The sequence below is a fragment of the Mesorhizobium salmacidum (SeqCode) genome, assembly GCF_037179605.1.
Classification (GTDB): domain Bacteria; phylum Pseudomonadota; class Alphaproteobacteria; order Rhizobiales; family Rhizobiaceae; genus Mesorhizobium; species Mesorhizobium salmacidum.
Window position 1 is genome coordinate 1 of record NZ_JAPYKS010000026.1, and the last position, 57136, is coordinate 57136.

A 57136-nucleotide genomic window follows, 5' to 3' on the forward strand; every position below is an offset into this window, starting at 1 on the left:
GCGCTTGTGTCAGCGTGAGCCCCGCGTTCCGCGCCGGCACCACGATTGAAACCAAGGGATTATCCGCCACGCCGTCTTACCCGCGCCTGGTTCGGAGGTAGAACAGGATTCCCGAAGCATAGCCGGCGATTTCCTGCCAAAGGAAATGGTCCTCAGGGACCCTGCGTCCAAGCAGCCTCCTGCGAACCCTGCCAAGGTACCAAAGTGGCTTCCATTTGAGAACCTGCGTCAAATTCGCCTTGACGCCGGTCCGTTCGTGCTGGACGAGCAACGCCGCTGAGTGACCGCGCATGTAGGCGTAGATTTGCTTGGCCAAGCCTTCCATGGTCCGCCTGTGGAAATGGAACGTGACGGAGGTGGGCTGGTAACGGCAGTCATATCCATTGGCGAGCAGCCGGTACCAATATTCGGAATCGCCCGAACATCCGGCCTGACCGACGTCGAGGCGCTCGTCGAACAACCCGGCATGGTCGAACACGTCGCGCCGGAACGCCATGCTGGCGCCGGCCCCGATTTTCCAGGCTGGGAACACCTCGTGCCTGCTGGCGGCAAAATCGGCCGCGCGGAAAATTCGAGGTGTATAGCCCTGCCCGAAACTCCAGAATGTCTCGAAATAGCGCTGCGCTTTGGTGGCAAGCTCGGCGGGCAATACGAGACCCGTCACCGCGCCGATCGAGGGGCTGTCGAATGCCGTGACCAGCCGCTCAAGCCATTGCGGATGAAGCAGAACGTCATCATCAGTGTATGCAACGATCTGCGAGGTTGCACGCAAGGCTCCCCGGTTGCGGGCTATATCCAGGCCAGGTCGATCCTCGCGCACATAGATTGCGCCGGCAGCGAGCGCTACCTCGCGCGTTTCGCTGCCTCTCGATGCGTTGTCGACCACAATGATCTCTTCAGGCGGGAAGGTTTGCCGAGGAAGCGAGGCGAGGCAACGCCGCAATTCGTTCGGCCTGTCGCGCGTGCAGATGACCACGCTGGCGCTCGGCAGGTCCAGAACCGGTGCAATCAGGCTTGAGTCTCGAGCGGTCGCCATTGGGGCAATGCGGCACTCGCCGTCGCTCGCCCTGAGCAAATGCCCGACCGGCACTCCGCCGCGCCACAAGACGATCATGCCGGCATCGCAGCCTTCGGGAGCATCTTGGATGTCCAAATCCACATGGCGGACACCCGCGCAGCCTTCCACGCCAAACACCTCGCGCAGTTCCGCTTCCAGCATATTCACGTGCCCGTCTGGGGTGGCTGACATCTTCACCAGCTAATTTCGCCGTAAACAGGCCGAAACTCGGCGTCCGTGCGTAGCATCCGTTTCATGCCAACCTTGATCCAGCGAGGAACCAGCCTGGCCCGGCAATATGCGTTTACCATGTCGGGCAAACACGAAATCGTCGTGCGCGGGTCCAGGGTGACTGACGTCTTCAACAGGCTGCCGGCCGCGCGAAACCGCCCCTCAATCAAAGCTCTTGTGGCAAGCCATTGGATCATGTCGACCAGATGGGCATCGAGATCGCTTTCGAATTGCGGATATTTTCGACGAAACTCGGCAAGGACAATTTCACAGGAACGAAGCATCTGCATGACATCGCTCGACATGTTGAAATTCGTCATCCGGTAACCCACGAGGTATTGGGGCACGACGCGGAACTCGTAACTTTCCGCTATTCTCAGACACATCAGAAGGTCCTCGCAGCCTTGTGCGCTCCTGGCTCGCAGCGACGGATCGAATTGTCCGGCTCGCTCGAATGCGGAGCGGCGGACAAGCATCGAACTTCCGTTACCGACAAAATTTTGTCTGCACATGCGCTGGAGAACGTGACCTTGGGCATCGGGCTGATTGTGCAGCGAGAATACCCGATCGTCCTCGTCGATATGCGCAAACCAACAATAGGCCAGGCCTGCTGACGAGCCACCGTCCCTCAAGGTGCCCAACTGAAGTGCTATTTTGGATGGGGCCCAAAGATCATCCGCGTCGACAAACGCCAGAAACTCTGCGTCAGTAGAAGCGGCACCGCTGTTGCGAGCTTGCGCGACACCGCCATTTGACTGCCCTATGAGGCGTATGCGCCGATCCCTCTCGGCGCAGGAGGCCACGATCGATGCGGACCCGTCCGTCGATCCATCGTCGACCACGACGATGTCCAATGTCCGGTAGGTCTGCCGGCAGATGCTGGTCAGGGTAGAGCGAATGGTTCGCTCGGCATTGAACATCGGCACCACGACGCCAACTGTGGCTTTGTCCGAGATCATCGGGACTTCGTTTTCTCCGCAAGGGTTGAAAAATTATGCGGGCATGGTCGTCGGTACCGCTCTCGTCAAAGATCGGGGCGAATTCGCGGCGAAACCGCCAGTCCATTAGCTTTTCCTTAACAAGCCAGTCAACCGGAAGGCTCCGGTCGCCGAGTCCTGACCGGTAGCGAAGGCCGTTCTAAAAAGTCGCTAGGTGTTTATCTCGCCAAGGCAGGGCCTCAAAAGCGACGCGCTCAAGCCAAGTCAGCGCGCGACGCGATGACCTATGTCCAAACGCGGCCAGGCTCGGCCCTATTGTCCGATCAACGTCAAGCCAAACAGGACGGCTAGCCACAGGCCTGTCGCCGCCACCGCCAGCCGGGGCAAGATGCCCTCGCTGGTCAGGCGCATGAACAGAGTGGCGATGATCGCGGCCTTGGCCGCGGCGATCATCAGGTTGAGCGCGGAGTTCAATCCGCCGAGGTCGAGGAACGACGAGCCCACCGTCAATGCCAGCAAGGCCAGCAGCCCGAGATAAGCGACTATAAGTGTGCGGATGTGGCTCATCGGTTGATCAGATAGAGAACGGGAAACAGGAAGACCCAGACGATATCGACGAAATGCCAGTAAAGCCCGATTGCCTGGACACGATGGATGCGGCTGGCCTCCGTGGTTCCTGGCCAAAGCAGCAGCATGCCGGCGATCACGGCGATGCCACATATCAGGTGCAGCGCATGCAGCGATGTCATGGCGAAATAAAGCGCGAAGAAGAACTCGGCGTGGGTCGGATCGGGGCCTGTGAAACTGAACGGCGCACCAAGAACCGGCGCCAGGCCCTCCTTGAATTCCCTGCCGTACTCGACGGCCTTGACGAATAGAAAAACAATTCCAAGCAGGCTCGTGCAGATCAACGCCCAGACAGCCGGGCGCCAACGCCGGCTGGCCGTGAACATGTGAGCAAGCACCATTGCAAAGCTGCTGGTCAAAAGAACGGCCGTGTTCAGCGTGCCGAGCGGCAGCGACAGGCGTTGTGAAGCAGCGGCAAAAGCCGTGCCGTAGCTGATCCTTGCGATCAGGAAAACCAGCAGGATCGCGCCGAACAGCATCGCCTCGGACCCGATGAACACCCACATGCCGAACGTGTCGGCGGCCTTCTCGCGGGCCTTTGTATCGAAGGCGACACTTTCGGTGGATGCACGCATCAGGCTTCGTCCTTGTGCGGACTGAACGTCTCGTGCTGCAACCCCTTCATCGCATAGTCATAAGCGGGCCGGCTGACGCTCGGCATGGTATCGAAATTATGCGGTGGCGGTGGTGAAGCCGTCTGCCATTCGAGCCCGGTCGCGCCCCACGGATTGGCGGGCGCTCGCGCACCTCGAAACATCGACCAGCCGAGATAGAACAACGGCATCAGGTAGCCAAACGCCAGCACCACCGCGCCGGCCGACGACAGGACATGCCAGAATTGAAATTCGGGCGGATAGGTGTGATAGCGCCGCGGCATGCCGATAAAACCGAGCACGAATTGCGGGAAGAAGGTCAGGTTGAAGCCGAGGAAGGTGACGGTCGCCGCGATCCGCCCCCACGTCTCGGAATACATGCGGCCGGTCAGTTTCGGCCACCAGAAATGCAGCCCGGCCATGTAGGCGGTCACCATGCCGCCAACCATGATGTAGTGGAAATGCGCCACGACGAAGTAGGTGTCGTGGACGTGGACATCGATGGCGAGGGCCGCCAGGAACAGACCAGCCAGCCCGCCGAAGGTGAACAGCGCCAGGAAGAACAGCGCGTAAAGCATCGGCGTCTCGAAGGTGATCTCGCCCTTGCGCAGCGTCAGGCTCCAGTTGAACACTTTTATGGCTGAGGGGATGGCGACGCAGAACGACAGGAAAGAGAACAGCACCCCGGCATAGGCCGATTGGCCGGAGACGAACATGTGGTGGCCCCAGACGAGGAAGCCGAACACCGCGATTGCCATCGAGGACAGGGCAACGGCCTTGTAGCCGAACAGCGGCCGGCGGCTGAAGCAGGGCAGCACCTCCGAGACCACGCCCATGCCTGGCAAAATCATGATGTAGACGGCCGGATGCGAGTAGAACCAGAACAGGTGCTGGAACAGCAGCGGGTCGCCGCCGAGCGCCGGGTTGAAGATGCCGATGCCGAACACCCGTTCAAGCACGATCAGGATCAGCGAGGCGGCCAGCACGGGCGTTGCCAGCACCATCACCAGGGCGGTGGCGTACATCGTCCAGACGAAGATCGGCAGCCGGAACCAGGTCAATCCCGGCGCGCGCAGCGTGTGGATGGTGACGATGAAATTGATGCCGGTCATGATCGTCGAGAAACCGACGATAAAGACGCCAAGGGCCGCCATCGAGACGAAGCCGTTGGCGTAGAGCGTCGAGAGCGGCGTGTAGAACGTCCAGCCCGTGTCGACGCCGCCGGCGAGCACCGAGGCCAGGGCAAAGGCACTGCCGAGGATGAACACATACCAGCTGGCGAGGTTGAGGCGCGGAAAGGCGAGATCGCGCGCGCCGATCATCAGTGGCAAAAGGAAATTGCCTAATGTCGCCGGGATCGACGGCACCAGGAAAAACCACACCATGATGATGCCGTGCAGGGAGAACAATCGGTTGTAGGTGTCGTCGGAGACGAGGTCGCCGGCAGGCGTGGCAAGTTCCACGCGCATCAGCACGGCAAAGGCGCCGCCGAGGAAGAAGAAAGCCGTAAGCGACATCAAATAGAGCCAGGCGACGCGCTTGTGGTCGGTGGTCAACAGCCATGCGGCGGGACCGGCGCCCTCGCCAAGATAGCTCGAAGGCCTCAGCGCTTCGGTGCTCATTGGGTCGCCTCGTTCCTGGTTGCCGCCCGCGGTGAAAGCGATTTGAGATAGGCGAGCAGCATCTGCATCTCGCCCTCGTCGACAATTCCATCGAAGCTCGGCATCACCGGATCGTAACCGGCGGCGATTTCCTTCTTCGGCTCGATGATGGAATCGCGCAGATAGCGTTCGTCGGCGACGACTGTCTGCTGGTTCTCCAACGCCACCGGCCGTCCGAAGATGCCGGCAAGATCCGGAGCCCTCACCTTGCTGGACTTTTCATGGCAGCCGGAACAGCCGAGCGCCCGAAACAGTTTTTCACCATCGGCCGCGAGCGTGTCGCCCTTGCCCTGGTTTCCCAGCCACGCCGCATAGTCTTCCGGCGGCATCGCCGTTACCCAGCCACCCATTTCCGAATGCTGCGTGCCGCAATATTGCGCGCAGAACAGATGATAGCGCCCGGGCTCGTCAGCTATGAACCAGACATGGGTGGTGCGCCCCGGCACGGCGTCCTGCTTGACCCGGAAGGCCGGCACGAAGAACGAGTGGATGACATCCTGCGATGCCAGCGAGACGATCACCGTCTTTCCGACCGGCACATGCAGTTCGTTGATCTCGCGCTGGCCGCCGGGATGGCGGAACTCCCACATCCATTGCTTGCCGAGGCCGGCGATTTCGAGCGCGTCGAGCGGCGGATGTTCGCGGCGCAGGAACAGCACGGCGCCCCACCCGAAGATGACGAAGGCGATCAGCAGGCTCGCTACTGTCCAGGCCACTTCCAGGGGCAGGCTGCGCGCGCGCTCGCCGGTTCGTTCCGCCTTGGAGCCGGCGCGATATTTGATGGCATAGAAGACGACGAGGCTGGCCAGGAATATCCCCAAGGCCGCGGTGAATGCCAGCAAGGTGTAAAACAACATGTCGACGCCGCCGGCGATCGACGAGGCCTCGGGTGGCGTGAAGGGGATGCCGAAGCTCAAACCCGCCTCCCCCGCGTCAGCATGAAAAGGCTCGCACAGAGCCCCAGCAGCGTTGCCAGCCCCGCTATCTTCAGAACCGCCTGTATCGTCGAGGTGTACTGCCCTTTGGAGCTATCGAAGCCGGCGCAGAGCAGGAAGACATGGTCGGTGATCGATCCCAGCCGCCCCGCCGACGCCTCGACCAGAGCAAGCCTCAAATCGCGCGGCTCGAAAGTCAGCGCCGGCAGCACCTGTGCGATCCGCCCTTGCGGCGTCAGCGCGATGACGGCGATCGGATGGACGTATTGGGCAATGCGGTCACGCCGGTCGAAGGTAATGCCGGCCTCCGATGCAAGGTCGGCACCGCCGCCATCGGCACTGGTCAGAAAACGCCAGGCTGACAAGCCGGCTTCACCGGCGGACCGCGCGACCTCGCTCCGGACGGAGGCCGCGTCTGCAACCGCCTCGGAAGGATCTATCGAGACGAAAAGCGCGTGATAGGTCGAAGGATCCAGGCCGGTCTTGTTCAGATCCGAGGCCACCGCCTGCTGTGTGACACCGCACAAATTGGGACACTTGTCATAGCCGAAGATGACGAGCGCCGGCCGACCGCCGAGGATGGCAGACAACGGCGCCAGCTTGCCGGAGCTATCTCTGAAAACCCGGTCGAGATCGAGCTGGGCGCCGATTTGCGGATCGAAAGACGGCCGCGCCGAAGCGCTGGCGGCAGCTGGAAGAAGCAACAAAAATACCAGCAGCCCCAAACGCGTCATGGGCTCGCCCCCGGAGCCGGTGCGGCTTGGCTCGGCTGTGGCGCCTTGTCGTTTGGCTGTGCGGTGAATGATCCGGCGTGGCAATCGCTGGCCTGTGGCGCGCGGGGGACCTGGCCTTCGAGCAAGCCGCAATCCTGACCTGGCGAAGCGGCCGCGCCTGCCCAGTCCGGCAGACCTTGCGCTGCAACCAGCTTCATCGCGTCTTGGATTGGAATGCGCGCTATGCCGGCACCGCGATCAACCCAGGCAAGCCTGCCGAGTTCCTCATCTTCCCGCTTGCGGAACGCCGCGAGGTCGGCTCCCGCGAAGCGTTGTAATGCGGGACCTGCTTGGCTGGTCTTCTCGGCATTCACCAAGGGCCAGTATGGCGCCGTGTCGAAAATCAGCTTCAGCGCCAGCGCCGCAAGCGCCAGGAAGACCAGCAGGGCGACCCCGAAGAGCAGCAGGGCGCGTGGCCAGACATCACGCGTTTCAGGATGCGAGGCCTTAGCCACGGACCAGCCTCCTGCGCCGCACAGCAATGCGATCCGGCCTCGCCCAGAGATAGAGGAAAAACGCACACCACGCGCCCCCCGCCCCTGCAAACGCCGCCAGGTCCGGCCAGGACACCTGCGCACCGGCTGCCGACAGCGACGGGCGAACGCGCCAGACGACGTCAAGGAAATGTCCGGCAAGAACGACCGCGCCAAGCCCCAGCAGGCCGCGATGGCTGCGCTTGACCGAGCGTATGAGGAAGGCGAAGAACGGCACCACGAACTGCAGCGCGATCAGCAGCCAGAGCAGATATTGCCAGCCGTTCCGGCCACGAAGAACGTACCAGTGGATTTCTTCCGGCAGGTCGCCGGCCCAGACGATCAGCCACTGCATGAAGGACAGGTCCGTCCACATCAGCATGAAGCCGAACAGCATGTTGGCGACGTCCTCGCCAAGCGCCACGTCCTCCTCGCCACCGGGCATCGTCTCGATCGCGCGGCTGGCTGCCAACACCACCAGAGCCAATGCACACGCGCCGACGACTTCGGCAGCGGCTTCGAGCAGCGCGTAGATGGTCGACGTGAACTCCGGCTCGATTGACAGCATCCAGTCGATGGCAAGCGCTGTTGCTGCCAGGCCGTGGACGATGAGTCCGATCGCATAGCCGGTAGTGGTCCCCTGTCTCGATCTGTCGCCCTCAGGCGCTGTCCAGCCGACGACGAGCCAAGCGAGCACCAGCCACGCCAGTGCACACGCCAGGAAACGACCGATGAAGAATGGCACGTTGAGATAGGCAAGTTTTTGCCGCACCGCTTCCGGCAGCATCGCAGGGTCCGCTCCCACCCAGGGAAAGACCAGATCGAGCCGGGTGAGGACAGGTAGAAACAACAACAGCCCCACAGGCAGTGTCGCGACCATGGCGCGCAGGGGCGGACGCAGCGCGTCGCCCCAGCGGCCGCCGGTCAGGCCATGGACCATCAGGACAGTCATCGCGCCAAGCGGAAATCCGAGCAGGAACAGCGCTGTCGTCAGCCAACCGGCAAGCGTTGCCCGCGGATTCAGGAAAAGGCCGACGCCGCAAAGCAAAAATCCCGCCGCAGCCACAGCAATCGTCGGAGCTGAAAGACCATCGGGCCATGCGAAACGCCTCATCGCGCGGCCTCCGCATCTAGTTTCGCGCGAAGCGTATCCGGCAGCGCCGTGCCAGGTGCATAGCGTGAATATTGCAAGGCCCTGATATAGGCGACGATCGCCCATCGATCCGTCGATGGCACCCGCGCGGCATAGGAATACATCGCGCCATAGCCGTTGGTGATCACGTCGTAGAAATGGCGATCGGATGCCTTGCGCAGCGCGTCCTGATGATAGCTCGGCGGCGCCGGGAAACCGCGCTGGACCACCATCCCATGACCGTCGCCGGTGCGGCCATGGCAGGGCGAGCAGAAGATGTCGAAGCGTTGCTGCCCGCGCTGGAGAAGCGCTGTGGTGACCGGGTACGGAAATCTGTCCGGCGTTGCCGCGAGGTCGGTGTCGCGCGCCACGCTGCCATCGACCGGCGTCCGGGCCGACATGCCGTCGGCGAATTGCTTGCTGGCCTCGAGCGGATTGTAGCGTGGCTGGTCGGCCATGTCCTGTTTGCAGCCAGCGAGCAGCAGGATGAATGGCAAGAGCGGCGTCCGCCATCTCATGCCTCCACATCCTCGACTGTCTCCGCGCCAAGCCGGGTCAGCTGCCGCCTGGTGATGCCCTTGCGGTATTTCGGATCGGCGGCTTCGACGAGAAGGTAGAACTTGCCGCCCTGCGCGTAGGTGAAAGTTTTGGCGTTGAACACCGGATGGTAATATTGCGGCAAACCGTTCGCGCGGAGCATGCCGACGAAGCCGGCCAGAGCCGCGCCCAGTATGGCTGCCTCGAAGGCGATCACCATGAAAGGCGGCCAGGAATGCAGCGGCCGGCCGCCGACATTGACGGGATAGTCGATCTCGACCGAATAGAGGATCAGTGCATAAACCAGCAGCCCGCCGGCAATGCCGCCCGCCAGCACCGCCCATGGCAGCCGCGTCCTTGGCATGCCCAAAATTTCGGCAAGGCCGCGCACCTCGAAGGGCGAGAACGCATCCATGCGCCGGTAACCCTTGTCGCGCATCGTGCGCGCCGCCTGCGTCAGCGCATCGGGATCGGCGAATGCCGCGATGACGCCATGGAGGCTCATGCGGCCCCGCTTTTCTCTTCGACCAATTCCTCGACCTCGAAGATGGTGATCGCCGGCAGGATGCGGATGAAGAGGAAGACCAGCGCGAAGAAGGTACCGATCGAACCGAACAGGATGCCGAAATCGAGCCAGGTCAGCGACTGCTCGCCCCAGGACGACGGCAGGTAGTCACGGCTCGGACCGGTTACCACGATGACATAGCGCTCCAGCCACATGCCGATGTTGATGACCAATGCGATTGAAAACAAAACCGGCATGTTGAGCCGCACGCGGCGCAGCCAGAGCAGCTGCAGCACGATGCAATTGCAAAACAGCATGATCCAGAACAATGGCGCGTAAGGACCGACGGCGCGCTGGGCCATCATCGCGCGCTCATAGGGCTGCCCGGAATACCAGGCGAAGAATGCTTCCGACGCATAGCCGTAGATGACGATCATGCCGGCCGCGATCATCAGCTTGGCGGCGTTCTCCATGTGGCGCAATGTGATCAGGTCTTCGACCGCGAAGGCCCAGCGCAAGGGAATGGCGATGGTCAGCACCATGGCAAAGCCGGAGAGCAGCGCGCCGGCGACGAAGTAAGGCGGGAAGATCGTCGAGTGATAGCCCGGCGTGATGGCATAGGTGAAATCGAGCGCGACGATCGAATGCACCGACACGACGAGCGGTGCGGCAAGGGCCGCCATCAGGAAATAGACGGTCCGATAGCGTGCCCAATGGTAGGCCGAGCCGCGCCAGCCAAGCGCCAGGATGCCGTAGAAGAGTTGGCCGGCGCGCGATCTGGCGCGGTCGCGCAGCACGCCGAGATCCGGCAGCAGTCCCATGTACCAGAACAGCAGCGACACGCTGGCGTAGGCGGAAATCGCGGCAAAATCCCAGACCAGCGGGCTGCGCCATTGTGGCCAATGCATATGGGTGTTGGGCAGGGGCAGCAGCCAGTAGAAGAACCATGGCCGGCCGAGATGCAGGATCGGGTAGAGCCCGGCCATTGCCACGGCAAACAGCGTCATCGCCTCGGCGAAGCGGTTGATCGAGGCACGCCAGGGCTGGCGCAGCAAAAGCAGCACCGCCGAGATCAGCGTGCCGGCATGGCCGATGCCGATCCACCAGACGAAGCTGGAAATCATCGTGCCCCAGACGACAGGAATGTTGACGCCGTAAGCGCCCACGCCGACCGAGATCAGGTAGGTGATGGAATAGAGGAACAGCAGCACGAAGGCGAAGCAGACGAAGAACGCCGCCCAGAAGAAGCGCGGCAGCTTGCCTTGCAGGACGATCGCGCTGATACGGCCGCTGATCTCGGGAAAATCATGGCTCCCCCGCAGCACCGGCGCTTGCGGCTGGGCTTTTCCGGCTCTGACGGCGACCGCTTCAGCCATCGCCGGTCCCTGTGCCTGGCTTGCCGCCGATCCCGGCGTTCGGATTGGTGATCTTGCCGAGATAGGTGGTGCGCGGCCGCGTGTTCAGCTCTTCGAGCAGGGCATAGTTATGCGGCGCGGCTTTCTCGCGCGATACCTGAGAACCCTTCCTGTTGAGGTCCCCAAAGATGATGGCCTGTGTCGGGCATGCCTGCTGGCAAGCGGTGACGACTTCGCCATCGGCGATTTCGCGGTTCTCGATCTGCGCGCGGATGCGCTTTTCGGCAACGCGCTGGACGCAATAAGTGCATTTTTCCATGACGCCGCGCGAGCGCACGGTGACGTCAGGATTATGCACGGCCTGCTGTGGCCCGGCACTGTCCTTGTCGAACTCCTGGTACTCGAGGAAATTGAAGCGGCGCACCTTGTAAGGGCAGTTCTGCGAACAGTAGCGCGTGCCGATGCAGCGGTTGTAGACCTGCGCGTTCAGGCCGTCATGGGTGTGGATCGTCGCGTTGACCGGACAGACCGCCTCGCAGGGCGCCTTCTCGCAATGCATGCAAGGCACGGGTTGGAAGAAGGTGTCGGGGTCGTCGACCGCGCCGGCGTAGTAACGGTCGATGCGCAGCCAATGCATTTCGTGACCGCGGGCGGCTTCATCCGGTCCGACGGTCGCGATGTTGTTCTCGGCCTGGCAGGCCGATACGCAAGCCATGCAGCCGATGCAGGCCGAGAGGTCGATCGACATGCCCCAGGCTTCCTGGTCGTAGGTCCAGTCGCGGTACAGCGATTCCGTCGGCGCCGGCAGCACACCGTCACGCACGAAATGCGGATCTTGCCTGAAGGCGTCGAGCGTAGCGTGCCGCACGATCGCCCTGCCCTCCATCGCCTGGTGGTGCTGGGTCGTCACCACCCGCGCCGAGCCGTCGCGGGCGGTCAACACGAGGCCATCGGCAAACCACGGAGCCTCTGTGGTACGCAGGATGAAGGCATCGTAGCCACCGGACAACGCGGCGACCGAACCGATCTTGCGCCCGAACCCGAGCGACAGCGTCACCGTGTCGTCAGGCTGTCCGGGCATGATCCAGGCCGGCGCGTCGAGATCCTTGCCGCCTCGCGCCAGATTGACCATCTGCCCGTTTTCGAGCCCCAGGCGCTGTGCGGTCGCGGGCGAGATCAGGGCCGCATTGCCCCAGACGAGCTTGCTCAGCGGGCGGGGCAACTCCTGCAGCCACGGCGAATTGGCGTTGCGGCCGTCGCGAAGCCAGGGATCGGCCTCGAAGCGAACCTCCAGCCGATTGGCAACAGGAGCATGCGGCGTGGGATCGCCGATATCCGCCGGCATCGAGACGACGACAGGAGCAGTGACGCTGTTCGGCACGACGCCATCGCGCAATGCCTTTCGCCAGCCTGCCTCGTCCATGTCAGCCCATGTCGGGCGCACCAGGGCTTGCATATCGGCATCGAACTCACCGCCGAGCGCCGCCAGCAGTTGATGCAGGCTCCTGCCTCCGAACAGAGGCTGGATCAGCGGCTGCACGATCGAGGCCGTGCCGTCATAGGCACGGATGTCGCTCCAGCTCTCCAACTCGTGCGCGGCGGGAATGTGCCACTGCGCCAGAAATGCGGTCTCGTCGCGATAGAGTCCCCAGTGGACGAGAAGCTTCAGCTTCGAAAAGGCGTTGCGCACATCGACGTCCGACGGCGCCGTGTGCAAGGGATTGGAGCCGAGCACGATGGCGCTTTGGATCGATCCGCTCGTGATGGCCTGGCAAAGCGCGGCAAGATCGCTGTCGATCGGCATGGCGTGCGGCGGCTCGATGAAATCCAGCGTGTTGCCGACGGCTCCAAGCCTGGCATTCATGGCAAAGGCCACGGCATGCACGAACGGCGTCTGGTGCGCGCCAGACACCACCAGGGCATTGCGGCCGGCCTCGCGGAGATCGTCGACAAGCGCGTATTCCATGCCGAGCGACGGCAAACTCGCCGCATCGTGCCCGCCTTCGAGAGCTGCCTTGATCGCCGCCGCAATGCATTCCACCAGACTCGGTCTGACGGCACGGCGATGATCCGCCGCCGCACCCGTGATTGTGGGCGTCGACTCGACGACGTAGAGACGGTTCATCGTGTCCGTCGACTTGCGCACGCGCCGCCGCTGCGCGAAATCGCGGGCATAGGCCAGACGTCCCGGCCCTTCGCCGAGGAAATCGGCATCAAGGCTGACGATCACATCGGCGCGGTCGAAATGGTAGATCGGTGTCAGCGGCCTGCCGAACAGTTTGGCCGTTGCCTGCTCGTTCGCGCTGGCCGCAAGCGGATCGTGCCTGAAGACGCGAAGTTTGGGGTAGCGCTGCTTGAGCGATCCGATCTGCGCCTTGGTCGTCGGCGATGTTGTCGCCTCGATCAGCAGTGCCAAACCTTGCCCGCCCGAAGCGGCCAATCCGCCGGCAAGCTTCGCCATGTCTTTGAGAAAGTCGCCGTAACTCGCAGGCTCGCCTTGCCTGAGCGGGGTGCGAGACCGTTCGGGATCGAACAGCGACAGCACCGCCGCCTGCATGATGGCGTCGGTAGCGCCGCGCGAGGCCGGATGATCCGGATTGCCCTCGACCTTGGTCGGCCGCCCTTCATGGCTCTCGACAACCGCGCCGATGCCGTAGCCATCGCTGGAAAGGGCCGTCGCATAATAGAGCGGCTTTCCGGGAACAATGTCTTCCGGCTGGCGCACGTAAGGCACGATGCGTTCGGCCTCGCTGCAGGCGGTCAGACCGGCCAGCGAGAGTGACGCGCCCATCAGCTTCAACAAGGTGCGTCGGTCGAGGCCGAACGGCAGGCGTTCGGCGATGGCCGGAAATTCCGCCTCGACGAAGCGCCGGAACTCGGCCGTATCGGCCAGTTCATCCAGGCTCCGCCACGGCTCGCGTCCCGTCGCTGCCCGCCGCAATGCCGCCAGATCGGAGGCCGAGACTGGCTTGATGTCAGCGATGGCAGACATAGCAATCCGTCATCGTCTCGGGGTGGATATCAAGGATGCTGATCAGGGAACGCCTGACCTGTTCGATGTCCTGCGGCGGATTCCAGTGCAGCAGGAAAACGTCCTGCGGCGGACGGAGATTGGGGCCGGGATCGCGATGACAGCCCAGGCACCATTCCATCGACAAAGAATGCGCGCGCTGCATCAGCGGCATGTCGTCGACATCGCCGTGGCAGGTCTCGCAGGCGACGCCCTTGGCGATATGGATGGAGTGGTTGAAGTAGACGAAGTCCGGCACCGAATTGACGCGCTGCCATTGCAGCGGCCGTCCTGAGGCAAGGCTTGCGCGCACCGGCGCCAGCATGTCGGCATTGGTGAATATCTGCGAGTGGCAGGTCATGCACACCTCGGTCGCGGGCAACCCCGCGGACGCCGATGTCTCGACTCCATTGTGGCAATAGCGGCAGTCCAGCCCGATATCGCCGACATGATGCTTGTGACTGAATGGGACTGCCTGTGCCACGGGACGGCCAACACCGGTGATGAATCCCGAACGCAAAAGTGCCGTGCCGCCGATGGCTGCGAAAATCGCGAAGAAACAAAATCCCCACAATATGAAGCGGGCAATCCCGTTGGCATTGCTGGAAAAGACCTGCGGCATCCCCTCGCCGATTTGCATGGCTTTGGATCGAGCGCCTAACGGCGGCGATGCGACAAAGGTTCCGTCGGCGGGGACTACTCACAAAATGGTGACTCTCGAGCGTAGCCGAAAACCGCCGGGAATCGCAACCCTGCGCAATCCCCGGCGTTCGACATCATCATGATCGATGCCCCGCGGGAATGTTGCCATGAAGTCGGATGGGAACATAAACGCCGTACTTCGGTTAGACCGACAAACGCGCCACCAGAGAGGCGACAGCCATGAGACAGGACAAAGCACCGGGAGCGGCATTGCCTGACCATATTCTTGCCGACCATACAAAGGCGTCTCGTCCCCTGTCCGGGGCGGTCGCCCGGTACGCAGGCCGGGCCGACGAGAGTTGACCGCTTTGACCGACGCACCACTGAAGATTGGCGTCGGCGTGCCGCTCGGCGGGATGGGCGAGACGCTCGGTCGCGAAATGGCCAACGCCATTCAGCTCGCCGTCGATGGCGCGAACGAGGCCGGTGGCATCAACGGCCACCGGATCGAAGCGGTCGTCCTCGACGACAGAGGTCGCGAGGAAGACGGCGAGCGGGTCGTGAAGGAATTCGTTCGCAATTCCGCCGCTGTCGCAGCGATCGGCCATTACAACAGCAATGTTACCTTGCAGGTCGCGCCTCTCTATGCCGCGGCCGGTCTGCCGTTGATCGGTCCGATCGTCTCCAACCCGGCACTAACGCACTCCGGATGGAGCAACGTTTACCGTTTCACCAACAGTGACGATGCGACGGGGCTCGCCATCGCCCAGTACATGGTCCGCCAGTTAGGCAAGAAAACTGTTGTCGTCATCCAGACCGACACCGTCTATGGAAGGAGCATGAGCAAGGAGTTCGCCGCCGCATTTGAAGCTGCCGGCGGCTCTGTTCTGCGGCGGCACACAGTTCAGGAAGGCGAAAGAAATTTCGCGGACCTCGTGGCCTCCTTGCCTCGGGAAGCGAGCGCCATCTTCTATGGCGGGACCTTCGAGGGCGCCCCTCTGGTGAAGGAAATGCGGACCCGGCAGGATGATCGCCTGTTCGCCACCGGCGATGGTTGCTGGGACGTCGGAAATTTTCTTGAGCCGGCCGGAGCCGCCGCCGAGCAGGGTGAAGGCGTCCTCGTTCTTTCAGCATGTCCGCAACTGGGTGAAATTGCCGGATCGCTGGAAATGGCCGATCGATACGAGCGGCGTTTCGGACGGATCAGGAATTATGCCGTCAATGCCTTTGACGCCGCGGCGACGTTGATCGATGCCATCCGGGTCGCCTCCAACAACGGCGACCCGACCCGGGATCGCGTCGCGGACGCGCTGCGTGGGATACATCGCCAGGGGATTGCGTACGAACAAAAGATTTCCTGGGATCCCAACGGCGATAATCGCGCCGCGGTTACGGCCTTGCACAGGATCGAGAGCGGTCGATTCCGGCAGGTAGCCGTTGTGAAGAAGGAGGGCAACCAGAACGAGCCAGAAGACTGAGGCGCTTGTGAAGGACAGCCCAGGCTACATCTGGCCTCGAAATCAGGGCGCAACTTCGAGCACGATCTTTCCGCGCACATGCTTGTTTTCCAGCCAGGCTTCGGCGGCAGCGGCCTCCTGCAGCGGAAAGGTCGCGTCGACGTGCGGCCGCACTTTGCCTTCGTCAATAAGGCGGCCGATTTCGCCAAGCTGGGCTGCATTCGGCTTCGCCATGTAATGAATGCCGCTGGCGCCGGCTTTGCGTGCGCTCTCAATAGACGGTTCCGCCAGCGTCGACACGATTATCCCGCCAGGCTTTACGACGGCCCAAGAGCGATCCTGCGTCTCGCCAGCGACCAGATCGAAGACGAGATCAACCTTGCCGACAATATCCTCGAACCGCTCGTTTTTGTAATCGATGGCCTGGTCGGCGCCCAGCGAGCGCGCGAATTCGAGATCCTCGCCGGCAACGGTGGTCGCAACGAACGCGCCCTTTGCCTTTGCCAGCTGGACAGCAAAATGGCCGACCCCGCCAGCCCCGCCATGGATCAGGACGCGCTGCCCGGCCGTCAGTGCACCATGGTCGAAAAGCCCCTGCCAGGCGGTGAGCGCTGCAAGCGGCACCGCCGCCGCATGCAGGTGGTCCACGGACTGTGGCTTGGCGGCCATTTCGATTGCCTTCACCACAACATATTCAGCTTGGCCACCGCGATCCGGTCCCAGCATCGCATAGAACGGATCGCCTTTTTTGAGCGTGTGCGCCCGCGTGCCGCAGAGTTCGACGGTGCCGGAAACGTCACGGCCAAGCGTCATCGGCAGTTGGTCCTTCTTTCCGCCTCCGGATCTGATTTTGTAATCAACCGGATTGACGCTGCTGGCATGGACCTTCAGCAAGACCTCATCATCGTGCGGCTGCGGAAACGGAGCGTCCTCAAGTGAGAGAACGTCCGGTCCGCCAAATTCATGGATGCGAACGGCTTTCATGGTCGCCATCATCGTACTCCCGTGTCGGCTTTTTTCTTCCCCCTCACCGCGAGCTACGGGCATGCGGAGAGCCGGGGCATGTGTCCAAACAGCTGAGATGGCGGAAGGTTCAACTCGATCGCTGTTTTTGGAAGCCAGGCATGGTCCTCGAAGCCGCCTGGAGGAGCGACCACCCGTCATTGCCAAGGGGCTCCGCTTCCAGGCCGAACTCCTGACAGCAAGCCGGAGTCCCCTCTCCGCCTGCCATATGCGCGGCAGGTCAATCTTGGATTTGGAACCGATCCAAACGGCGCGACGTTGGGTCAAATCATGATTGGCAAGATCGGAACCCGAGGTCTCCACATCACCCTTGAAGAGATCGGCCCCGCGGCTGGGCGGCCGATCGCCTTGGTTATGGCTGGCCGACAACGTGCGCTGCTGGGTCGGCGTCACTTCTTCTGATCGGAGCGATAGGGACCTCCTTCTGAAGGGACGTCGCCGCGCGGCATCCAGGAGGCTACGGTGGCGAAGGTGGATGAAAGCGATCCCCAAATCCTGCAGATCATGACCACAGAGCATTTTGTTCTGCAGACCGCACGGGCGGCCACGATTCAGGAAGCGAGCCAGTGCGCGAACCTGTTCCTGACCACTGTTTCAAGCGCCGCGATCGCCCTCGGCTTCGTCGCCCAGGTCACCCGCATGGGAGGGCCGTTCGTGCTGTTCAGCCTGATTTTGCTCCCTTGCCTTTATTTCCTGGGTTTGGTCACTTTCGTGCGTGCGGTGCAAGTCGCCATTGAGGATATGGTGCATGCGCGCGGCATGGCCCGGATAAGGCATTATTACGTCGAGCATGCGCCCGTCATGGAGCACTATCTGATCCATTCCACTCATGACGATCAGTCGGCCGTGCGCGTCGACAAGGGTCTTAGATCTTCGCCATGGCAGTTCTTCGTGACTGCCGCAGGAATGGTGAGCGTGATCAGCAGTGCCATCGCCGGGGTTTTTTCCAGCGTGGTCGTGACATCGGTGATCGGCCCGGCGATCCCGCTCAGTGTGATCCTGGGTCTGTTGATATTCGGCGCGAGCATCCTTTTGCTGCGGCGCTACCATCTACAATCCTGGGCGGCGGCGGAGCAAAAATTGGTGGTGCGTTTTCCCGACCCAAAAGAATGACTTCTTACCCGACCTTTCGGATGGATCGGCCGGACGTTCACTCGAGCGCAACCAAGGTTGAACAGGACTCCAGCTCGCGCAACTGAGTCGCGGGTCCTTAGACCTGCATCACCGCGCGGCTGTGGCGCGCGATGACGTTCTCCTCGTCGGTTGCAACCACGCGCACTTCCACCTTGCTGTCGGGACGGCTTATGATCTCTGCATGGATGTCATTGGCCGGCTCGTCGAGCGCCATGCCGAGCCAAGTCAATTTATCGCAGATCGTCTTGCGGATCGACGATGAGCGTTCGCCGATGCCGGCGGTGAATACGAGACATTCGAGACCACCCATGGTGTTTGCGAGCGCTGCTGCTTCCCTCGCGGCGCGAAAGGCGAAAAGCTCAATCGCCTCGTGGGCGCGAGGCTCGCTGCTTGCCTCCAGCGTGCGCATGTCGCCCGAAATGCCGGATACCCCGAGCAGTCCGGATTTCTCATAGAGCATTGTCTGCAACTCGTCCGCTGTCATGCCCCTCTCCATCAGGAGATACAACAGCACGCCAGGATCGATGGCGCCGCACCGAGTGCCCATGACAAGACCATCCAGTGCCGAAAAGCCCATCGTCGTATCGACGCTTTTGCCCTCGCGCAGAGCGCAAAGGCTCGCCCCGTTTCCGAGATGAGCGACGATTGTCCGCTTCGCCGCGAGCGCGGGCGATATCTTGCTCAGCCGCCCAGCAATATATTCGTAGGAGAGGCCATGAAATCCGTAGCGCCGCAGTCCCTCCCGTTCATAGTCTTGCGGAATGGCAAAGCGCCGCACCAGCGGATCGATCGTCTGGTGGAACGCGGTGTCGAAACATCCGACCTGTGGCAGATCCGGCTGCAATGCAGCTATCGCGCGAACCGGCGCGATACTGCGAGGCTGGTGCAAAGGCGCGAGTGCGGTCAGCCCGTCCAGTGCCTCGATGGTGGCGGGCGTCAGACGGACAGGTTTGCTGAATTCCTTTCCGCCATGCACGATACGGTGGCCGGCGCAGATCAGTTTTCTTCCACCAAGTTCCCCCTGCACCAAACTCAGTATTTCGCCTATGCCCGCCCCATGCGGATTGTCCGCGGTGAACTGCCTGTCGCACTGCACTGTTCCATCGGCCGCTTTCGCGGTGAGCCTGGGCTCGTCGCCCAAATCCAGAGTGCCGCGCGAAACGAGCTGCTGGCCGTCTGGCGAGGCAAGATCGTATAGGGCGAACTTGACACTGGACGAGCCGGCATTCAGCGCCAGGATCGATTGGCTCATCGACCAGCCTTTCCCCCGCTCGCAGCCGGCCAACTCCATTTCTGGATCTCGGGCATGTCTTCGCCGTACTCGCGGACATAGGCCTTGTGCCTTGCCAGCCTGCCGTCAAGGTCCGCGGCGAGGCTTTCCGCCCTTTCGGCCAAGCCCGGGACGCGTGCGATAGCGGCAAGTGCGAGGTGGTAGCGATCGAGTTCGTTAAGCACCACCATGTCGAATGGCGTCGTCGTGGTGCCCTCCTCGCGAAAGCCGTGCACATGCATGTTGTCATGGTTGGCACGACGGTAGGTCAGGCGATGGATGAGATAGGGATAGCCATGATAGGCGAAGATGACGGGCTTTGTCTTCGTGAACAGCGCATCGAAAGCCTGGTCGGTGAGGCCGTGAGGATGTTCGGTGTTCGACTGCAACGTCATCAGGTCGACGACATTGACGACGCGGATTTTCAGATCGGGAATTGCGGAGCGAAGAAGGTCCGTCGCAGCCAGCGTTTCCAGCGTCGGAACATCGCCGGCACAGGCCAGCACCACATCCGGCTCCTCGCCTTTCGAAACAGTGCCGGCCCATTCCCAGATGCCTGCGCCGGCCTTGCAGTGCGCTTCAGCGTCTTCGATGGACAGCCATTGCGGCGCCCGCTGCTTGCCGGCGGTGATGACATTGATGCGGTTGTAGGTTCTCAGGCAATGGTCGGTAATCCACAGCAGCGTGTTGGCATCCGGCGGGAAATAGAGCCTGACCGTGTCAGCCTTCTTGTTGGCGACAAAGTCGGCAAAGCCCGGATCCTGATGGCTGAAGCCATTGTGATCCTGCCGCCATACATGAGAGGTAAGCAGGTAATTGAGCGAGGCGATCGGCTTGCGCCAGGCAAGCTCGCCAGAAGTTTTCAACCATTTGGCATGCTGGTTGACCATGGAATCGACGATGTGAATGAACGCCTCATAGCATGAGAACAGACCGTGTCGGCCGGTGAGCAGATAACCTTCCAGCCACCCCTGGCAGAGATGCTCGCTCAGCACTTCCATGACGCGGCCGTCGCGGGAAAGATGGACGTCGTAAGGTTCGATGCGCTCCATCCATATCCGATCCGTGGCCTCGAACACTGCGTCAAGGCGATTGGAAGACGTCTCGTCCGGTCCCACCAGCCGGAAATTCCGCGCTTTGGCGTTAAGTCGAAAGACCTCGCGAAGATAGCCGCCGCAAGTCCGTGTCGCTTCGGCAACGACGCCCCCGGGCCGAGGCACTTCGAGTGCCAGGCTTTTCCAGTCCGGTAGCACAAGGTCGCGCTTCAACAGCCCGCCATTGGCGTATGGAGTTGCGCCCATGCGCCTTGTTCCAGCTGGGGCAAGGGCCGCGAGTTCCGGCAGCAGATATCCATCCTTATCGAACAGTTGTTCCGGTTCGTAGCTTCGCATCCAGGTTTCGAGGATCTTGCGGTGCTCGTCATTGCCGCGGGCGTTCGATACCGGCACCTGGTGCGAGCGCCAGAAACCCTCGACTTTTTCGCCATCGACCTCTTTCGGCCCAGTCCAGCCCTTGGGGCTGCGCAGGACGATCATCGGCCATCGTGGGCGTTCGCCATGCCATCCTGAACGTCGGGCTTGCTCTTGAATGGAATGGATCCGATCGAGCACCGTGTCGAGCGTCCCGGCCATCGCCTGGTGCATGGCAACCGGCTCATGGCCTTCGACAAAGAACGGTTCGTAGCCGTAGCCGGTGAAGAGGTCGCGCAGCTCCTTGTCGTCCATGCGGCCGAGGATCGTCGGGTTGGCGATCTTGTAGCCGTTGAGGTGCAGGATCGGCAGGACGGCGCCGTCCGACGCCGGGTTCAGGAACTTGTTTGAATGCCACGCCGCGGCGAGTGGACCGGTCTCGGCTTCGCCATCGCCGACGATGCAGGCGACTGTCAGATCCGGATTGTCGAATGCGGCGCCGAAAGCATGGACCAGCGCATATCCGAGCTCTCCACCCTCATGAATGGAGCCGGGTGTTTCTGGCGCCACGTGACTTGGCACTCCACCTGGAAAGGAAAACTGCCGGAACAGTTTTCTCAGGCCGTCTTCGCCTTGACCAATATCGGGGTAGATCTCGCTATAGGTGCCCTCGAGCCAGGTGTTGGCGACCATTGCCGGACCGCCATGTCCTGGGCCGCAGATAAACAGCACATCGAGATCACGCTCGCGGATAATCCGGTTGAGATGCAGGTAGACGAAATTGAGCCCCGGCGTCGTGCCCCAATGGCCAAGCAGCCGCGGCTTCACATGCTCGGCCTTCAAGGGTTGGCGCAGCAGCGGATTGTCGAGCAGATAGATCTGGCCAACCGAGATGTAATTCGCGGCGCGCCAGTAGCGGTTCATGAGGTCGATCCGTTCGAGGCTGATCACCTGCGTCGTCGCGGCGGTCTTGTTGTCCATCACCCAGTCTCCAGCCTCGGTTCGCTGGATTTAACTGGAGCGGCTTGGCGCCCGAGCAAGGCCAAATTGGCAGCAAGCGGAAACGATTGAACAATTGGAAACGACTGAAATTGCCCAGCGGCCGTCGTGCGTACGGAACCATCGCCCGGCACAAGGGTTGTCTTCGACGTTTCGAAATAATCCAGGGAACGACGATGCGGATGTTGATGATAGTTGCCGCGCTTTCCGGAGCGGCCGTCACGCAGTCCCTCTACGGGCAAGCCATCAACCCGCAGGTTCCCCGGATGACGCCTGTTCCTCAGATAACACCCTTGGAGCCCCAGCCGGACCAGACACCGCAGCCCGGGCAAGGGGCTGCTGACCAGAATTTCACCAATATTGCCGTTGTCGCCGTCGAGGATCTGCCTGCGGAAATCAAAGCGCAGGCGGAAGCCGTGATTACCCAGACCACTGCGGAAGATCTCCTGCGGCTGCAGAACTCCATCGATGCATCGCCCCAGGCAACAACGGCGCTGAGGGCGAACGGGCTCAACTCTTCACAGGTCGTGGCCGCCAACATCGATGGCGATGGCACGCTGACCCTGATCATCCAGACCACAACCTGATCGGCACCCCGAACGATGCGGTCGCGCCGTGAAGCAATGAAACGCAGATATCGCCGAGAGCCGCCATGGCCGAAGCCGCTGTTCGCAACTTCACCATCAATTTCGGACCGCAGCATCCGTCGGCCCACGGGGTTCTGCGGTTGGTGCTGGAACTGGATGGCGAGATCGTCGACCGTGCCGATCCACATATCGGCCTGCTCCATCGCGGCACTGAAAAGCTCATAGAGTACAAGAACTATCTGCAGGCCCTGCCTTATTTCGACCGGTTGGATTACGTCGCGCCGATGAATCAGGAGCATGCCTTCTGCCTCGCCGCCGAGAAATTGCTCCAAATATCGGTGCCAAGGCGTGGGCAACTTATCCGCGTTCTGTTTTGCGAAATCGGCCGGCTTCTGTCGCATCTCCTCAACGTCACGACCCAGGCCATGGACATAGGCGCCCTGACGCCGCCGCTCTGGGGTTTCGCGGAGCGTGAGAAGTTGATGGTCTTCTACGAGCGCGCCTCCGGCGCCCGTATGCATGCGAATTATTTCAGGATTGGAGGCGTGCACCAGGACCTGCCTGCCGCGCTTCTTGACGACATCTGGGATTTTTGCGACCCGTTCCTCAAGGTCTGCGACAATCTTGACGGCCTGCTCACCAACAGTCGTATTTTCAAGCAACGCAATGTCGATGTTGGCGCGATTGGCCTCGATGACGCCTGGGCCTGGGGCTTCTCCGGCGTGATGGTACGCGGATCCGGGGCGCCATGGGACCTGCGCAAGGCACAGCCATACGAATGTTATCCCGAGATGGATTTCGATATTCCCGTCGGCAAGAACGGAGACTGTTACGATCGTTACCTGGTTCGCATGGAGGAAATGCGCCAGTCGGTCCGGATCATGAAGCAATGCCTGGAAAAGCTGCGCGCACCCGAAGGCCAAGGGCCCGTGGCGATTCCGAACCAGAAGATCACACCGCCACCGCGCGCCAAGATGAAGCGATCGATGGAAGCGACCATCCACCATTTCAAGCTTTATACCGAAGGCCTTCGTGTGCCGGCAGGAGAAGTCTACGCCGCCGTCGAAGCGCCGAAAGGGGAATTTGGCGTCTATCTGATTTCGAACGGAGGCAATGTTCCCTATCGATGCAAGATACGTGCGCCGTCCTTTGCCCACCTGCAGGCAATGGATTTCCTATCCAGGGGTCACATGATCGCCGATGTCGCCGCAATCATCGGATCCCTCGATATCGTCTTCGGCGAGATCGATCGCTGACCACTGAGCGGATCGGCGGAATTTTTCGTAGGCCGGAAACGTCAATGCTTCCGCATTGTTCCGTCTTGCTACAACCCATACCGGGCGCTCCCGACCCTACCACCGATGGCTTCATCGCACGCTTCGGATCCCTTATTCCTCGTCATCCGGCTCCAGCAGGCCGATCAAGGCGGCCACGCGGGTCCCGGGCAGCGGCCGTCCTTCGCTCATCAACGCCTCGTCTTCATTGAGCCACGCCCAGGCTTCGCGAAGCTCCTCGGCGGAGGCGCCGGTTGCAATGATTTCCGCGACGGTAGCCTCCTCGATTGGACCGAGCACTGAAGTCACGTCGTCCTTTGTCAAAGCCGTGCGCATGTACGATTCCCTCCGGGTGATCCAGGGATCAACGCCCGCGAACCATCTGCCGTTCCGGGGGAACAAATTTTAGCGAACAGCTCTTGACGGAAAAAAGGCGAATTACCAAATCGATTTCGCCGACGCCCAACGGGTCGGCAAGTCAAGGGGCGCCGCTTCCTTGGCGCTCCTCCTATGTTGCTCAATGGAGGATATAGTCATGAGAACCGCTTTCGACTTTTCTCCCCTGTTCCGATCGAGCATCGGCTTCGACCGGATGTTGAACGCTCTGGATGCCGCCAGCCGCATCGAAACGATCGACAACTGGCCTCCCTATGACATCGCCAAGAACGGCGAGGACGATTACCGCATTACGATGGCGGTGGCCGGCTTCTCGCAGGACGAACTGACCCTCACCCAGGAGCAGAACATGCTCGTGGTGTCTGGTCAGAAGACTGGCGACGATAAAGGCGGCGACAACAGCCAGTACCTGCATCGCGGCATCGCCGGGCGTGCCTTCCAGCGTCGCTTCGAACTGGCCGACCACGTCAAGGTTGTGGGCGCTGCCCTGGTCAATGGTCTGCTGACGATCGATCTCAAGCGCGAGATTCCTGAAGAGATGAAGCCGCGCAAGATCGAGATCGCAGCCGACACGACGCTGCCCAAGGGTGGGACGAAGCAGATCGAGGCCGAGAAGAAGGTCGCCTGAAATCTCCGCACGGTGCCGGGCAATGCCCGGCACCGTCGGATGACTTTGTCACCGAACGACCGAAAGGAGAAAATCATGAGTGTCCGTGATCTGATTCCTTGGGGCCGCGGCAATGGCGACCGGGCCCCCAGCCTTTTCCGCGACGGTGAGCGCGACCCGTTCCTGTCGCTGCATCGAGAAGTGAACAGGCTGTTCGACGATGTTTTCCGCGGCTTCGGCACAGGCATGCCGTCGTTCGGCAGGACCGCGTTCGGCCGAAATTGGCCGAGCGTCGAGATCTCCGACAGCGAGAAACAGATAAAGGTCACCGCCGAGGTGCCCGGGCTGGAGGAGAAGGATATCGAGGTACTGCTCGAAGACGGTGTGCTGACGCTCAAGGGCGAGAAGCAATCCGAAACCGAAGACAAGGACAGGCAGTTCTCGGAGCGCTACTACGGCCGCTTCGAGCGCCGCATTCCGCTCGGGTATGAAGTCCGCGGAGACCAGGTCGAAGCCCGCTTCAAGAACGGTGTGCTGACCGTGGCCTTGCCCAAGACGGAGAAGGCGCAATCGCAGGTCAAGCGCATCGAAATCAAGAGCTGATTGGACAGAGAAACTGACAAGCTGAGGCGGTAATGAAGGCGGGTCCGGAATTCTTGCCGGGCCCGCCGCTTGTGAAGTGAACAAGACCGCTGAGAGGGTTAGGGGCCTGATGAGACGCCGTTGATCAGCTCTTCGCCACGACTCTGATTGATCCAGTGCGGCCAAGAACGTCAACGACTACCTGAGAGCCGGTACGACGGAGCGCCACGTCCACCGATCCGGCACCCAGCGAAAGCCGCCTCAGGACGATTTGATCCAGGAATCTCGGCAAGACAGGAGCGTCAAAAACGACAAACTGCGATCTCGGATCGAATTCGAGGCCGAGGCAAGCTTGGACGAAAAGCAAGGGCGCAGCGGCCGCCCACGCCTGGGGATTGCAAGCGACCGGATAGAAGGTCGGCGCTTGGGCACTTTGGCGAGGGAAGCCGCAGAATAGTTCTGGCAAGCGGCGCAGATCGAGATATGTCGAGGCGGCGAACAGACCTTCGAATATCTTTGCAGCTTCATGTCGGAAGCCATAGCGAGCGAAGCCGGCGGCGATCAGCGCGTTGTCATGCGGCCAGACAGAGCCATTATGATAGCTCATTGGATTGTAGCGGGCCTCTGTCGCAGCGATGGTTCTGATACCCCAGCCTGTAAAAAAGGCGCGCTCCGTGAGACTCTGCACCACAGACTTTGCTCGCTCGGCACGCGCGAGACCGGTGAAAAGTGTATGACCGGCATTTGACGAACGTACCCTGCAGGGGCGCTTGTCCCCGTCGAGCGCAAGCACATATGTGCCGAGTTGCTCGTCGAAAAAGCAGACGTCGAAGCGATCGCGCAGGTCCGATGCCTTGGCTTCGAGCTTGTTGGCTCGCGCCGAATTGCCGAGCCGACGAGAGATCGCGGCCGCCGCGCACCACGCTCCGTAGACGTATGCTTGCACCTCGGCGAGTGCGATCGATCCCTTCGCAAGTGTTCCGTCCGCGTGAAAAACAGAATCGCTGCTGTCCTTCCAACCCTGGTTTGCCAAACCATCGGGCGTCAACCGCTGGTACTCAACGAAGCCGTCTTTGTCGCGGTCACCGTAATCGTCGATCCAAGCGAGAGCAGCTTCGATATTGGGCATCAGACGCTGCAATGTGTCGAGATCGCTTGTCCTCTCCAGATAGGCACCTGCCAACATGATGAAGAGGGGCGTTGAGTCGACGCTGCCATAATATCGGCGGAACGGTACCTCCCGAAGCACCGCCATTTCGCCATGCCGCAACTCGTGAAGGATTTTGCCAGGTTCCGCATCCGACACATGATCCAGCTCGGTTGCCTGATTGGCTGCGAGATAGAGGAGCACGCCGCGTGCTATCGAGGGGTCCAGCCAAAGCATCTCTATGGCAGTGATGAGAGCGTCACGCCCGAACACGGTGCTGAACCATGGAATGCCAGCATAGGGATAGGGTCCCTCAGGTGTTTGTGTGATCAGCATGTAGAGGTCCGACACACTTCGGTGCACCGCCTCATCAAAGATTTCGTTGGAGGTCGTTATGACGGCGGCCTTCGATGTGGAATGACGCAGTGCCCGCCGCGCATCGCGAAGCGCAATAAAAAAGGTGCGGCGAGGCGACTCGTCGCCGATTTCCTTCTTGTCACAGCCGACATCCAGGAAAAGCGAATGTGTCTCGTGAGGTGCGAGTTCTATCACAAACGTGGCCTGTTCGCCGGTGAGGGTCGCCGGCACGGGATCGAAGGACAAAATGGTAGCGCGGCGCACGCCATCCAAGCCCACGTAAGCAAGCGCGACCCGGTTACCGGCCACGTCCGGTTGACAATCCTCTCCGCGATGGGGCCGCGGCGTGCCCCGGACTTCGAACAGATCCGCGAAATCGGATGCGAAAACCAGTTCAAGCTGGAGACGATGCCGAACTTCATCGAAATTGCGCACAGCCAGCCGCTCGAAGCATCGGGCGCCCCACAGTAATCGTGACCGGCGGAGATGAATTAAGTCGTGCTTCAGCACGCGAACGCCTTCAGCATCGAAAATGTCTGGATTGGTTAGATCGCAAGTCAAGGTCGCATTGTCGTCGCGCAATGTCGAACTGAGCAGCATAGGCCTGGCGCCATTGATTGTCAGACCAAGATGCGAGAGATAGCGTGTGTCGCGATAATAAATCCCATCCGGGCTACCAGGTCCCGAGAGGACGTCGCCGTTACGGTCGAAGACGCCGAAAATGTCGTCATGCTTGAGTGTGCGGGGCCGGCGCTCCTGCAGTGAGGGGACGAAAAGCTGGGCAAGATGCGTAACGCCAGATCCCCCGGGAAAAGGTGCATGGGAGATCGCTTCAGCACTCACGGATTGCATCGCTGAGACCTCTAACTTCAGCTGACACTTGAGCGCCCCTGGCGCGAGCCATCGCAGCGCCTGATGATAGCGCGACAAGGCGATCATAAATCGACACGTAGTCGAATGCCATACGCTCGGCCGAGAACCGTTCTTCGAAAACAGCCCGGATCCGTCGCCGATCCAAATTGCCGGCCGATCTTATCGCCTCAATTCCCTCGTCGACAGTTCTTACGACAAAGCCCGAGACCCCATGGTCAATCACCTCGAATACCGCGCCTCGATCGAACGCGATTACGGGGGTTCCGCACGCCATGGCTTCGATCATCACCAACCCAAAGGGCTCGGGCCAGTTTATAGGAAAAAGCAGTGCCCGGGCGTTGCCAAGGAAATCAGCCTTGTGGTGTTCATCTATTTCGCCGAGGAATTCCACATTGGGATGTGTGGCGATCATGGGCGAGATTACGTTCTCCCAAAATAACCTGTCCTGCTTGTCGATTTTGGCCGCGATCTTCAATGTCATGCCAGCACGCGTGGCGATCTCGATCGCTGTCTCTGGACCTTTTTCCGGAGAAATACGGCCGAGAAACGCCAGATAATCGCCCGAGGGATGCACCGTCATCGGCAGTAGATCGCGCGGTAGTCCATTATAGACTGTTCCGGCCCAGTTGACAGGCGGCATCGGGCGACGTTGTTCTTCAGATATCGATACCAGCGGCACGTCGGGAAAGCTTTGATAGAACGGATGCAGGTCAGGAAGATCAAGACGTCCATGCAGGGTCGTGAGCGCAGGAGTTTGGAGGGTATTGAGCAGAGGGAACTGCAACAGATCAGTGTGAAAATGAATAACATCAAACTCGTCGGCAACCCGCCGAACGCGATCGAGCATTACAATGTGATGAGGAATGGGATCCAAAACGGTCGGATCAAGCCTCAAGGCCCGGTCGCAGCATTTTACCAGCCGCGCCGAGGTGTGCGAATCCCCACTTGCGAAAAGCGTGACCTCATGACCGCGATGGACAAGCTCCTCGGCAAGATACGACACGATCCGCTCGGTACCACCATAGAGTTTTGGGGGAACGCTTTCTGTTAAGGGTGCGACTTGGGCAACCCTCATCGATCCAGTCCATTTGTATCGTTCACCCAATTCGGTGCACCCACTTCCGGCTTTTCCGAACCGAACACCGCAGAATCCAGATTGTTCCGGCACTGAGCGCGCCTGTCTTGCCGGCGGCCAGACGCTCGCGGATCGGCAGAAGCGGTTATGCGGAACATCAAAACCTCGTCTCCAGGCGCGCTATTTTCTGGAGCAATGAAACAATTGCCCTGAGCGGTAGTTCTTATGTCCGGAATGAGGATGGGTCGGCAGCGGGAGCACTGGCGGAGCTTCCCACGCGGATGTGCGGTTCTGACCAGGAGGATCAATCATGTTCGTGAATTCGACGAACGGTCATGAGCTTTAGTCCAAAATGCGCGGTTTCCGCCTCGACCGACTTCGAGGCAATCCCAAGCTGGCCGCGAGAGGCCCCCGCCTGGAGCTTTTGTCGATCCTATTGGAACTCGCTCCAGGCCCCGACGTTCCGAGTAAATCCAAGGACGACGCGAACGCTCAAAATCACCGCGATTGAGGTGAACGTCATGGCATTTTCGATTGAAAGTCCGGCCTTCCGGAACGGCGACAGGATTCCGGATGAATATGTGCGTGACGGGGAGAACCTGTCGCCCCCGCTGACCTGGAAGGAAGCGCCTCAGGGCACTCGAAGCTTCGTCTTGGTCGTGGAGGATCCCGACGCTCCCTCCGGGATCTTCCGCCATTGGGGCATCTACGACATCCCTGCGGAACGCGACCGCTTGCCGGAGGGTACGACGGCTGGCGCCAGGACCGAAAGCCTTGGCCATGGCGTCAATGATTTTGGCAACCCGCGCTACGATGGACCGCAGCCACCCAAGGGCCACGGTGTCCATCACTATCATTTCCGCCTCGCGGCCCTCGATGTCGAAACGCTGCATTGTGGCGAGAAAGCCAAGGTCGCCGACATATTGGATCGGGCAAAGCCACATGTGATCGCACAGGCCGAACTTGTCGGCACTTACGAGAGGGCGTGATGCATCGCATTCCGAGGCAGTCCTGTTCATTAGATAATCGCATCGCCCCGCAACAATGCTGGTTCCGCAGCTGTCCTATCCAGGGTTCACATGATCGCCGATGTCGCCGCAATCATCGGATCCCTCGACATCGTGTTCGGCGAGATCGATCGCTGATCAATGAGCGGATTACTTGGCGCTGTCCAAATCGGTGGCCTCACCGACATGGCGCATCATGCGGCGAAAGCTCATCGAGATATGAGCGCGCCTTATGTGGCCGATCGATTCCCAATCTCCGATTTCCGCCGCGGCAAGGACTTCCTCCATCTCCCGGCGGAAGGCAGTGAATTCTTCGACAAGACCCAATTGCGGCATCATCTTCAGAACGACCCGCGCCACCTGAAAATACAGGCGCTCGCTGATCTCGCGCAGTGGCTGATTGCCAGTCATCGCGGTAAGTTCGTAGAAGAAATCCATGTTAAGGCGAAGGAAGGCGCGCTGGTCGGGGTTGAGAATATCGGAATCACAGCGCGTGATGAGCGCTCGAATCCGATCAAGATCCTCCGCCGTGCGCGGGATCGGCGAAAGCTTGCCGACGAGGAGCGCCAGTTCCAGCCTCAGGTGATAAACCTGCTGCAATTCCTCGATATCGACATCGGTGACGATCGTGCCGACGCCGTGGACGGATTGGACGAGACCCTCGGATTCGAGGCGCGCCAGCACACGTCGAACCGGTGTCCGGCTGATCTCGAATTCCTGAGCCAGCTCTTCCTCGGAAAGATGGCTTCCCGGTGCATAGTCGAGCAGACAGATGCGGTCGCGCAAGATGCGGTAGATGCGCTCGAACCGCTCGCGCGCCGAAAGCGGGCGCGGCTGCGGGTCGGCTGCTACCATGGGCGCGGCATCCGTCTCAAGCGTCATCCAGCCTCCAGGACAGCGTGCAGGAACTGCCGTGTTCGTTCATTCTTCGGCGCTCCGAACAGTTCGCCTGGCGGCCCCTGCTCGCAGATCTTGCCTTGGTAGAAGAAGCAGACGCGATCGGAAAACTCCTTGGCGAAGCCCATCTGATGGGTGACCATCAGCATGGTCAGATCGTGCTCGCGACCGATCTGCCTTATCACCTGCAGCACTTCGCCGACAAGCTCCGGGTCGAGCGCCGACGTTACCTCGTCGAACAGCATGATCTTGGGCCGCATGGCCAGCGCCCTGGCGATGGCCACGCGCTGCTGCTGACCACCAGACAACTGAGACGGGTAGTGGTCCTTCTTCTGGGATAGCCCGACCAGGTCGAGAAGCTCGGCCGCCCGTGCTTCTGCTTCCGTCCGCTTCATGCCGAGCACCGTCATCGGCGCCTCGATGCAGTTGGCCATTGCCGTCATGTGCGGGAAGAGATTAAAGGACTGGAACACCATACCGATCTTCGCCCTGATGCGGCGAATATGGGCAAGGTCGGCAGGCACAAGTTTGCCGTTCTTCTTCATGTGGGTCAGCGGCTCGCCCTCGACCCAGATGACGCCATCGTTGATCGTCTCCAGCGTCATCAGCATGCGCAGCACGGTCGTCTTGCCGGAGCCGGATGGGCCGATGACGGAGACTTTTTCGCCACGCGCGATTTCAAGATTGAGCTCGTCGAGAACGGTCAGCGCGCCGTAGCGTTTCGAGACATTTTCGAAACGGACCATCGGTTGGTCGGTCATCGCATGGTCCTCCGGTTGAGCAGGCGTTCGAGAGCGCGGATGAGCGCGGCTGAAACCAGGCTCATGGCAAGGAAGAACAGGCCGACCAGCGTTATCGGCTCGGTGTAGCGGAAGGTGTCGGAGCCGATGATCTTGGCGGTCTGCATCAGCTCCATCACGGCGATCGCGGAGAGCAGCGGCGTCTCCTTGAACAGGGCGACGAGGTAATTGCCAAGAGCCGGAACGATCGGCGGGATCGCCTGCGGGATGATGATGTCGCGAAACGTCGTCCAGGCCGAAAGATTGAGCGCGATCGAGGCCTCCCACTGCCCGCGATGGATGTTGTCGAAACCGGCGCGATAAACCTCGGAGCAATAGGCGGCGTAGTGGATGCCAATGGCAAGCACCCCGGCGGTGAAGGCATCGAGCACCAGCCCAAACTTCGGGAAGACGAAATAGATGAAGAATATCTGGATGAGCAGCGGTGTCGAACGGATCAACTCTACCAGCACCGAAATCGTCCAGCCGGTCCATGGCACGGCTATGCGCACAACCGCCAGCACCAGGCCGAGGGTGGCGGCCAGAACGAAGCCGATCAGCGTCGCCTCGACGGAGACGATTGCCGCGTGCGCCAGCACCGGCAGGATTTCGAGGGTGAAGCTCCAGTCCCAGATCATGCTGCCTTCCCCCGCGCCAGACCGGCCGATGCACGTCTTTCGAGAAGCCGCATGCCGATGGTGAGGACCAGCGACATGACGAGGTACATCAGCAGGACGAGCGTGAAGATCGGGATGGTCTTGAACGTATTCTGGTTCATCTGCTGCGCCTTGAAGGCGAGGTCGGAGAGCGTGATCAGCGAGACCAGCGACGTCGATTTGAGAAGCTCGATGAACAAATTGCCCCAAGGCGGGATCATGGCGACGAAAGCCTGCGGCAGAATAACCCGCCTCAGCATCTGGGCACGGCTCATATTCAACGCCGTGCATGCCTCCCACTGGCCGCGAGCGACAGACAGGATCGCGCCACGCACCACCTCCGATCCGTAGGCGCCGACGTTCAGGCCAAGCGCCACGACCGCCACCAGAAACGCATTGAACGTGACGCCGAATTGCGGCAGCACGAAAAACAGCCAGAAGAGTTGCACCAGAGCCGAGGTGCCGCGAAAGATCTCGACATACACCGTTGCCAGCCATCTGACCGGCGCCGGGCCATACAGCCTGGCTAGCGCGGCAAGCACGCCCATGACGATCGCGAGCAGGCTGCCAAGGATGGCGATCTCGATTGTCAGGACCGCCCCTTGCAGCAGGCCGGGCATAAACAGGCTGTAGGCCTGCTGGGTCGCCAGGACACCGATGACCGCGAGAGCAGCCGCCAGCATCGCCACAAGCGTGCCAATTCCCATCTGCGCCTCCAAAAAAGAGGCGGCGCCTTCGCGCCGCCAGCAGTTGGGAACCCTATTTCCCGGCGCAGAGATCCGCGGTGGTCTTGTTCGGCAGGTAGTCCTTGCCGAAGCCCAGCGGCTCAACCAGGGCGAGATGCTCAGGTGAGCCGAGGAATTTCTTCAGCTCGGCATTGAAGGCTTCCTGCAGATCGGTGTCTTCCTTGCGGAAGCCGAAACCGCCATGGCCTTTCACCGATTTGCCGGCCACCTCGCCGAATGGCTTGGTCGATTCCACGCCGTCGGCCTTCTTGGCCATGTCGGCGATCGAAAGCGCGGTCAGCGCGGCAGCGTCGGCGCGGCCCGACTGGACCGCGGCAACCAGGCTGGACTGGTCGGGCAAAGCGACGATCTGCCCGGCGCCGACGCCGGCGTCCTTGGCATAGCCGCCTTCGACGGCGCCGGCCATCACAGCCAGCTTGAGATCCGGATTGTCCTTGATGCTGGAATAGTCCTTCACGCCCTTGGGGTTGCCTTTGGCCACCAGCATGGCCTGGCCAATACCATAGGACGGCTCGGAGAAATTGATCTCGGCGCAGCGCTTGGGGTTGATGAACATGCCGGCCGCGATGATGTCGAAGCGACCAGCCTTGAGACCCGGGATGAGCGAGCCGAATTCGGTCAGCACGCCGTCGACCTGCGGGATGCCCATCTTGGCGAGCACCGCCTTGGCGACTTCCGGCGCCTCGCCGGTCAGCTTGCCGTCGGGCGTGGCGAAACCGAACGGTGCCTCGTTGGCGAAGCCGACGCGGATGTAGCCGTCCTTCTTGGCCCGTTCGAGGGTGGTCTCCGCATGGGCGGGCAACGACGCCAGTGACGTGGCGGCAAGCGCAAGACAGGCCGCCGCCTTGACGACGATACGACGCGATATCGATGATTTGAACATGCTTTTCTCCCGTTGAACTACCGATGATGGTTCCCAGCGCAACGACCTTCTTCGAGGCTGAAACGCGCTTGACCAGACGTATACAACTGCAATAGAGATTGTGCAAGCAAAGACACTGAATTCAAGGAAATTTGGCCGAATAGAGGCCAAGCTTCCGTCGAGATGTGCACAATTTAGGCAAATTTGGCCAACTCAGTAGGACGACAGCATACCCAGAAGGCAGGTGTGACGAACGCGGGAACATTCACGCAACCGGAGTAATCGCGGCGGGGGGAAGCCGGACCTGCCGAAAGACCATGACGGCGACAAAGCCGGCAACAGCACGCATGAGGATGCCCGATGGACCGCAATCCCTTCTCCGAAACCGAAATCGCCGGCCGCCTCGCGAGGATCCGCAAAGTCCTGGCCGAGCGCGAACTCGACGCGGCGGTCTTCGCTTCGCCGGAGAACGTCTTCTATCTTACCGGGCTCGACCACTGGGGCTATTTCGCCCCTCACCTGCTGATCGTGCCGCTCCAGGGAAAACCTGTCCTCGTCACCCGTTCGATGGAAAGGGTGACGATCGAGAAGCAGGTGACGGCGGCGGAATTCCGCGGCCATTCCGATAGCGAAACAGCGGCTGATCTTGCCGCGCGTGTGCTGGCGGAACTCGGCCTCTCCGGCAAGCGGCTCGGCCTTGAATGCTGGACGGCGGGCTTGAGTCATGGGCTTGCCGTGGCCTTGCAGACGCAAGTCGATGCCAAGTGGAGCGACGTTTCCGGCCTGGTCGACAGGATGCGGCGGGTGAAGAGCGCCGAGGAACAAGCCCTGATGCGGCTGGCCGCAAAAGTGACCGACGCCGCCGCCGGAGCCGCGATCGCGGCGATTTCGGAGGGCGCCGCCGAACAGGAGGTCGCCGCCCAATGTGTTTCGGCGATGATCCGCGCCGGCGGCCATGCGCCAGGCTTTGGCCCTTTCATCCGCCCGGCAGCGCGACTGGGCGAAGAGCACACGACTTGGGGCGACGGTATCTATCGCAAGGGCGAGCCGGTCTTCGTCGAACTGTCCGGCTGTATCTCGCGCTACCACGCACCGCTCGGCCGGCTTGTCCGTATCGGCCACATCAGCGACGAGGATGCCAGGATGGCCGAAGTGACCGCCAGGGCGTTCGACGCGGTCGTCAAGACGCTGCGTCCGGGGGCCAAGGCGCGCGATGTCTATGCCGCCTGGCAGGCTGTCGTCGACGAAGCCCGCCTTTCCCACTATCGCCGCCATCACTGCGGCTATCTCGTCGGTGCCGGCCAGCCGCCCTCATGGACCGGCGGCAATTCGGTGACCGGGCTCCGGCACGATTCTGATCTCGAAATCGAGACGGGGATGAGCTTCCACATCCTGTCCTGGCTGATGGGCACCGGCCGCGGCGACGACTTCGTCTCCAACACCGTGTTTTTGACCGACGCGGGCGCCGAAGTGCTGACCCGCACTCCGACCGGCCCGATCATTCGGTAGGCCGCGCGCATGGCACCCTACTCGGCATTCTCGATTTTCCGCAATGCGCTATCCAGCCAGAAGAACTGGCAGCGCGCCTGGCGGGCGGCGGAGCCCAAACCGTCTTACGACGTGATCGTCGTCGGCGGTGGCGGACACGGCCTCGCCACCGCATTCTACCTCGCCGAAAACCACGGCGTCCGCAATGTCGCCGTCCTGGAGAAGGGTTATATCGGCGGCGGCAATGTCGGCCGCAACACCACCGTCATCCGCTCCAACTACCTGCTCGACGGCAACACCCAGTTCTACGAATTCTCGATGAAGCTCTGGGAGGGCATGTCGCGGGCGCTGAACTTCAACGTCATGTTCTCGCAGCGCGGCCAACTCGTCACCGCGCATTCAGCCGACCAGCTCGACGGCTTCAGCCACCGCGCGAACATCATGCGTCTGAACGGCATCGACGCCGATATTCTCGATCGCGACGACGTGCGTCGGCTGGTGCCCTATCTCGATTTTTCCGACACGGCTCGCTTCCCGATCCATGGCGCCATCTTCCAGGGCCGCGCGGGCACGGCGCGCCATGACGCCGTAGCCTGGGGCTATGCGCGCGCCGCCGATGGCCATGGCGTCGACATCATCCAGAATTGCGAAGTGACGGACTTTATCCGCGATGGCAACGGGATCGTCGGCGTCGAAACGACGAAAGGGCGGATCGGAGCAGGCAAGGTCGGGCTCGCCGTCGCCGGCCATACATCCACGCTCGGCGCCAAGGCCGGCCTTGAACTGCCGATAGAAAGCCATGTCCTGCAGGCCTTCGTCACCGAACCGCTGAAGCCACTGGTCGACCATGTCGTCGCCTATGGCGCCGATCATTTCTACGTCAGCCAGTCGGACAAGGGCGGGTTGGTCTTCGGCGGCAATCTCGACGGCTACAATTCCTACGCCCAGCGCGGCAATCTCGGCGTCGTGCGCGAAGTGGCGGAGGCGGCGATCGCGCTGATGCCTTGCATCTCGCGCATCCGTCTGCTGCGTCATTGGGGCGGCGTCATGGACATGACACCCGATGCCAGTCCGATCATCTGCCCAACGCCGATCGACGGCCTCTATCTCAACGGCGGCTGGTGCTATGGCGGCTTCAAGGCAACGCCGGCTTCTGGCTGGTGCTTCGCCCATACCATCGCCACCGGCAAGCCGCATCCCTTGGTCGCTGCCTACGGGCTCGACCGCTTCCGGACTGGCCGCACGCTGGACGAGGCCGGCGCTGGCCCCTCCGCCTGGCTGCAATAGGAGGCTGGAAGAAAATGCTGCGCTTCGAATGCCCGTGCTGTGGTCCGCGTGACCATGACGAATTCCGCTATGGCGGCGATGCTTCCGTCAGGCGTCCGGCCCATGACGATCCCGACCCGGAGGCCTGGTATGCCTATGTCTATATCCGGAAAAACCCGGCGGGCCTTCATCGCGAATTCTGGCAGCACGTGACCGGCTGCCGCCAGTGGCTGGTGGTCGAGCGCGACACGCGCAACCACGTCATTTCTTCGGTCGCCTTCGCCAGGACGTCGCAAGCATGAATGCTCGGAACAAGCGGCTGCCAGAGGGCGGCCGCATCGATCGCTCCCATTCCATCGAATTCAGCTTCGACGGCAAAGGACTAGCCGGATATCGCGGCGACACGCTTGCATCCGCATTGCTCGCCAACGGCGTCACCCTGGTCGGGCGCAGCTTCAAATATCATCGTCCGCGCGGCATTCTTTCCGCCGGGCCGGAGGAGCCGAACGCGCTGGTCACGCTCGGAACTGGCGGCAGGCGCGAGCCGAACCTGCCGGCAACGATGCTGGAACTTGGCGACGGCATGGCCGCGGAAAGTCAGAACCGCTGGCCGTCGCTCGCCTTCGACGTGCAGAGCGCCAACGGTCTGTTCGCACCGTTCCTTTCGGCCGGCTTCTACTACAAAACCTTCATGGGTCCGACGCGGCGTTCCTGGAAAGTCTATGAGCATTTCATCCGCAGGGCGGCGGGTCTGGGCCGGGCCGGTACCGAGCCGGATCCCGATCGCTATGAGGTTCGTCATGCCTTTGCCGATGTTGCAATCATCGGCGCCGGTCCGGCAGGACTATCGGCGGCGCGCGCCGCCGCCGCGGCCGGCGCGCGGGTCGTGCTGATCGAGCAGGATTTCCTTCTCGGCGGCCAGCTTCTAGCCGAACAGTCCGACAGCGTAGCCGCCTCATGGCTGGGCCAGGTCGAAGCCGAACTGGAGAGCTTCGAAACCGTCACGTTGATGAAGCGGACCAGCGCTTTCGGCATCTACGACGGCAATGTCATAGGCCTGGTCGAACAACGCAACCAAGACTGTCCGCCGTATTCGGGGCAAGCTCGGCAGATAGTCACCATGCTTCGCGCCCGCTCGGTCGTTTTCGCCACCGGCGCCATCGAGCGTCCGATGGTGTTCCCGAACAACGACTTGCCCGGCGTCATGCTTGCCTCCGCCGCCCGAATATATCTCAACCGTTTCGCTGTTCTGCCGGGCAGGAAAGTTATCGTCGCCACCACCAATGACGGCGCTTGGCGCACGGCCTTCGACCTCGCCAAGGCCGGCGCGGAGGTGACGATATCAGACCGGCGCACCACTATCCCTCCGGCGCTTGCCGTGGAGGCCACACGCCTCGGAGTCGCGGTGCGGACCGCAACACGTATTCTCGACCTGCGCGGAGGCCATTGCGTGAAGCGCGCAACGCTCAAAGGACCGGACGGCCGATTCGAGGCTGCCTGCGATCTGGTCTGCGTGTCCGGCGGCTGGTCGCCGACCGTGCACCTCGCTTCGCATCTGGGCGTCAAGCCTCGATATCGCGAAGACATCGGCGGCTTTGTGCCAGGTGCGTTTCCGGCCAACCAGTTCGGCGCCGGCGCGATGATGGGAATCCATGCGACCGCCGATGCTAACGAGGACGGCCATCGTGCTGGCATCGAAGCGGCATCCTTCTGTGGCAAGTCGGCGCCAGTACCAGCTCCTTCGAAGCTCGATCTTGGCGAAACCGTCACGACCCCGTTTCGCGAAGTCCCGTGCGCCCAAGGCGGAAAAGCGTTCGTCGATTTCCAGATGGATGTGACGACAAAGGACATCGAACTCGCCCACCGCGAAGGCTATGAGTCGATCGAGCATCTGAAGCGATACACGACGCTCGGCATGGGGACCGACCAAGGCAAGACCAGCAATTTTCCGGGGCTGTCCGCGATGGCCGCCTTGCGCGGCGCAACAATCCCCGAGACCGGCACCACGACCTTTCGCCCGCCCTTCACGCCGGTCGCCATCGGCGCGCTCGCCGGCCGCGCCACCGGCCACCATTTCAAGCCGTTCCGCCGCACGCCGATGCATGACTGGCATTTGGCGAACGGCGCGGAGATGCTTGAAGTCGGTCTGTGGATGCGGCCCTGGTTCTATAGGCGGTCCGGGGCCGACGTGAACGAAGCCTATGTCGCCGAAATGCGGCATGTGCGCCAGGCTGCCGGCTTGATGGACATCTCTACCCTGGGCAAGATCGACGTCCAGGGTCCTGACGCCGCAATTTTCCTCGACCGTATCTACGCCAACGGCTTCGCCAAGCTTAAGGTCGGCCGCGCCCGGTACGGCGTCATGCTGCGCGACGATGGCATTGTCTTCGACGACGGCACCACGACGCGGCTGGCGGAAAGCCGGTTCTTCATGACCACGTCGACCGCCAGAGCCGCCGACGTGCTGTCGCGGCTGGAATTCCTGCTGGATACCGCATGGCCGGAACTGCGCGTCGCGGTTTCCTCGGTGAGCGACGAATGGGCGGCAATGTCGATCGCTGGACCGGAGGCTCGTGCGATGCTTGCGGCGGCGTTTCCGTCGCTCGACGTTTCTAACGAAGCGCTGCCGCATATGGGCTCGTACGAGGGCGAATGGCGAGGCCGCGCGCTGCGTATCCTGCGTCTCAGCTATTCCGGCGAGCGCGCCTATGAAATCTATGTCGGCGCAACCGCCGGTGAACAACTCTGGAGCTGCTTGCTCAAAGCGGGCGGGCCGCTGGAGTTGAAGCCCTACGGCATCGAGGCGCTCGGTGCGCTGCGTGTCGAGAAAGGCCATGTCGCGGGCCCTGAAATCGATGGGCGCACGACGCTCGACGATCTCAGCCTTGGCCGTATGGTCGGCCAGCGCAGCGGCTTTGTCGGCGATGTGCTGCGGCGGCGCCCTGCCCTGCTCGCGCATGACCGGCAACGCCTGGTCGGATTGGAATGCATGGAGGACGGAAAGCGGCTGCGCGGTGGCTCCGTCCTGTTCCGGCCGGGCGAGAAAGCAGCAGGTCATGGGTGGGGGCGCGTCACCTCCGTCACCTTCAGCCCCGAACGTGACCGCTATGTCGGGCTGGCGCTGCTTGCCGGCGACCTCGCGACCGAGGGAAGCGAGGTCGTGGCCGTCTACCCCATGAAGGCTGAGACAGTGCGAGCCCGCGTCGTCTCGCCGATATTCCTCGATCCGCAAGGAGAACGGCTGCGTGGCTAGCTCGGATTTCACCCTTTCCGTGGCCGATTGCCCGCTCATCCAGGTCGAAGGCTGGGACGGAACGCTGAGCCAATTCGAATCGAGCCTTTCGGCGTCGCTCGGTGCAAAACTCCCCGCTTCGGTCGGAGAGACGGTTCGCCACCAGAGCCTTCTCGTCATCCGCATTGCACCCCGCCGCCTGTGGCTGGCGCTCGACGACGGGACGCAGGCGCCGACTCTCGCCATTGATCCGGATCTCGGCTGTTCGGTTTGTCTTGGCGAAGGTCGCGTGCGGTTCGGCCTGGCCGGGGTCGACATCTCGAGCGTTCTCTCAACCTGCATGGCCGTCGACTGGCATGCGCCGGCCGCCGCTCCGGGCCGGGCCGTGCAGACATCCTTCCACCATGTACCAGTGCTCTTGCTGCGCACCGGCAAGACCGCATGCGACCTCATTGTGCCGCGAACCTTCTCTCGCAGTCTCCATGATTGGATTATGGACCACCAGGCCAGTCCTGCGGGGAGCTGACACGAAGGTGTGCCTCGCCCAAAGGTGAGGCTCAAGTCCAAGAAGAGCCGTGGTGACGCTGGGCGGCTTGCCTCGCGCATTGCCGAAAGGACTGTCAGCCGATAGCCGAAGTGGACCGAGAGGCCGTGTCCGCCATGGCTTTCCGATGCTCGAAATCTGAGGGGGTTCGAGGCCTAGTTACGAGGAAATCTCAAGAAAATTCAATAAAATCAATCAGTTACTATACGACAATGGTGGGCCCGGAGGACGCTTGGAAAACGAACACAATCAACAAGTTAGAATCCGGTGGGACCATCCGGCATTCAAATCTGTTCCAATGCTTTCAATCTTTTTGTCCCATCCAAGAGATTGCTACGCCCAGTCGACCAACTGCGCCTCGCTCAAAGGTGTCCCGATGGCTGGCAAGAAGCTTCTACTGTGCTGCCTGAAGGTGATGATAACGCCAGGGACGGGCATCTACGTCGAGCTGCTGATTTCGTGAATGGGGCCGAAAACAGATCGTCCGCTTTTGTGGCCGTAGCGGAGATAGCTGACCTTCAAGAGAATCTCGCGGCCTGTTGAGTATCTTGGCTTCCTAAAGCCTGAGAGCGGTCCTGAAGGTGGAGAACTCGTCATCAGTGATCTGAACCACGTGCTGTGGCTCGGGATAGGCGCCGGTCTGGACGTCGGCGATGAATTCGCGATAGGCGGCGATGCGCTCGTGCTGCAGCCGCTCATACTCGGCGGCGAAGTTGCGGTAGGTCTTGGCATGGCGCGGCTTGTGGCCGGATGTGTGGCCGAGCACGTCCTCGCTGAACAGATACTGCGCGTCGGCATGCGGCCCGGCGCCCATGCCCAGCATGATCATCGGCGTACTCCCAGTGATCAGTTCGGCAACGCGGTCAGGCACCACTTCCAGCTCGGCGCCGAAGCAGCCGATGGCTTCCAGCCGTTTGACGTGGTCCCACACCGCACGCGCGCTCTCGGCCGTCCTGCCGACAGCCTTGAAACCGCCGGTCCAAGTGCATTGCGAGGGGATCAGGCCAACATGGGCAACGACAGGCACGGCGTTGTCGCAGAGCGTCTTCTGGATATCGAGCGAGGCGGCACAGTAGAAGCAGTCGCCGCCGATGCGCATGAAGTGGTAGGCGGTTTTCAGATAGTCCTCCGCCGTGACCAGATTGCCGGCGGGGCCATAGGGAAGCCCGACCTGCACGAAGCAGCGACCAGCCGCCTCGCGCATCTCGGGCGAGAAGAAACGGCTCTCGATCGACAGCATGTCGACGCCGGCCGCATCCGCCGCCGCCGCCTCTTCGAGCGAGGTGACGTAGAGCATGGAAATCTTTTGGCCGCGGCTTTTCATGGCGCGGATATCGGCGACGGTTGGGCGAGTGCTCTTGGCGACCATTTTCGTTCCTTAGACGGTGAAAGCTTCGCGGAAGGCCAGCAGTGCTGCCTCGGGGTCGCCGGAGGCGAACGCCTCCATGCCCACCGACCCGCGATAGCCCATGTCCTTCAGCGCACGGGCGATGCCCCGGTAATTGATCTCGCCGCTGCCGGGCTCCATGCGTCCGGGCACATCGGCCACCTGGATCTCGCCGATCCATGGCAGGCAGGCGCGGCACAGTTCGATCAGGTTCCCTTCGCCGATCTGCGCATGGTAGAGGTCGAGGTTGAGGCGCAGGCCCGGCCGGTTGACGCTCGATACCAGCGCAAGCGTGTCTTCGGCGCGTGCAAACGGCACGCCGGGATGGTCGACCGGAAGGTTCAAATTCTCCAGCGTGAATGTCACGCCTTCAACCTCGGCGAGGTCCGCAATGCGGTTCAGCGTGTCGCGCGCCTTGAGCCACATCGCGCCGGTTACGGTCTCGCAGGGGGTGACCGGCAGGCCGCCTTCGCCCAGCCCGGTGCCGTGCAGGTTGAGCCGCGCGACGCCAAGGCGCTTGCCGACCGCCGCGGTCTCCTTCGCCGTCTTCAACAGTTCGGCAGCACCTTCGTCATCGACCAGCCGGCCGCGCAAATAACCGTTCATGATCGAGAAGGTCGCGCCGGATCTTTCCAGCATTGCGAGATCGTGCTCGGGCCAGTTCCAGAGGCCGACCTGAAAACCCATTTCGGTGAGGCGCTTGACGCGCCATTCCATCGGCCGGTCGCGCCAGAGCATCTCGGCGCAAGCCGCAAGCGTAAAGGTATCGGACATGTCAGACCTCGATGTACACGCGGCCGTCCTCGACCTTCGTGGTGTAGGTTTTCAGGTTCACGCAGACCGGTGCGCGCAACGCTTCGCCGGTCCGGTAGTCGAACACGCCGTTGTGCTTCGGGCATTCGATCCTGTGTTCCATAACCAACCCGTCGCTCAGATGCACCTTCTCATGCGTGCACAGCCCGTCGGTGCAGAAGAACGCATCATCGGGGCTGCGGTAGATGGCGAATGTCCGGCCTTCGTGGTCGAAGCGGATGACGTCCTCTTCTTCGATGTCATCGGTCGCGCACGCTTTGATCCATTTTGCCATTGTCACTCTGCCGTCTGTTCTTTGGTTGGTTGAAAAAGGCGGCCGGCGGACCACGCATTCCGCCGGCCGTACAGGAAGATGCCCGGGAGGAGATGGGCGTCTTCACTGGTCACGCATGGCTCGCGCCCCGCGGCGCATGGCCGTTGTCAGCCGCCGAGAAACTCTCGATCTCGGCTTCGAGCTCGGCCATCTGCTCGCCGCCCGCCATCAGGTCGGTAATGGCCTCGCGGCTTTTCTCACCCTTGCGGAAGTCGGCGGCCTTGGAACCTCTGATGAGGACGGCGAAGTGGTCGCCCACGGTCAGCGCGTGGACGACATTGTGGGTGATGAAGATGACCGCGATGCCCTTGCGGCGCGCTTGCAGGACGATGCGCAGGACATGCGCCGCCTCCTTGACACCGAGTGCCGCGGTCGGCTCGTCGAGGATCAGCACGCTGGCGCCGAAATGCACGGCGCGCGCGATCGCCAGCGCCTGACGCTCACCACCGGACAGTCCGCCGACCAGGCGATCACCGTCGTCGATGCGGGTGATGCCGAGCTGGCGCATCTCGGTGACGGCGATCTCGTTGGCCCGCTTGCGGTCGTAGATGGTGAGCGGTCCCCAGCGCCGCGTCGGCTCGGCGCCGACGAAGAAGGAACGGCCGATGCTCATCAGCGCGAATGTCCCGCCGAATTGGTGGACGGTCGCGATGCCATGGTCGCTGGCGTCGCGCGGGCTGTCGAAGGCGACGGATTTGCCATCCATGTCCATCGTGCCCGATGTCGGTTTGTGGACGCCGGAGAGGATCTTGATCAGCGTCGACTTGCCGGCGCCATTGTCGCCGAGCAGGCACAACACCTCGCCTCTGTTGACCTCCAGCGAAATGTCGTGGAGCACGTCGATCGGACCGAACGACTTGTTGATCCCGGTCAGCCTGAGCAGGGGCGTGGTCATGAGCGAACCCTCGATTTGGTGCGCGGCGCGTAGGTCAGCGCCATGGTGCGGAAGGTGTTGTTCATCAGCACGGCCGCCAGCAGCAGCACACCGATGATCAGGCTAGCCCAGTTGGCGTCGAAGCCGGTGTAGAAAATGCCCTGGTTGACGATGGAGAAGGTCAGCGTGCCCAGCACGATGCCGACCACCGAACCATAGCCGCCGGTGAGCAGCACGCCGCCGATGACCACCGCGATGATCGAGTTGAAGATGAAGGACTGGCCGGCGGCCACCTGGGCACTGTTGTAGAGGATGGCCTGCGACATGCCGACGAAGGAGGCGCACAGGCCGCTGCTCATGAACAGCGCGATGGTCACCCGGTCGGTCGGGATGCCGGCATTGCGGGCGCTCACCGCGTCACCGCCCATGGCCAGGATCCAGTTGCCGAAGCGCGAGAAGTTCAGGATGAAGCCGACGATGAGGATGGCGGCGATCCACCAGAACAGCGTCACCTCGAACTTGCCGCCGAGATAATCGCCGAACAGCAGCTTGGCGGTGGAGCCACTCTTCAGCGCGACGCTGGTGCTGCCGGACAGGATGACCGAGAGGCCGAGTGTCAGGCCGGCCAATGCGAACAGCGTTGCAAGGGTGACGACAAAGGACGGCACCTTGGTGCGGATGACCAGGACGCCGTTGATGAAGCCGACGGCCAGGCCAAGGCCGAGCGACGCGAGAATGCCGACGATGATCGGCAGATCATAGTGGCCCGAGATGATGGCGACGGTCATCGAGCTGGCGGGGATCATCGACCCCACGGAGAGATCGAGATACCCGGCGATCATCAGCAACCCGATGGGAAGCGCGATAATGCCGAGTTCCGAGGCGACGTTGAGCCAACTCGCGGCGCCGCCGGCCGACAGGAAATTGGCGCCGCCGAAGATTGAGAAGAAGATCAGGACTGCGATCATGCCGATCAGCGAGCCGACTTCCGGGCGACGCACGAGGCTGCCGACGGAGGGCATCGAAGAGCGCGGAACGAACGGCGCAGCCGTCGCCACGGAAGGTTGGTGATGGGCTTGGGATATCATCGAAGTGTCCCTGGCTTGAATAATAGGGAGCCTGGCGCGACCTTTCGGCGGCGGCGCGGGGCTGATGATGTCCGGCCCACGGAGGGGCCGGACACTCCGAGCGAGCTATCGGGCGCCGGCCGCCGCACCACCCATCGTCGCGCCGACGTTGGCGGCATCGACGATCCCCGGTCCGGTCAGCACCGGCTTCGTCGGCAGGTCGAGCCCATAGTTGACGAAGCCGTTGAGCAGCGACACCGCGAGATAGCCCTGCAGGTAAGGCTGCTGATCGATCGAGAACATCTGCGTGCCGTCCTTGATACGCTGCAGGCCGGTTTCGTCCATGTCGAAGGAAGCGAGCTTGACCTTGTCGCCAAGATTGGCCTGGCTGATGGCGTTGGCCGCACTGTTGGCGTCGCCGGCGCTGATGGTGATAAGGCCGTCGAGGGTGTTGTCTTTCAGCACAGCGGCCTTGATCGCCTCGGCGACCGCGGTCGGGTTGCCGAAGCTGGATGAAGGCAGCGGCAGCTGGGTGGATTTGCCGCCGCTTTTGGCGATGGCGTCAGCTATGCCCTTGCAGCGGTCTTCCGTGTTGGTGGAGCCTGGCAAGGTGTTGACGCATAATACATTCTTGGCGCCGTGGCTGCCGAAATAGGTGCCGCCGCCGAGACCGGCCACGTATTCTTCGTTGCCGACATAGTTCATGGCGCCGAGCCGCTTGGCCGCATCCATGCCGCCGGAATTGTAGATGATGAGCGGCACACCGGCGGCAACGACTTCCTTGAAGGCGTCGTCCATGGCCTCGGGCACCCAGTCCGGCCCGACGATGGCGCTCGGCTTCTGGCTGAGCGCGGTGCGGATCAGCTTGGCGGCGTCCGGGCCGAGATTGTCGTAGTTCTGCGGGCCGAGCCAGGTCACCGAGCCGCCAGTCAGTTCGGCGACCTTGCCGGCGTCGTCCGCACCCTTCTTGACCTTCGACCAGAACGGGTCGTCCGCCTTGCCGCCGATGACGAAGATCTTCGCGCCATCGGCCATGGCTGCCGTGGCCGATGTCGCCGCCACGCCCGCAAGCATGATCGCCGTCAACAGTTTCGTGATCGTTTTCATTTCATTTCCTCCCGGTTGCCGTCGTCAGACGGGTTTAGAAAAAATCGAATTCATCCGCAGGCGCGCACCTCTCCCGTTGCGCGTTGCGTCGCTTGATCAATGGTTCGCCGCGGCCTTGGCGTTCATACGTTCCTTCTTTTTCTGGAAACGGGCGTCCATCATGGCGTCGCCTTGCTTGGTGCCGTCGTGCAAGGTACCGAACCATCGATCGAGCGGGATCAGACCGTCGCCGCCGTAGTTCACCTCGAAATATTTGTGATGCAGGTAGTGTGCGTAAGCGTGGCTCTCGACCGCTGTGTCCTCGGTCACCTCCAGCTTATCAAAGCCGAGATGGCCATTGACGGCGCCGAAGCCGGCTACATGCAGCTGGAATAGCGCGACGATCGGATTGGAGGGGATGACCAGGTGCCAGAAGGCGACCGCGTGATAGAGGAACCCCTCCACCGGATGCATCGACAGCGACGACCACGGCGACGGGTTGATCGAATTGTGGTGGACCGAATGGATCCAGCGATAGAGCGGCCCCCAGTGGATCAGGCGGTGGATGAAGAAGAAATGCACCTCGTGGATGGCCGGCGCGACCAGCACCAGGGCAGCGAGGTAGACCGGGTGATCAGACCAGCCGATCCACGGCACGTAACCATTGGCAAAGCACCAGAGGAAAACGACTTCGACCACGGTCCACAACGGGATGGTGATGAAGAACGAGCGCAGGAAGTTGTCGATGTTCTGGCTCTGGAACCAGAACACGTCTGAGGGCGCGTCGCTTGGGAATTTGTGGTTGTACTTGAACCGCGTCGCCTGGGTTCGCTTGATGTAGTAGCGCAGCTCGAAGATGCCGTAGAAGACGAGGATCGCCGCCGCGTTAACGGCGTAGAGCCACAGCGCCCAGCCCCAGCCGATGGTTTTCATCGTCTCGACACTCGGGACGATATAGAACCAGTAGAGCAGCGCGGTCGCCATGTGGAACGCATTCCACGGCCAGATATAGCCGGGCAGCCATGCCAGGATCTTCGGCAGCCTCGGTGGCCAGTTCCACAACGGCGCTCCCTCGATGCGTCCGTTCGGCTTCCAGTCGCCGCGCTTGTCGCGCACGCCGTATTTGAGATCGTCCATGCAATCCTCCACCCGCAATGCCGCACCTGCAGCGCCTTGGGACGGACCGCACGCGCACGCTGCCTCACTCCGCCAGAGGGCGGTGGGCAAAAACCCGTCTGCGCTATGCTGCTGCTATCCCTTGGGCTGACGGTGCGTCCGCCTTGCTTGCTTTTGACGAGATAAACATCTTGATCCAAAATGAATCAAGAATAGAATGTTTGTTCCAAACTGATTGTGTCATTCAGATCAATCTGGCATGGTAAATGATATCTTCGTATCAATTGCCACAGGCGGATGAGACGAAATGGATCAGAACAAGCGGCCGACGATCAGGGATGTGGCCGCCGAGGCGAATGTTTCGGTGGCCACCGTCAACCGGGTGCTGAGCGGCACCGGCGCCGTCCGCCAAGGCACGCGCGAGCGCGTCAGGCTGGCGGCCGAGCAGATCGGCTTCTACGGCACGGGCGCGCTGCGCAGCCGCATAGCGGCCGCAAGGCCGCACTACCGCTTTGGCTTCCTGCTGCACCAGCCCGGCCGCGCCTTCTACCGCAACGTCGCCGAGGCGCTGCGCGCTGTGGCGCCGACCATGCCCGACTGCGAGATTGAGCTGCGAATCGAGTTTCTTGACGACCTGTCGCCGCAGAATGTCGGAGCGCGCCTGCTGGCGCTCGGCGCCGAATGCGACGCCGTCGGCGTCGTCGCCGCCGTCCATCCGCTTGTCACCCAGGCGGTCGATGCGCTGCAGGCCCGCAACGTGCCGGTGTTTGCGCTGATCTCGCAGATATCGGCGACGGGTCAGGTTCATTACATCGGGCTGGACGGCTGGAAGGTCGGCCGCACCGCGGCCTGGGTGTTCGAGCATGTCTGCAAGGCGCCCGGCAAGCTCGGCATCCTTGTCGGCAATCACCGCTATCGCTGCCAGGAAATGAACGAGAGCGGCTTCCGCTCCTATTTCCGCGAGCACGCCCCTGATTTCACGCTGCTTGAGCCGCTGCTGACCTTCGAATCGAGCGCCATCGCGCAGGAGATGACCGAAAAGCTGCTGAACGAAAATCCGGATCTGTCCGGCCTCTATGTCGCCGGTGGCGGCATCACCGGCACTATCGCGGCCCTGCGCTCCACCGGCCGCGCCGGCAGCCTTGTCGTCGTCGGCTATGAGTTGATGGCGTCGACCCGTCCGGCGCTGCTCGACGGCACGCTGACCTTCATCATCTCGCACCCGCTCGCCCGTATCGCGCTCGAAGCGCTGACCGGCATGGTCCGCGCCGTTGCCGCCCCGAACGATGGTGGTAATTTGACCGCCATCTTGCCGTTCGAGGTATACACGCGGGAGAATATTTAGAGCAAAGATTACAGCACAGCGTTAGGAGCTTCATATGAAAGTTCCGACAAAGGTCCAACATGATCTTGCGCCCTTTGGAAAACGCTGAGCTATCCTCATCGGGGGCGAGATGGGGCACGACATTTCTGGCATCGACGCATAGCTTTCCACGGAGGTCCGCTCTTGGACAAAGTCCAACACGCCGAAAAACGGCCGACTTCAGGCGCTAAGCCGTCGTTCAACAGGCGCAGCGAGAACGACGGCCATAAATGACGGTTCGGCGGAAGCCTCTTCCAAGTCAGGATAACGCAGCTTCAATGACCATTGGGACACGGTTGCTGTTTTCACTCCAGCTTACTCACAGTCGCGGCCGATCGATGTAGCGCTCCAAACCATCCCGATCGCACGCCGTTACCGCCTTTCGCCGCCCTATCGTCCAGTGGTCTTTTCAGCCTTGAAACAACTGCGCTATGAATGGCTGTGCGCAACCCGATCGACGAACCGGAGCAAGGGTAAAAGATAGAGCCAGCCATAGATTGTCCCCGCGCATGGATCATGTTCATGCCAGAGCGATCGAACTGAGTCCTGCGTAGAACAAAGCGAATTGTCCCACTTCAGAGCGAAGTTGGCCATAACTGATTGATATTTAAAGGTTATGGTGGGCCCGGAGGGTGTGGGATTTCAAAAGAAAATCAATGGCTTACAGGATGGTTAGCCAACCCATATCCTTCGTATGATCTCGTATGGTCTGGCGAACCTAGTGACCAGAAGGAAGAGGGATTTTAATTTCCGTTAGTCGCCACGATCTGCACCAAATGGGGCCGCAAGCGGACTAGCTCCTCTCGGCGCTCAGAACAGGATATTGGTCATTCGAACTTATCGTACCGAGCCCTCTGCACAGCCCTGCCACGACATCCGATTCCGCTTTTGCAACGCTCTCGCAATGTTTGCGGGACCGGTGGGGAGAAATTTGCTGACCGACTCCAAACGCGCGAGGCGCTCGCGGCGCAAATTTGAACGATCTTAGCCCAAGGGCCGCCGCTCGCATGAGGAGATAAGCGAGCCTGTTGATTCCTTGACCTAATCGGCATTTGATTTGTTCTTTATCCGCCTATCAGATCAATTCACGCTCCGAAATATGCAGGCCGGATCGTGATTAATACAAGCTTCGATAGCAGGAAGGTACGTGGAAACCTTGGTGTAGACGCCGACGCGCAGCGGATTGTCCGTGCAGTCGAATTTTCCGTCTGCCCGCGCGCCCCGCGAGACGATGCCGGCAACTCGCGGCTGGTCGGGCGCAACGTAGTAAATGAGCCCACCGCCGCTATCGCCATGGCAGGCATCGGAGCCATCGGTGTTGTTGGTGTCGCCGGCACAGATCATCCCGGCCTTGAGCGCGTCACCGAGAACCGGTTCGTTCCAATCCTTGAGGGCGCGGCATTTATCGGTCGTCAGCGAGGGAAGGTTATCGGCATAGCGCAGCCGGCTGGCAGGCAGGCCGTTGTCGGAGGTCTGGCCGAACCCGGTGACGGTGTAGATGGCGACGCTGTTCACGTCTTCATGCCCGCTCTTTCGAAAGGTGTCGTCATCCTCGAGCGTGACCGGTTTGACGGCGTCGCTCCACACGAAGGGCTCCTGCATCTCGAGCAGCGCGACGTCGGCAACGAGGGTGTCGGGATCGAAGTCGGGGTGGATCAGAATCCGTTTGACCTTCGTCTTGTCCATGTAACGTCCCAGAGAGACGGTTCCGGACTGGACCGCGTAGAGGGATGGTGGCGCTCCGGCGCCGAAGCAGTGCGCGGCGGTCAGGACGTATCGCTCCGCGATGATGGTTCCACCGCAGCGATGGCCGTTGAAGTTGATGGCTTCGGCTATCCCGACAGAGACGACCCAGGGAAAGCGGCCAGCCTCCGCCTCACGCCCATTGATGATCTTGGGAACCCCACCCTGGCCGCACATGGGTGTCCCCGGCACGCATTTGCCCTGTCGCGCGCGCTCGAGGGCATAGATGTCCAAATCGCGGGATGGCTGCTGGGCGCTCGCCATGCTCGCGAGGCTCAGCATCGCGCTCCCGAGCCCCATCGCGATCGCCGCATGGAGTGTTTGCCCGATATGCATACTTTCCTCCGATCCCGAAATTCAGCGCGGATATCCGAAATAGCGTATGCGCGCGCCGCGCCCGATGTCCGGCAGACGGTCCTTGACGATGCTGATCCTCGTCCCGTCGATTCCGGCGCCGATCAACTGGCTGCGCGCGTCGCGGGCCGTCAGGTCTGCTGCCGCGAGCTCTTCGGCATTTTCCTGGATCGTGACGGCGATCTTGTAGCGGAGCTTGACGCGCAACGCTTCGTCCTCGATTTGTGAAAGCTCTTTCTCCAGTTCGGAGATGTCCACGGGCGAAAAATTAACGGCAATAGTGGCCCAGTTGATGCTCTTGGCGTCAGCCACGATCTCGTGCGTCTTTGAACCGATGGAAACGGAGCCGCCGGGATCGTCCATGGCGGCCTGATCAAAAACCACCTCCTTCAGCGCATGTCCTATGATGTTGAAGCCTGGGCCGGCAGCAGGAGCCACGTTGGTGTCGGCCCAGTTCTGCAAGGGGCCACCCGCAGCCGGCACGCCGCCGGAGATGTTGTTGATTATGTGCTCCTCCAGGCCGAATCCTCTCATAAAATCGTTGCTTTTGGTGGAAGGCTCGACGCTCATGAACAGCGTGTCTTCCTTAGGATCCACCTTGATATCGCCGATCTCGAACGCCGTTGACGGGCGGATCCTGGCCGCGATGTCCGACGAGAAGCTCGGTCCGTTGCGAAGTTTGAGCTGCCTGGTCGCGACGACACGCTTCGCATCCTGCAGCACATCGATCGTGAATTTGTTGCGCGAACCCGCCTGGGCGTAGCGCTCCTGGAAACCGGCGGCGATTTCGGCCGGGTTGTTGCCGAATACGACCACCTTGCCGAAATCGCGTCGGCTGTCGGCTTCGGTAACGACCGTTTCGCGCGGAAAATTGATGTTGGGCGGCGGCACAGCGACCGCCACCAACATGCCGCTGCCTACCGCCTGTTCGTAGGACCGGTCGAGCGCGATCGCGTCGACGGCCGAATGGCCCCCATCGTCGACGGGATCGTTGGGGTGGGTGTCGAGATAGGCCCAGGCTTCCTTCGAGCGTCCGGTGCCGGGATTGAGTATCAGGAAGCTGCGCACTTGGCCGCGACTCAACCGGTCGAGGGTCTGTTGCCACAATCGCTCCGTTCGGCTTTCCGCATGGCTCTGTCCATGGGGATCAAGATCGAAAGTCGCTGGCCTTGCCCAGATCCAGGGATTGAGCGTGTCCTGTGCGATCTTTCCTTCATCGACAAGCTCTTGCACTGCGTTCGGCAGCTGGGCATCCGCATCGCCTAGTACGGTGTGCCCCTCCAGCACTTGGGCAAGGATACCGGTAAAGAGGCTCGGGACCTTGTCCGCTGACCCGCCGAACGCTTGGCTGCCTACCTGCGCGGGGACACCGAAAGCCTCGCCCAGGAGGGAGGGACCGCCATATTGGAAACGGGGCGGTACGATCATATCCGCGGTAAGGTCCGGGCTGGCTACCTTGTCGGCGGTGCCGACCCTAAGCGGAAAGGAGACCGTGGTCCGGCAGGCGTCGAGGAACACCGCGACGAAGTCGACCCGTCTCGCCGCAAGCCCCTTGATCACGTCCATGAGACCTATAGCGTCTTCGCGCAGATATTGCGCATTGTGCTCTTTCCTCGAATAGTCGAGCGGTACGAGCCAGTTCTGATATCCGTAGAAGAAGCCATGACCGGAATAGTAGATGACGACAACATCGTCCGGACCGAGCTTATCCCTGGCCTCACTCATATACTCGTAAAAGCGCTTCACCGACCGTATCTGCCCGTCGCCGTCGATCGGCGGCCAGATATCGTATCCCAATTTCTTGAACAGCTGTTCCATCCGATTGAAATCCGCCTTGGCGCTCGGAATCTGGTCGTGAGGCTGATAGTCGGAATTGGCAAACAGAAAGGCATGGTAGCGGGGACCGTCCTTGCCGGCTGGTGTGCCGGCGATTGATGGCGAGATGAAGAGGCCTATCATCAGCATCGCCGCAAAAAGCGCGGCGATCCGGCCGCGAAAGTTCGAGGGCAACGCCTTCATTGCGGATTCTCCGCTAGTGGCGAGGGATCATAGCTAAAGTCGACATTGTGCTGCCTGAGCCATGCAAGCACCGGTGCGGTGCCGACGGCCGTGTAGATGCCGCCACCGCCGCAATAGCCGGGATAGGGATGGTTCACGCCGAACAGCGCCCGGGACGTGACGCCGACCAATGTCCTCGCGCTGGGCTGGTCGATTGTGCCGCCAAACAGTATCTTGAGATCGCCATCCATCCGGTATGCCGGTCCGCCGCTGTCGCCGCCACAGGTGTCGGCAGGCGCGGCGGAAGGATCGGCATAGCTGTGCCCCATCACGAATTCCCGGTACATGGCACAGACGCTGAGTGCGTAGTAGCCGGTGCGACAGTCACGCGAGAGCAGCGCGACCGGCGCCCCTTGCAGGTTGCGGGCGAGTTCCCCGCTCTCCGTCGCGCCGAAGCCGACGATGTAGAGGCTGCGCAATTCCGGATCATCGAGGACCAGGGCCGCCGAGCGAATGACGGGAAAGACGATGATCAATTCGCCGTTCCTTTCATCTTCCAGCTTTGGAGTACCGTCGGCGTCGATCTCCAGGGGCCTGATCTTGAAAAGGGCGAGATCGCGTCCGATACCGGCCCTGTGCACGCAGTCATAGCCGGGAAAGACGATCGGCCCGTCGACGAGTTGCAGCGGAACATACTTTGCGGACGAAGGTCCCGGATGGCCGACCTGAATGTCGAGACGGTATCCACTGCCGCATCCGCAGTGGCCGGCCGTCAATATGCTGTCACGGGCTATGATGGTGCCGGTGCAGGTTGAATCCCCCTCATCATCCGCGAACTGGATGCGTACCACCTCGGAAAAGTTCCGAAGCTGCACGTCCTGGCCGTTGGCAATCTTAGGCGTAATTGGCGTCGGCTCAGGCGGCTTGTAGGCTTCATAGTCGCTTTTCAACATTTCACCGGCCCCGACGGGAGAGGAACGGGAAAGCTGGCTGTAACGAATGATAACCGTCTGCTCGCCGCCGGCATCTTCCTGCGCCTGCGCCGATGACACGGCTGCGCGGGCCGGTAAGACAAGCGCGATAAGGAGTGTGAGAAGGATTACTGGGCGCCGCCGGCTCCTGTGACAAGACGGCCTCCCCTGGCGCGTCCGTGGATATGGTCGTGCGCCGATCATTGCTCCGCTTCGCGTGTCTGACAGTAGTCCCTGGGGTCGGCCATGCCGTTCAGTTCGGCGTTCTGGATGCAGGCCTCGAGCGCGACATTGTCGAACGCCGACCGGGAGGGGCCGCTGCGCTGGCCCGTGTCGGTTCCGTTGGCGTGCGTCAATTGCGCGTTCTTTTCCCGCTGCTGCTCCAGCAGCGCATAGGACTGCAGCAATTGCTGGTTGACCTTGATGAGCTCGGCCTGGTTCTGCACCTCGCTCTGGCGAAGGATGAGCGCCTTCGCCGGCAGTTGGACGGCGATGCCGACGATGTTGACGAGGGCGTCCGTAAGGCCCTTGAGCTCGCTTTGCTTGTCGACCTTGACCGCGAGCAGCAGGCCATCATCGAAGGAAATGGTTGTCTTCCGCGTGGTGAACATTCCGCGCCTCACCTGGAGCAGGAATATCGGCGCCCGGTTCGGCATTTCGACCACCTGGCGCCGCCAGACGCGCCAGGGTTTGGCCGAGGTCGGATCATCTTTCTTCAGGATGACGAGCGTGTGCGACAGAAGCGGCTTGTAGAGGATGCCGATACGGCCCTCGCCGGCGACGTATTGACTGCTACGGGAATAATCTGCCGTGCGTTGCCTTGATACATAGGTCCCCGACACCTTCTTGCCCGAGCACTGGTCTTGCATCCACAGGGGAACATAGGGATCGTCGGTCGGGTCGATATAGATGCAATAACCGACATCCCGCAGTGAGCTGTTCTCCTCCGTCAGCCGACGCTGATCGAACAGGTCGAACTGCTTCGTCATATAGACGATCTGGTTGTTCGCACCCCGGAAATCGCGATTGCCCGCCGCTGCGGCCACGATGCCCTGGGCTACCGCTTCGGCAATCTTCGGGGTTCTGTCGACCGTGCCGCTGTATACGTTTTCAAGGAGCTGACCGCTCGAATCTTTATCGACGCGGATCAGATCCTCGTAAAACGCGTTGGTGTGATAATCCAGGCAGCGCTGCTTGCCGTCGCCGACCGTAATGAAGGAAGGCCCGTCGACGGCGTTTGCTCCGTCGTCGGATTTCATCTCGAATACATAGGTCTGGTCGCCCACCGTCCCGGTTTTGAGGATGACGAAGCTGATCTCTTTCTTGGGGAGCATGTAGCTGCCGAGAGCCGAACCGTCGCACGAGGTGGGATGAGCCGCCTGCGCGTCGGAATCGAAGGAAGACGTGCTCAGGACCGGCGTGCAGGATGTCAGCGCAATCGCAAATGGGACAAACGCGATCAATCTCGTCAAGGCGATTACGCGCGGGGTCATTCGATCGCCTTGCATATGCTGGAGACGCCGAGGTCGCTGATACCGCCAATGGCTGGCACATAGTTAGCATCGTGCGCGGGTGGTGTACCCGCTTTGACGCCGAGCGCACCAGGCACCTGCCCTTTTGCCGCTCCCGGATACTCTCCGGCTTTCGCGGCAAGAATCTGGTTCTGCAGCGCGAGCAGATCCTTCTGTTTGTTAATCAGATCCACGGAGCCATTCTTCAAGTCGATTTCCTGAGCGATCTTTTCCGTCGGCAGCGACACGAGGCCGTAGACGATATCGAGCGGAATCTGGATCGCGCCCTCGACCTCGCTACCCTTGGCGATACACACGCTGACAAGATTGCCGCCGTCGAAGGCGAGCGCCGTGCGATGTTCGGCAAAGAACGAGCGGCTGACATGCAGGCCGAGGATCGGGGAGATGTTCTCCAGCATCATCGTCTTTGTGAGCCGCAGTTGCCAGGGGCCGCCAATCTCCGGATCGTCGCGCACATAGACGAAGACCGAATAAGGCTGCTTCGGGCGGTAGAGAATCCCGCTCGGCGGAACAGGCCTAAGTAGTTTCTGCTGCTTCGCCGCGACGAGAAGCGGTGGAGCCGAAGCGGGACGCAAGGAGATTTCCGGCGCATTGCAATAGGCGTCGGCCGAATAACGCTGGGTATCGTAGGTGTAGTCACCGAGCGTCAGGCAGTAGCCATATGGGCGCAGGTCGTGGTTCAGCCCCGCCATGTCGGCGAGATCGAACGGATTGACGTCCTGCTCCGTCAGGGAGACCGGCGTCATGTTGGCTTGCAGCAGTTGGCGATTATAATTGAAATTGTATTTACCCGAGACGACGATGAATATAGCCCGGATCAGGTTGCGGATGATCTCGCCTGTCTGGTCGATATTCTTTGAGACGACGTAGGACAACAGTCCCGAGGCCTTTTCGCCAGCAACAACGGCAGGGGCGGCGTTAAGATTGTCCTTCGTATTCGAATAGCCGATCGACACGACATCGTCGGCGAACGCACTTTCCAGGAAATCAAGGCAGTAGATGTGATCCGGATTAGGATCGGGATGGGCCATCGGGGCGGACACTTGCAGAACCGGAGATCCGATTTGCTGACCGCTGCCATTGATATACTTTAAGGCCTGGACGTGAACCGTCGAATAGGAAAGCGCGTAGGATCCGAGCGCTGATTCGCATTTGCGTTGCCGCGCGCCGTCGGCCCGGTCTTCGTAGCTGACCGACGAATCCATCACCTGGCATCCGCCGAGAGCGACGATGACGAGCCATTTGAGCGATGAGAAAATGAACTGTTGGGCGTCGGCCATCACTTCACCGCGCACATCAAGCTGCCACCGCCGCGCAGCACCACATAGTCGTTGACCGGCTTTTGGAGGCGTGCGTTTCCGGCGAGAGGCGTCGGGTCGTAGCCGCTGTCGAAGTTTGCTTCGAGGTTCCTCACGCATTCGTAGATGACGTATAGACCGCGATGCTGCGGTTCGGCGCTCGGGGCGGGGTTGTAGCCGCACACATCGGTCTGGTAGCTGGCGCCGACGTCGCATTTAGCCTGACGGTCACAGTGCGCGCGCATGTAGGCCGTCGCGTCGCACCACCGGTTCGCAATGTAATATCGTGGATAGGTGTCGCCGAGCTTCGCCTCCCTGACGCGCACCACCAGGCCCACATCCTTCAGTCCCAGCTTGTCGATCTCCGCCGAGAGATTGTTGAAGGCCGTCACCGCAGCATCCGTTTGCTTCAGAACCCGTTTGGCGGCATCGGGACTGCCTTTGATGAACTGGGTCATCTGGTCGGCCGCTGCCCTGAGTAGGTCGACGGTCTTGGCGGCACTGGCGAAAGTGTAGTCCTGGCTCAGCTCCGCCATCCTGCCGCCCAGCGCGGTCGCGGCGGCAGGAGCGCCCGGAAGTGCTTTGAAAGTCTTCGGCGTATAGGCGCCCAGCGCCGAAGTCAGATCGGCCAGATCGTCGACAAATACCGAGGCGGCATCCCTCGTAAGCCCTACCTCGATGGATACAAGCGCTTCTCGGATGGCGAGTTAATCGAGGACTATGAGGTCGATCTGTACGACAACACGATCTTGACCAAGGTCGCGGTCGCCTCGTTCTCGCACGAGTTTGGCTCGTGGTATCCACTGTTAGACGAGCAGTTGCTTGCGGGACTTGCGGTGTCCGACGTCTATGTTTCCCTGCGCGCTCGCAGCCTTATCACCATTTCGGGGCGGGAGCTCGACCCAGGCTTTTACCGGGCCGTGCCGGAAGATGGTGATGTCGCCTCGGATGATGTCGAGGACGACGGTGTAGAGGAAACCGAGGAAGACCTAGATACCTACGGCTCCCTCACTTCTCTGGCCTTGCAAGAAACGGCAAAGGCCGGTTTTAAGGCACCTCACCTCAATCTCTCCGACGCCCACTGG

Annotated in this window: 52 protein-coding genes and 1 pseudogene (1 of these 53 cut by a window edge); 15 read left to right on the top strand and 38 right to left on the bottom strand. The window is 61.5% G+C overall.

From position 1 onward, the window contains the following. Window positions 1–76: 76 nt before the first annotated feature. From O7A60_RS26555 to O7A60_RS26620, 14 genes are all read right to left on the bottom strand, one after another. Window positions 77–1249: a glycosyltransferase family 2 protein gene (locus tag O7A60_RS26555; RefSeq protein WP_337108706.1), complete on the bottom strand. Its 1173-nt coding sequence runs from the start codon at window positions 1247–1249 to the stop codon at window positions 77–79. A 2-nt stretch (window positions 1250–1251) separates the two neighbouring features. Further along, window positions 1252–2247, bottom strand: a complete 996-nt coding sequence (locus O7A60_RS26560) for a glycosyltransferase family 2 protein (RefSeq protein ID WP_337108707.1) — start codon at window positions 2245–2247, stop codon at window positions 1252–1254. 291 nt (window positions 2248–2538) lie between these two features. Beyond that, window positions 2539–2793 (bottom strand): cytochrome C oxidase subunit IV family protein, encoded by a 255-nt coding sequence (locus tag O7A60_RS26565; RefSeq protein WP_337108708.1) that lies wholly within the window; start codon window positions 2791–2793, stop codon window positions 2539–2541. Then, window positions 2790–3428 (bottom strand): cytochrome c oxidase subunit 3, encoded by a 639-nt coding sequence (locus tag O7A60_RS26570; protein ID WP_337108709.1) that lies wholly within the window; start codon window positions 3426–3428, stop codon window positions 2790–2792. Before O7A60_RS26570 ends, O7A60_RS26565 begins: the two co-directional genes overlap by 4 nt. Next, window positions 3428–5068, bottom strand: a complete 1641-nt coding sequence (ctaD, locus tag O7A60_RS26575; RefSeq protein WP_337108710.1) for a cytochrome c oxidase subunit I — start codon at window positions 5066–5068, stop codon at window positions 3428–3430. Before ctaD ends, O7A60_RS26570 begins: the two co-directional genes overlap by 1 nt. Next, on the bottom strand, window positions 5065–6024 hold the full coding sequence (gene coxB / locus O7A60_RS26580; protein ID WP_337108711.1) for a cytochrome c oxidase subunit II: 960 nt from the start codon (window positions 6022–6024) through the stop codon (window positions 5065–5067). Before coxB ends, ctaD begins: the two co-directional genes overlap by 4 nt. Continuing rightward, the gene (locus O7A60_RS26585) at window positions 6021–6776 is read right to left on the bottom strand and encodes an SCO family protein (protein ID WP_337108712.1); all 756 of its coding nucleotides are present in this window, start codon (window positions 6774–6776) and stop codon (window positions 6021–6023) included. Before O7A60_RS26585 ends, coxB begins: the two co-directional genes overlap by 4 nt. Beyond that, window positions 6773–7270, bottom strand: coding sequence for a hypothetical protein (locus tag O7A60_RS26590; RefSeq protein WP_337108713.1), 498 nt, complete (start codon window positions 7268–7270; stop codon window positions 6773–6775). The genes O7A60_RS26585 and O7A60_RS26590 overlap by 4 nt, the downstream gene beginning before the upstream one ends. Next, window positions 7263–8402 (bottom strand): hypothetical protein, encoded by a 1140-nt coding sequence (locus tag O7A60_RS26595; protein WP_337108714.1) that lies wholly within the window; start codon window positions 8400–8402, stop codon window positions 7263–7265. Before O7A60_RS26595 ends, O7A60_RS26590 begins: the two co-directional genes overlap by 8 nt. After that, on the bottom strand, window positions 8399–8938 hold the full coding sequence (locus O7A60_RS26600) for a c-type cytochrome (RefSeq protein ID WP_337108715.1): 540 nt from the start codon (window positions 8936–8938) through the stop codon (window positions 8399–8401). The genes O7A60_RS26595 and O7A60_RS26600 overlap by 4 nt, the downstream gene beginning before the upstream one ends. Then, on the bottom strand, window positions 8935–9462 hold the full coding sequence (locus tag O7A60_RS26605; protein WP_337108716.1) for a DUF3341 domain-containing protein: 528 nt from the start codon (window positions 9460–9462) through the stop codon (window positions 8935–8937). Before O7A60_RS26605 ends, O7A60_RS26600 begins: the two co-directional genes overlap by 4 nt. Then, entirely contained in the window at window positions 9459–10838 is a 1380-nt protein-coding gene (gene nrfD / locus O7A60_RS26610) for an NrfD/PsrC family molybdoenzyme membrane anchor subunit (RefSeq protein ID WP_337108717.1), read from the bottom strand. The genes O7A60_RS26605 and nrfD overlap by 4 nt, the downstream gene beginning before the upstream one ends. Then, window positions 10831–13809, bottom strand: coding sequence for a TAT-variant-translocated molybdopterin oxidoreductase (locus tag O7A60_RS26615; protein ID WP_337108718.1), 2979 nt, complete (start codon window positions 13807–13809; stop codon window positions 10831–10833). The genes nrfD and O7A60_RS26615 overlap by 8 nt, the downstream gene beginning before the upstream one ends. Further along, window positions 13793–14467 carry a cytochrome c3 family protein gene (locus O7A60_RS26620; RefSeq protein ID WP_337108719.1) on the bottom strand — a complete coding sequence of 225 codons (675 nt, stop codon included), beginning with the start codon at window positions 14465–14467 and terminating at the stop codon, window positions 13793–13795. Before O7A60_RS26620 ends, O7A60_RS26615 begins: the two co-directional genes overlap by 17 nt. 370 nt (window positions 14468–14837) lie before the next feature. Here O7A60_RS26620 and O7A60_RS26625 point away from each other — a divergent pair, with 370 nt between their 5' ends. Further along, window positions 14838–15947 carry a branched-chain amino acid ABC transporter substrate-binding protein gene (locus O7A60_RS26625; RefSeq protein WP_337108720.1) on the top strand — a complete coding sequence of 370 codons (1110 nt, stop codon included), beginning with the start codon at window positions 14838–14840 and terminating at the stop codon, window positions 15945–15947. 42 nt (window positions 15948–15989) lie between these two features. Here the strand turns inward: O7A60_RS26625 and O7A60_RS26630 are convergent, their stop codons facing one another. Next, window positions 15990–17342: an NADP-dependent oxidoreductase gene (locus O7A60_RS26630; RefSeq protein WP_337108721.1), complete on the bottom strand. Its 1353-nt coding sequence runs from the start codon at window positions 17340–17342 to the stop codon at window positions 15990–15992. A gap of 69 nt (window positions 17343–17411) precedes the next feature. On the opposite strand from O7A60_RS26630, the gene O7A60_RS26635 reads away from it, so the two are divergent. Further along, entirely contained in the window at window positions 17412–18062 is a 651-nt protein-coding gene (locus O7A60_RS26635) for a hypothetical protein (protein ID WP_337108722.1), read from the top strand. A gap of 97 nt (window positions 18063–18159) precedes the next feature. Here O7A60_RS26635 and O7A60_RS26640 read toward each other — a convergent pair whose 3' ends face one another. Together O7A60_RS26640 and O7A60_RS26645 are read right to left on the bottom strand one after the other, a co-directional pair. Next, window positions 18160–19335: an acetate/propionate family kinase gene (locus tag O7A60_RS26640; RefSeq protein WP_337108723.1), complete on the bottom strand. Its 1176-nt coding sequence runs from the start codon at window positions 19333–19335 to the stop codon at window positions 18160–18162. After that, entirely contained in the window at window positions 19332–21743 is a 2412-nt protein-coding gene (locus O7A60_RS26645) for a phosphoketolase family protein (RefSeq protein WP_337108724.1), read from the bottom strand. Before O7A60_RS26645 ends, O7A60_RS26640 begins: the two co-directional genes overlap by 4 nt. Window positions 21744–21787: 44 nt before the next feature. On the opposite strand from O7A60_RS26645, the gene O7A60_RS26650 reads away from it, so the two are divergent. After that, the gene (locus O7A60_RS26650; protein ID WP_337108725.1) at window positions 21788–22348 is read left to right on the top strand and encodes a hypothetical protein; all 561 of its coding nucleotides are present in this window, start codon (window positions 21788–21790) and stop codon (window positions 22346–22348) included. Window positions 22349–22413: 65 nt separating this feature from the next. After that, on the top strand, window positions 22414–23604 hold the full coding sequence (locus tag O7A60_RS26655; protein ID WP_337108726.1) for an NADH-quinone oxidoreductase subunit D: 1191 nt from the start codon (window positions 22414–22416) through the stop codon (window positions 23602–23604). A gap of 132 nt (window positions 23605–23736) precedes the next feature. Here the strand turns inward: O7A60_RS26655 and O7A60_RS26660 are convergent, their stop codons facing one another. Then, window positions 23737–23958, bottom strand: a complete 222-nt coding sequence (locus tag O7A60_RS26660) for a hypothetical protein (protein ID WP_027145652.1) — start codon at window positions 23956–23958, stop codon at window positions 23737–23739. 199 nt (window positions 23959–24157) lie between these two features. Between O7A60_RS26660 and O7A60_RS26665 the strand changes: the two genes are divergently transcribed. Together O7A60_RS26665 and O7A60_RS26670 are read left to right on the top strand one after the other, a co-directional pair. Further along, complete coding sequence (locus O7A60_RS26665; protein WP_337108727.1) at window positions 24158–24646, top strand: Hsp20 family protein; 489 nt, start codon at window positions 24158–24160, stop codon at window positions 24644–24646. 75 nt (window positions 24647–24721) lie between these two features. After that, complete coding sequence (locus tag O7A60_RS26670; protein WP_337108728.1) at window positions 24722–25228, top strand: Hsp20/alpha crystallin family protein; 507 nt, start codon at window positions 24722–24724, stop codon at window positions 25226–25228. A gap of 124 nt (window positions 25229–25352) precedes the next feature. On the opposite strand, the gene O7A60_RS26675 is transcribed toward O7A60_RS26670, so the two are convergent. Next, a complete protein-coding gene (locus O7A60_RS26675; protein ID WP_337108729.1) occupies window positions 25353–27563 on the bottom strand; it encodes an amylo-alpha-1,6-glucosidase in 2211 nt (736 codons plus the stop codon). After that, window positions 27544–28659, bottom strand: coding sequence for a glycosyltransferase family 4 protein (locus tag O7A60_RS26680; protein ID WP_337108730.1), 1116 nt, complete (start codon window positions 28657–28659; stop codon window positions 27544–27546). The genes O7A60_RS26675 and O7A60_RS26680 overlap by 20 nt, the downstream gene beginning before the upstream one ends. Window positions 28660–29180: 521 nt before the next feature. Here O7A60_RS26680 and O7A60_RS26685 point away from each other — a divergent pair. Then, entirely contained in the window at window positions 29181–29648 is a 468-nt protein-coding gene (locus O7A60_RS26685) for a YbhB/YbcL family Raf kinase inhibitor-like protein (protein ID WP_337108731.1), read from the top strand. 72 nt (window positions 29649–29720) lie between these two features. Next, window positions 29721–29804: pseudogene (locus O7A60_RS26690) on the top strand (NADH-quinone oxidoreductase subunit D-related protein); the annotation flags it as partial. A gap of 12 nt (window positions 29805–29816) precedes the next feature. Here O7A60_RS26690 and O7A60_RS26695 read toward each other — a convergent pair. The 5 genes from O7A60_RS26695 to ehuB are packed head-to-tail and all read right to left on the bottom strand — an operon-like array spanning window position 29817 to window position 33627. Beyond that, window positions 29817–30548: a GntR family transcriptional regulator gene (locus O7A60_RS26695; protein WP_337108732.1), complete on the bottom strand. Its 732-nt coding sequence runs from the start codon at window positions 30546–30548 to the stop codon at window positions 29817–29819. Beyond that, the gene (gene ehuA, locus O7A60_RS26700) at window positions 30545–31324 is read right to left on the bottom strand and encodes an ectoine/hydroxyectoine ABC transporter ATP-binding protein EhuA (protein ID WP_337108733.1); all 780 of its coding nucleotides are present in this window, start codon (window positions 31322–31324) and stop codon (window positions 30545–30547) included. The genes O7A60_RS26695 and ehuA overlap by 4 nt, the downstream gene beginning before the upstream one ends. Then, window positions 31321–31980, bottom strand: coding sequence for an ectoine/hydroxyectoine ABC transporter permease subunit EhuD (gene ehuD, locus O7A60_RS26705; RefSeq protein WP_027146714.1), 660 nt, complete (start codon window positions 31978–31980; stop codon window positions 31321–31323). Before ehuD ends, ehuA begins: the two co-directional genes overlap by 4 nt. After that, window positions 31977–32705 carry an ectoine/hydroxyectoine ABC transporter permease subunit EhuC gene (gene ehuC / locus O7A60_RS26710; protein ID WP_337108734.1) on the bottom strand — a complete coding sequence of 243 codons (729 nt, stop codon included), beginning with the start codon at window positions 32703–32705 and terminating at the stop codon, window positions 31977–31979. The genes ehuD and ehuC overlap by 4 nt, the downstream gene beginning before the upstream one ends. Window positions 32706–32757: 52 nt before the next feature. After that, window positions 32758–33627 (bottom strand): ectoine/hydroxyectoine ABC transporter substrate-binding protein EhuB, encoded by an 870-nt coding sequence (ehuB, locus tag O7A60_RS26715; protein WP_337108735.1) that lies wholly within the window; start codon window positions 33625–33627, stop codon window positions 32758–32760. A 339-nt stretch (window positions 33628–33966) separates the two neighbouring features. Here ehuB and O7A60_RS26720 point away from each other — a divergent pair, with 339 nt between their 5' ends. From O7A60_RS26720 to O7A60_RS26740, 5 genes are read left to right on the top strand one after another with little or no spacing between them, the layout of a single operon-like run. Continuing rightward, window positions 33967–35115, top strand: a complete 1149-nt coding sequence (locus O7A60_RS26720; protein ID WP_337108736.1) for a M24 family metallopeptidase — start codon at window positions 33967–33969, stop codon at window positions 35113–35115. Window positions 35116–35124: 9 nt separating this feature from the next. Continuing rightward, complete coding sequence (locus tag O7A60_RS26725) at window positions 35125–36381, top strand: sarcosine oxidase subunit beta family protein (protein WP_337108737.1); 1257 nt, start codon at window positions 35125–35127, stop codon at window positions 36379–36381. A gap of 14 nt (window positions 36382–36395) precedes the next feature. Further along, the gene (locus O7A60_RS26730) at window positions 36396–36662 is read left to right on the top strand and encodes a sarcosine oxidase subunit delta (RefSeq protein ID WP_027146709.1); all 267 of its coding nucleotides are present in this window, start codon (window positions 36396–36398) and stop codon (window positions 36660–36662) included. Continuing rightward, the gene (locus O7A60_RS26735) at window positions 36659–39613 is read left to right on the top strand and encodes a sarcosine oxidase subunit alpha family protein (RefSeq protein WP_337108738.1); all 2955 of its coding nucleotides are present in this window, start codon (window positions 36659–36661) and stop codon (window positions 39611–39613) included. Before O7A60_RS26730 ends, O7A60_RS26735 begins: the two co-directional genes overlap by 4 nt. After that, entirely contained in the window at window positions 39606–40118 is a 513-nt protein-coding gene (locus O7A60_RS26740; RefSeq protein ID WP_337108739.1) for a sarcosine oxidase subunit gamma, read from the top strand. The genes O7A60_RS26735 and O7A60_RS26740 overlap by 8 nt, the downstream gene beginning before the upstream one ends. Window positions 40119–40692: 574 nt before the next feature. On the opposite strand, the gene O7A60_RS26745 is transcribed toward O7A60_RS26740, so the two are convergent. From O7A60_RS26745 to O7A60_RS26775, 7 genes are all read right to left on the bottom strand, one after another. Continuing rightward, entirely contained in the window at window positions 40693–41505 is an 813-nt protein-coding gene (locus O7A60_RS26745) for a 3-methyl-2-oxobutanoate hydroxymethyltransferase (RefSeq protein WP_337108740.1), read from the bottom strand. Window positions 41506–41514: 9 nt separating this feature from the next. After that, entirely contained in the window at window positions 41515–42297 is a 783-nt protein-coding gene (locus tag O7A60_RS26750; RefSeq protein WP_337108741.1) for a hydroxypyruvate isomerase family protein, read from the bottom strand. Between the two features lies 1 nt (window position 42298). Beyond that, the gene (locus O7A60_RS26755; RefSeq protein WP_337108742.1) at window positions 42299–42610 is read right to left on the bottom strand and encodes a MocE family 2Fe-2S type ferredoxin; all 312 of its coding nucleotides are present in this window, start codon (window positions 42608–42610) and stop codon (window positions 42299–42301) included. Window positions 42611–42719: 109 nt separating this feature from the next. Further along, a complete protein-coding gene (locus O7A60_RS26760; protein WP_337108743.1) occupies window positions 42720–43544 on the bottom strand; it encodes an ATP-binding cassette domain-containing protein in 825 nt (274 codons plus the stop codon). Beyond that, entirely contained in the window at window positions 43541–44545 is a 1005-nt protein-coding gene (locus tag O7A60_RS26765; RefSeq protein WP_337108754.1) for an ABC transporter permease, read from the bottom strand. Before O7A60_RS26765 ends, O7A60_RS26760 begins: the two co-directional genes overlap by 4 nt. 171 nt (window positions 44546–44716) lie before the next feature. After that, window positions 44717–45697 carry a sugar ABC transporter substrate-binding protein gene (locus O7A60_RS26770; RefSeq protein WP_027146658.1) on the bottom strand — a complete coding sequence of 327 codons (981 nt, stop codon included), beginning with the start codon at window positions 45695–45697 and terminating at the stop codon, window positions 44717–44719. Between the two features lie 96 nt (window positions 45698–45793). Continuing rightward, on the bottom strand, window positions 45794–46813 hold the full coding sequence (locus O7A60_RS26775) for a sterol desaturase family protein (protein ID WP_337108744.1): 1020 nt from the start codon (window positions 46811–46813) through the stop codon (window positions 45794–45796). 286 nt (window positions 46814–47099) lie between these two features. Between O7A60_RS26775 and O7A60_RS26780 the strand changes: the two genes are divergently transcribed. Next, window positions 47100–48137, top strand: a complete 1038-nt coding sequence (locus O7A60_RS26780) for a LacI family DNA-binding transcriptional regulator (RefSeq protein WP_337108745.1) — start codon at window positions 47100–47102, stop codon at window positions 48135–48137. A gap of 1098 nt (window positions 48138–49235) precedes the next feature. On the opposite strand, the gene O7A60_RS26785 is transcribed toward O7A60_RS26780, so the two are convergent. The 6 genes from O7A60_RS26785 to O7A60_RS26810 form a co-directional block, all read right to left on the bottom strand. Next, the gene (locus O7A60_RS26785; RefSeq protein WP_337108746.1) at window positions 49236–50234 is read right to left on the bottom strand and encodes a serine protease; all 999 of its coding nucleotides are present in this window, start codon (window positions 50232–50234) and stop codon (window positions 49236–49238) included. A 21-nt stretch (window positions 50235–50255) separates the two neighbouring features. After that, a complete protein-coding gene (locus O7A60_RS26790) occupies window positions 50256–52271 on the bottom strand; it encodes a caspase family protein (RefSeq protein WP_337108747.1) in 2016 nt (671 codons plus the stop codon). Further along, window positions 52268–53203: a trypsin-like serine protease gene (locus O7A60_RS26795; protein ID WP_337108748.1), complete on the bottom strand. Its 936-nt coding sequence runs from the start codon at window positions 53201–53203 to the stop codon at window positions 52268–52270. Before O7A60_RS26795 ends, O7A60_RS26790 begins: the two co-directional genes overlap by 4 nt. Window positions 53204–53421: 218 nt before the next feature. After that, window positions 53422–54714, bottom strand: a complete 1293-nt coding sequence (locus O7A60_RS26800; RefSeq protein WP_337108749.1) for a hypothetical protein — start codon at window positions 54712–54714, stop codon at window positions 53422–53424. After that, window positions 54711–56033: a hypothetical protein gene (locus O7A60_RS26805; protein WP_337108750.1), complete on the bottom strand. Its 1323-nt coding sequence runs from the start codon at window positions 56031–56033 to the stop codon at window positions 54711–54713. Before O7A60_RS26805 ends, O7A60_RS26800 begins: the two co-directional genes overlap by 4 nt. Continuing rightward, window positions 56033–56587: a hypothetical protein gene (locus O7A60_RS26810; RefSeq protein WP_337108751.1), complete on the bottom strand. Its 555-nt coding sequence runs from the start codon at window positions 56585–56587 to the stop codon at window positions 56033–56035. Before O7A60_RS26810 ends, O7A60_RS26805 begins: the two co-directional genes overlap by 1 nt. 213 nt (window positions 56588–56800) lie before the next feature. Here O7A60_RS26810 and O7A60_RS26815 point away from each other — a divergent pair, with 213 nt between their 5' ends. Beyond that, on the top strand, window positions 56801–57136 hold the 5' end (the start) of the coding sequence (locus O7A60_RS26815; protein ID WP_337108752.1) for a hypothetical protein. Its footprint extends 996 nt past the window's final position; 336 of the gene's 1332 nt are visible here — the first part of the coding sequence; it begins with the start codon at window positions 56801–56803; the stop codon falls past the right edge of the window.

Excerpts from the sequence above, each read along its gene's own strand:
- O7A60_RS26555 (WP_337108706.1), bottom strand. The coding sequence starts at position 1,249 with ATGTCAGCCACCCCAGACGGGCACGTGAATATGCTGGAAGCGGAACTG.
- O7A60_RS26560 (WP_337108707.1), bottom strand. The coding sequence starts at position 2,247 with ATGATCTCGGACAAAGCCACAGTTGGCGTCGTGGTGCCGATGTTCAAT.
- O7A60_RS26565 (WP_337108708.1), bottom strand. The coding sequence starts at position 2,793 with ATGAGCCACATCCGCACACTTATAGTCGCTTATCTCGGGCTGCTGGCC.
- O7A60_RS26570 (WP_337108709.1), bottom strand. The coding sequence starts at position 3,428 with ATGCGTGCATCCACCGAAAGTGTCGCCTTCGATACAAAGGCCCGCGAG.
- ctaD (WP_337108710.1), bottom strand. The coding sequence starts at position 5,068 with ATGAGCACCGAAGCGCTGAGGCCTTCGAGCTATCTTGGCGAGGGCGCC.
- O7A60_RS26585 (WP_337108712.1), bottom strand. The coding sequence starts at position 6,776 with ATGACGCGTTTGGGGCTGCTGGTATTTTTGTTGCTTCTTCCAGCTGCC.
- O7A60_RS26595 (WP_337108714.1), bottom strand. The coding sequence starts at position 8,402 with ATGAGGCGTTTCGCATGGCCCGATGGTCTTTCAGCTCCGACGATTGCT.
- O7A60_RS26600 (WP_337108715.1), bottom strand. The coding sequence starts at position 8,938 with ATGAGATGGCGGACGCCGCTCTTGCCATTCATCCTGCTGCTCGCTGGC.
- O7A60_RS26605 (WP_337108716.1), bottom strand. The coding sequence starts at position 9,462 with ATGAGCCTCCATGGCGTCATCGCGGCATTCGCCGATCCCGATGCGCTG.
- nrfD (WP_337108717.1), bottom strand. The coding sequence starts at position 10,838 with ATGGCTGAAGCGGTCGCCGTCAGAGCCGGAAAAGCCCAGCCGCAAGCG.
- O7A60_RS26615 (WP_337108718.1), bottom strand. The coding sequence starts at position 13,809 with ATGTCTGCCATCGCTGACATCAAGCCAGTCTCGGCCTCCGATCTGGCG.
- O7A60_RS26620 (WP_337108719.1), bottom strand. The coding sequence starts at position 14,467 with ATGCAAATCGGCGAGGGGATGCCGCAGGTCTTTTCCAGCAATGCCAAC.
- O7A60_RS26640 (WP_337108723.1), bottom strand. The coding sequence starts at position 19,335 with ATGAGCCAATCGATCCTGGCGCTGAATGCCGGCTCGTCCAGTGTCAAG.
- O7A60_RS26645 (WP_337108724.1), bottom strand. The coding sequence starts at position 21,743 with ATGGACAACAAGACCGCCGCGACGACGCAGGTGATCAGCCTCGAACGG.
- O7A60_RS26655 (WP_337108726.1), top strand. The coding sequence starts at position 22,414 with ATGGCCGAAGCCGCTGTTCGCAACTTCACCATCAATTTCGGACCGCAG.
- O7A60_RS26660 (WP_027145652.1), bottom strand. The coding sequence starts at position 23,958 with ATGCGCACGGCTTTGACAAAGGACGACGTGACTTCAGTGCTCGGTCCA.
- O7A60_RS26665 (WP_337108727.1), top strand. The coding sequence starts at position 24,158 with ATGAGAACCGCTTTCGACTTTTCTCCCCTGTTCCGATCGAGCATCGGC.
- O7A60_RS26670 (WP_337108728.1), top strand. The coding sequence starts at position 24,722 with ATGAGTGTCCGTGATCTGATTCCTTGGGGCCGCGGCAATGGCGACCGG.
- O7A60_RS26675 (WP_337108729.1), bottom strand. The coding sequence starts at position 27,563 with ATGCAATCCGTGAGTGCTGAAGCGATCTCCCATGCACCTTTTCCCGGG.
- O7A60_RS26680 (WP_337108730.1), bottom strand. The coding sequence starts at position 28,659 with ATGAGGGTTGCCCAAGTCGCACCCTTAACAGAAAGCGTTCCCCCAAAA.
- O7A60_RS26685 (WP_337108731.1), top strand. The coding sequence starts at position 29,181 with ATGGCATTTTCGATTGAAAGTCCGGCCTTCCGGAACGGCGACAGGATT.
- O7A60_RS26695 (WP_337108732.1), bottom strand. The coding sequence starts at position 30,548 with ATGACGCTTGAGACGGATGCCGCGCCCATGGTAGCAGCCGACCCGCAG.
- ehuA (WP_337108733.1), bottom strand. The coding sequence starts at position 31,324 with ATGACCGACCAACCGATGGTCCGTTTCGAAAATGTCTCGAAACGCTAC.
- ehuD (WP_027146714.1), bottom strand. The coding sequence starts at position 31,980 with ATGATCTGGGACTGGAGCTTCACCCTCGAAATCCTGCCGGTGCTGGCG.
- ehuC (WP_337108734.1), bottom strand. The coding sequence starts at position 32,705 with ATGGGAATTGGCACGCTTGTGGCGATGCTGGCGGCTGCTCTCGCGGTC.
- ehuB (WP_337108735.1), bottom strand. The coding sequence starts at position 33,627 with ATGTTCAAATCATCGATATCGCGTCGTATCGTCGTCAAGGCGGCGGCC.
- O7A60_RS26720 (WP_337108736.1), top strand. The coding sequence starts at position 33,967 with ATGGACCGCAATCCCTTCTCCGAAACCGAAATCGCCGGCCGCCTCGCG.
- O7A60_RS26725 (WP_337108737.1), top strand. The coding sequence starts at position 35,125 with ATGGCACCCTACTCGGCATTCTCGATTTTCCGCAATGCGCTATCCAGC.
- O7A60_RS26730 (WP_027146709.1), top strand. The coding sequence starts at position 36,396 with ATGCTGCGCTTCGAATGCCCGTGCTGTGGTCCGCGTGACCATGACGAA.
- O7A60_RS26735 (WP_337108738.1), top strand. The coding sequence starts at position 36,659 with ATGAATGCTCGGAACAAGCGGCTGCCAGAGGGCGGCCGCATCGATCGC.
- O7A60_RS26745 (WP_337108740.1), bottom strand. The coding sequence starts at position 41,505 with ATGGTCGCCAAGAGCACTCGCCCAACCGTCGCCGATATCCGCGCCATG.
- O7A60_RS26750 (WP_337108741.1), bottom strand. The coding sequence starts at position 42,297 with ATGTCCGATACCTTTACGCTTGCGGCTTGCGCCGAGATGCTCTGGCGC.
- O7A60_RS26755 (WP_337108742.1), bottom strand. The coding sequence starts at position 42,610 with ATGGCAAAATGGATCAAAGCGTGCGCGACCGATGACATCGAAGAAGAG.
- O7A60_RS26760 (WP_337108743.1), bottom strand. The coding sequence starts at position 43,544 with ATGACCACGCCCCTGCTCAGGCTGACCGGGATCAACAAGTCGTTCGGT.
- O7A60_RS26765 (WP_337108754.1), bottom strand. The coding sequence starts at position 44,545 with ATGCCCTCCGTCGGCAGCCTCGTGCGTCGCCCGGAAGTCGGCTCGCTG.
- O7A60_RS26770 (WP_027146658.1), bottom strand. The coding sequence starts at position 45,697 with ATGAAAACGATCACGAAACTGTTGACGGCGATCATGCTTGCGGGCGTG.
- O7A60_RS26775 (WP_337108744.1), bottom strand. The coding sequence starts at position 46,813 with ATGGACGATCTCAAATACGGCGTGCGCGACAAGCGCGGCGACTGGAAG.
- O7A60_RS26780 (WP_337108745.1), top strand. The coding sequence starts at position 47,100 with ATGGATCAGAACAAGCGGCCGACGATCAGGGATGTGGCCGCCGAGGCG.
- O7A60_RS26785 (WP_337108746.1), bottom strand. The coding sequence starts at position 50,234 with ATGCATATCGGGCAAACACTCCATGCGGCGATCGCGATGGGGCTCGGG.
- O7A60_RS26790 (WP_337108747.1), bottom strand. The coding sequence starts at position 52,271 with ATGAAGGCGTTGCCCTCGAACTTTCGCGGCCGGATCGCCGCGCTTTTT.
- O7A60_RS26795 (WP_337108748.1), bottom strand. The coding sequence starts at position 53,203 with ATGTTGAAAAGCGACTATGAAGCCTACAAGCCGCCTGAGCCGACGCCA.
- O7A60_RS26800 (WP_337108749.1), bottom strand. The coding sequence starts at position 54,714 with ATGACCCCGCGCGTAATCGCCTTGACGAGATTGATCGCGTTTGTCCCA.
- O7A60_RS26805 (WP_337108750.1), bottom strand. The coding sequence starts at position 56,033 with ATGGCCGACGCCCAACAGTTCATTTTCTCATCGCTCAAATGGCTCGTC.
- O7A60_RS26810 (WP_337108751.1), bottom strand. The coding sequence starts at position 56,587 with ATGGCGGAGCTGAGCCAGGACTACACTTTCGCCAGTGCCGCCAAGACC.